At 65.8% G+C, this 57,671-nt stretch carries 46 protein-coding genes (1 of these 46 running past the window's edge); 18 read left to right on the top strand and 28 right to left on the bottom strand.

What is annotated here, in order from left to right:
• The 4 genes from EV672_RS15385 to msrQ all read left to right on the top strand — a co-directional run.
• Positions 1-249 carry the end of a DNA topoisomerase III gene (locus tag EV672_RS15385; RefSeq protein WP_133610789.1) on the top strand. The gene continues 2,535 nt to the left of window position 1, outside the view, so 249 of the gene's 2,784 nt are visible here — the last part of the coding sequence; the start codon falls outside the window, past its left edge; its stop codon occupies positions 247-249.
• Between the two features lie 106 nt (positions 250-355).
• Entirely contained in the window at positions 356-1,522 is a 1,167-nt protein-coding gene (pstS, locus tag EV672_RS15380) for a phosphate ABC transporter substrate-binding protein PstS (RefSeq protein WP_133610787.1), read from the top strand.
• A gap of 105 nt (positions 1,523-1,627) precedes the next feature.
• Complete coding sequence (gene msrP / locus EV672_RS15375; RefSeq protein WP_133610785.1) at positions 1,628-2,656, top strand: protein-methionine-sulfoxide reductase catalytic subunit MsrP; 1,029 nt, start codon at positions 1,628-1,630, stop codon at positions 2,654-2,656.
• A 20-nt stretch (positions 2,657-2,676) separates the two neighbouring features.
• Entirely contained in the window at positions 2,677-3,324 is a 648-nt protein-coding gene (msrQ, locus tag EV672_RS15370) for a protein-methionine-sulfoxide reductase heme-binding subunit MsrQ (protein WP_133610783.1), read from the top strand.
• A gap of 54 nt (positions 3,325-3,378) precedes the next feature.
• On the opposite strand, the gene EV672_RS15365 is transcribed toward msrQ, so the two are convergent.
• The 8 genes from EV672_RS15365 to EV672_RS15330 form a co-directional block, all read right to left on the bottom strand.
• Positions 3,379-4,512 carry a porin gene (locus tag EV672_RS15365; RefSeq protein WP_133610781.1) on the bottom strand — a complete coding sequence of 378 codons (1,134 nt, stop codon included), beginning with the start codon at positions 4,510-4,512 and terminating at the stop codon, positions 3,379-3,381.
• Between the two features lie 80 nt (positions 4,513-4,592).
• Entirely contained in the window at positions 4,593-5,924 is a 1,332-nt protein-coding gene (locus EV672_RS15360; RefSeq protein WP_133610779.1) for an MFS transporter, read from the bottom strand.
• A 110-nt stretch (positions 5,925-6,034) separates the two neighbouring features.
• Positions 6,035-6,808 (bottom strand): enoyl-CoA hydratase-related protein, encoded by a 774-nt coding sequence (locus EV672_RS15355; protein WP_133610777.1) that lies wholly within the window; start codon positions 6,806-6,808, stop codon positions 6,035-6,037.
• Between the two features lie 11 nt (positions 6,809-6,819).
• Entirely contained in the window at positions 6,820-7,626 is an 807-nt protein-coding gene (locus EV672_RS15350) for a crotonase/enoyl-CoA hydratase family protein (protein WP_133610775.1), read from the bottom strand.
• An 11-nt stretch (positions 7,627-7,637) separates the two neighbouring features.
• Entirely contained in the window at positions 7,638-8,852 is a 1,215-nt protein-coding gene (pcaF, locus tag EV672_RS15345; RefSeq protein ID WP_133610773.1) for a 3-oxoadipyl-CoA thiolase, read from the bottom strand.
• Positions 8,853-8,988: 136 nt separating this feature from the next.
• Positions 8,989-9,831: an amidohydrolase family protein gene (locus tag EV672_RS15340; protein WP_133610771.1), complete on the bottom strand. Its 843-nt coding sequence runs from the start codon at positions 9,829-9,831 to the stop codon at positions 8,989-8,991.
• A 27-nt stretch (positions 9,832-9,858) separates the two neighbouring features.
• Positions 9,859-11,535, bottom strand: a complete 1,677-nt coding sequence (locus EV672_RS15335; RefSeq protein ID WP_133610769.1) for a (2,3-dihydroxybenzoyl)adenylate synthase — start codon at positions 11,533-11,535, stop codon at positions 9,859-9,861.
• A 26-nt stretch (positions 11,536-11,561) separates the two neighbouring features.
• A complete protein-coding gene (locus EV672_RS15330; RefSeq protein ID WP_208110786.1) occupies positions 11,562-12,329 on the bottom strand; it encodes an SDR family NAD(P)-dependent oxidoreductase in 768 nt (255 codons plus the stop codon).
• A 324-nt stretch (positions 12,330-12,653) separates the two neighbouring features.
• On the opposite strand from EV672_RS15330, the gene EV672_RS15325 reads away from it, so the two are divergent.
• Entirely contained in the window at positions 12,654-13,547 is an 894-nt protein-coding gene (locus tag EV672_RS15325; protein ID WP_166643603.1) for a LysR substrate-binding domain-containing protein, read from the top strand.
• An 18-nt stretch (positions 13,548-13,565) separates the two neighbouring features.
• Entirely contained in the window at positions 13,566-14,630 is a 1,065-nt protein-coding gene (locus EV672_RS15320; protein ID WP_133610764.1) for an AEC family transporter, read from the top strand.
• A 22-nt stretch (positions 14,631-14,652) separates the two neighbouring features.
• Here EV672_RS15320 and uvrA read toward each other — a convergent pair whose 3' ends face one another.
• On the bottom strand, positions 14,653-20,547 hold the full coding sequence (gene uvrA, locus EV672_RS15315) for an excinuclease ABC subunit UvrA (RefSeq protein WP_208110785.1): 5,895 nt from the start codon (positions 20,545-20,547) through the stop codon (positions 14,653-14,655).
• A gap of 311 nt (positions 20,548-20,858) precedes the next feature.
• Here uvrA and EV672_RS15310 point away from each other — a divergent pair, with 311 nt between their 5' ends.
• Together EV672_RS15310 and EV672_RS15305 are read left to right on the top strand one after the other, a co-directional pair.
• Positions 20,859-22,790 carry a methyl-accepting chemotaxis protein gene (locus EV672_RS15310; protein WP_133610760.1) on the top strand — a complete coding sequence of 644 codons (1,932 nt, stop codon included), beginning with the start codon at positions 20,859-20,861 and terminating at the stop codon, positions 22,788-22,790.
• Between the two features lie 82 nt (positions 22,791-22,872).
• A complete protein-coding gene (locus EV672_RS15305; protein WP_133610758.1) occupies positions 22,873-23,328 on the top strand; it encodes a hypothetical protein in 456 nt (151 codons plus the stop codon).
• Positions 23,329-23,365: 37 nt separating this feature from the next.
• Here the strand turns inward: EV672_RS15305 and EV672_RS15300 are convergent, their stop codons facing one another.
• Positions 23,366-23,788 carry a universal stress protein gene (locus EV672_RS15300; protein ID WP_133610756.1) on the bottom strand — a complete coding sequence of 141 codons (423 nt, stop codon included), beginning with the start codon at positions 23,786-23,788 and terminating at the stop codon, positions 23,366-23,368.
• A gap of 158 nt (positions 23,789-23,946) precedes the next feature.
• On the opposite strand from EV672_RS15300, the gene EV672_RS15295 reads away from it, so the two are divergent.
• Entirely contained in the window at positions 23,947-24,867 is a 921-nt protein-coding gene (locus EV672_RS15295; RefSeq protein WP_133610754.1) for an alpha/beta hydrolase, read from the top strand.
• 3 nt (positions 24,868-24,870) lie between these two features.
• On the opposite strand, the gene EV672_RS15290 is transcribed toward EV672_RS15295, so the two are convergent.
• On the bottom strand, positions 24,871-25,761 hold the full coding sequence (locus tag EV672_RS15290; RefSeq protein WP_133610931.1) for a metallophosphoesterase: 891 nt from the start codon (positions 25,759-25,761) through the stop codon (positions 24,871-24,873).
• 66 nt (positions 25,762-25,827) lie between these two features.
• A complete protein-coding gene (locus EV672_RS15285) occupies positions 25,828-26,547 on the bottom strand; it encodes a UPF0149 family protein (protein ID WP_133610752.1) in 720 nt (239 codons plus the stop codon).
• Between the two features lie 107 nt (positions 26,548-26,654).
• On the opposite strand from EV672_RS15285, the gene EV672_RS15280 reads away from it, so the two are divergent.
• Positions 26,655-27,086 (top strand): cupin domain-containing protein, encoded by a 432-nt coding sequence (locus EV672_RS15280; protein ID WP_133610750.1) that lies wholly within the window; start codon positions 26,655-26,657, stop codon positions 27,084-27,086.
• Between the two features lie 39 nt (positions 27,087-27,125).
• On the opposite strand, the gene EV672_RS15275 is transcribed toward EV672_RS15280, so the two are convergent.
• Complete coding sequence (locus tag EV672_RS15275; protein WP_133610748.1) at positions 27,126-27,878, bottom strand: glutathione S-transferase family protein; 753 nt, start codon at positions 27,876-27,878, stop codon at positions 27,126-27,128.
• Positions 27,879-28,012: 134 nt separating this feature from the next.
• Here EV672_RS15275 and EV672_RS15270 point away from each other — a divergent pair, with 134 nt between their 5' ends.
• Positions 28,013-29,263: a polyhydroxyalkanoate depolymerase gene (locus EV672_RS15270; RefSeq protein WP_133610746.1), complete on the top strand. Its 1,251-nt coding sequence runs from the start codon at positions 28,013-28,015 to the stop codon at positions 29,261-29,263.
• A 13-nt stretch (positions 29,264-29,276) separates the two neighbouring features.
• Here EV672_RS15270 and EV672_RS15265 read toward each other — a convergent pair whose 3' ends face one another.
• The 4 genes from EV672_RS15265 to EV672_RS15250 form a co-directional block, all read right to left on the bottom strand.
• Positions 29,277-31,220: a propionate--CoA ligase gene (locus tag EV672_RS15265; RefSeq protein WP_424923164.1), complete on the bottom strand. Its 1,944-nt coding sequence runs from the start codon at positions 31,218-31,220 to the stop codon at positions 29,277-29,279.
• Positions 31,221-31,287: 67 nt separating this feature from the next.
• Positions 31,288-31,473: a hypothetical protein gene (locus tag EV672_RS15260; RefSeq protein WP_133610744.1), complete on the bottom strand. Its 186-nt coding sequence runs from the start codon at positions 31,471-31,473 to the stop codon at positions 31,288-31,290.
• A 23-nt stretch (positions 31,474-31,496) separates the two neighbouring features.
• Positions 31,497-32,432, bottom strand: a complete 936-nt coding sequence (lpxC, locus tag EV672_RS15255) for a UDP-3-O-acyl-N-acetylglucosamine deacetylase (RefSeq protein ID WP_133610742.1) — start codon at positions 32,430-32,432, stop codon at positions 31,497-31,499.
• An 81-nt stretch (positions 32,433-32,513) separates the two neighbouring features.
• Positions 32,514-33,722 (bottom strand): class I SAM-dependent methyltransferase, encoded by a 1,209-nt coding sequence (locus EV672_RS15250; protein WP_133610927.1) that lies wholly within the window; start codon positions 33,720-33,722, stop codon positions 32,514-32,516.
• Positions 33,723-33,801: 79 nt separating this feature from the next.
• Between EV672_RS15250 and EV672_RS15245 the strand changes: the two genes are divergently transcribed.
• The 6 genes from EV672_RS15245 to EV672_RS15220 all read left to right on the top strand — a co-directional run bounded on the left by EV672_RS15245 (position 33,802) and on the right by EV672_RS15220 (position 39,383).
• Positions 33,802-34,611, top strand: a complete 810-nt coding sequence (locus EV672_RS15245; RefSeq protein ID WP_133610740.1) for an SDR family oxidoreductase — start codon at positions 33,802-33,804, stop codon at positions 34,609-34,611.
• 31 nt (positions 34,612-34,642) lie between these two features.
• Entirely contained in the window at positions 34,643-35,014 is a 372-nt protein-coding gene (locus EV672_RS15240) for a dihydroneopterin aldolase (protein ID WP_133610738.1), read from the top strand.
• 33 nt (positions 35,015-35,047) lie between these two features.
• The gene (ttcA, locus tag EV672_RS15235) at positions 35,048-36,184 is read left to right on the top strand and encodes a tRNA 2-thiocytidine(32) synthetase TtcA (protein WP_133610736.1); all 1,137 of its coding nucleotides are present in this window, start codon (positions 35,048-35,050) and stop codon (positions 36,182-36,184) included.
• Positions 36,185-36,199: 15 nt separating this feature from the next.
• On the top strand, positions 36,200-36,925 hold the full coding sequence (locus tag EV672_RS15230) for a DUF4136 domain-containing protein (RefSeq protein ID WP_133610734.1): 726 nt from the start codon (positions 36,200-36,202) through the stop codon (positions 36,923-36,925).
• 105 nt (positions 36,926-37,030) lie between these two features.
• Positions 37,031-38,437, top strand: coding sequence for a bifunctional UDP-N-acetylglucosamine diphosphorylase/glucosamine-1-phosphate N-acetyltransferase GlmU (gene glmU, locus EV672_RS15225; protein WP_133610732.1), 1,407 nt, complete (start codon positions 37,031-37,033; stop codon positions 38,435-38,437).
• 142 nt (positions 38,438-38,579) lie between these two features.
• Positions 38,580-39,383: a J domain-containing protein gene (locus EV672_RS15220; protein ID WP_166643602.1), complete on the top strand. Its 804-nt coding sequence runs from the start codon at positions 38,580-38,582 to the stop codon at positions 39,381-39,383.
• On the opposite strand, the gene EV672_RS15215 is transcribed toward EV672_RS15220, so the two are convergent.
• Positions 39,374-39,889 (bottom strand): Lrp/AsnC family transcriptional regulator, encoded by a 516-nt coding sequence (locus tag EV672_RS15215; protein WP_133610728.1) that lies wholly within the window; start codon positions 39,887-39,889, stop codon positions 39,374-39,376. The two genes, EV672_RS15220 and EV672_RS15215, sit on opposite strands and share 10 nt — an antisense overlap.
• Positions 39,890-40,049: 160 nt before the next feature.
• On the opposite strand from EV672_RS15215, the gene glmS reads away from it, so the two are divergent.
• Positions 40,050-41,933 carry a glutamine--fructose-6-phosphate transaminase (isomerizing) gene (gene glmS / locus EV672_RS15210; RefSeq protein ID WP_133610726.1) on the top strand — a complete coding sequence of 628 codons (1,884 nt, stop codon included), beginning with the start codon at positions 40,050-40,052 and terminating at the stop codon, positions 41,931-41,933.
• Positions 41,934-42,097: 164 nt separating this feature from the next.
• On the opposite strand, the gene EV672_RS15205 is transcribed toward glmS, so the two are convergent.
• The 10 genes from EV672_RS15205 to EV672_RS15165 form a co-directional block, all read right to left on the bottom strand.
• Positions 42,098-44,005, bottom strand: coding sequence for a hypothetical protein (locus tag EV672_RS15205; protein ID WP_133610724.1), 1,908 nt, complete (start codon positions 44,003-44,005; stop codon positions 42,098-42,100).
• Positions 43,986-44,588: a hypothetical protein gene (locus tag EV672_RS15200; RefSeq protein ID WP_133610722.1), complete on the bottom strand. Its 603-nt coding sequence runs from the start codon at positions 44,586-44,588 to the stop codon at positions 43,986-43,988. The genes EV672_RS15205 and EV672_RS15200 overlap by 20 nt, the downstream gene beginning before the upstream one ends.
• Positions 44,578-45,726, bottom strand: coding sequence for a helix-turn-helix domain-containing protein (locus tag EV672_RS15195; RefSeq protein ID WP_133610720.1), 1,149 nt, complete (start codon positions 45,724-45,726; stop codon positions 44,578-44,580). Before EV672_RS15195 ends, EV672_RS15200 begins: the two co-directional genes overlap by 11 nt.
• Before the next feature lie 69 nt (positions 45,727-45,795).
• Positions 45,796-46,557 (bottom strand): DISARM system phospholipase D-like protein DrmC, encoded by a 762-nt coding sequence (gene drmC, locus EV672_RS15190; protein ID WP_133610718.1) that lies wholly within the window; start codon positions 46,555-46,557, stop codon positions 45,796-45,798.
• Position 46,558: 1 nt separating this feature from the next.
• Positions 46,559-48,418 carry an MrfA Zn-binding domain-containing protein gene (drmB, locus tag EV672_RS15185; protein WP_133610716.1) on the bottom strand — a complete coding sequence of 620 codons (1,860 nt, stop codon included), beginning with the start codon at positions 48,416-48,418 and terminating at the stop codon, positions 46,559-46,561.
• A 2-nt stretch (positions 48,419-48,420) separates the two neighbouring features.
• Positions 48,421-52,431 carry a DISARM system helicase DrmA gene (drmA, locus tag EV672_RS15180; protein ID WP_133610714.1) on the bottom strand — a complete coding sequence of 1,337 codons (4,011 nt, stop codon included), beginning with the start codon at positions 52,429-52,431 and terminating at the stop codon, positions 48,421-48,423.
• Positions 52,424-52,996: a hypothetical protein gene (locus EV672_RS15175; RefSeq protein ID WP_133610712.1), complete on the bottom strand. Its 573-nt coding sequence runs from the start codon at positions 52,994-52,996 to the stop codon at positions 52,424-52,426. The genes drmA and EV672_RS15175 overlap by 8 nt, the downstream gene beginning before the upstream one ends.
• Before the next feature lie 20 nt (positions 52,997-53,016).
• Positions 53,017-53,856 (bottom strand): type IIL restriction-modification enzyme MmeI, encoded by an 840-nt coding sequence (locus EV672_RS19115; protein WP_341770493.1) that lies wholly within the window; start codon positions 53,854-53,856, stop codon positions 53,017-53,019.
• Positions 53,750-57,313, bottom strand: a complete 3,564-nt coding sequence (locus EV672_RS15170) for an Eco57I restriction-modification methylase domain-containing protein (RefSeq protein WP_243738720.1) — start codon at positions 57,311-57,313, stop codon at positions 53,750-53,752. The genes EV672_RS19115 and EV672_RS15170 overlap by 107 nt, the downstream gene beginning before the upstream one ends.
• The gene (locus EV672_RS15165) at positions 57,310-57,642 is read right to left on the bottom strand and encodes a hypothetical protein (RefSeq protein ID WP_243738719.1); all 333 of its coding nucleotides are present in this window, start codon (positions 57,640-57,642) and stop codon (positions 57,310-57,312) included. The genes EV672_RS15170 and EV672_RS15165 overlap by 4 nt, the downstream gene beginning before the upstream one ends.
• Between the last annotated feature and the right edge of the window lie 29 nt (positions 57,643-57,671).

Genomic DNA, 57,671 nt, shown 5'->3' with positions numbered 1-57,671 from the left:
AAGTTCAAGGCCTTCCTGAGCTGGGACGCCAAGGCGGGCAAGGTGGGCTTCGAGTTCGAACCGCGGGCGCCGAAGGCGGCGGGCAAGACCGCTGGCAGGTTCGCGTCCAAGGGCGCTGCCCAGGGCGCGGAGGAGGCGGACGCTGCCCTGGCGGAGGGGACTGCGGCGACCGGGGCGGTGCGCAAGACGGCCGCCAGGAAAGCGGCCAAGAAAGCCACCCCCAAGGCGGCCGCCAAAAAAGCCGCCTGACGTGCATCCTCCCGCGGATCCAGGTTTTCCCTTGATCTGATCGGACCATTGCCACGTTCCTGCGCTATCGTTCGCGCCTTGAGAAGTCGAGCGTGCAGGTGGTGAGATGACGTGGCAGAGCGGTGGATGGGGCCAGGGTGCACGCAGGGCGTTGCATGCCCTGGGGCGGGGTGTGTGGGCGGCCTGCCTGGTGTCGGCCGGCGCGATGCTGCCCGGGATGGCGGCTGCGCAGGGCGGCGCGCGTGCGGGCGGCCCCTCAGGTGCGCCCCAGGTGGACGTCCGCGGCGCGGGCGCCACCTTCCCGTCGCTGGTCTATGCCCGCTGGGCCCAGAAGTTCGCGCAGGCCCACCCGGGCGTGAAGGTGAGCTACGCGCCCACGGGTTCGGGCGATGGCGTCAAGCAGGCCACGGCGCGTGCCGTGCACTTCGGCGGCACCGACGTGCCCCTGAGCGCGCACAAGCTGCAGGAAGCCCGCCTGGTGCAGATCCCGATGCTGGTGGGCGGCCTGGTGCCTGTGCTCAACCTGCCCGGCGTGGAGGGCAACCAGCTCGTCATGGACGGCCCGCTGCTGGCCGACATCTTCCAAGGTCAGATCACGCGTTGGGACGACGCCCGCATCGCGGCGCTCAACCCGGGCGTGCGCCTGCCGGCCCTGCCCATCGTGCGGCTGGTGCGCCAGGAAGCGTCGGGCTCCACCGAGACCCTGCTGCGCTACCTGGGCGAGGCCTCGGCGCGCTTCCAGGCCGCCGTGCCGGCCAGCGGTTTGCCGACCTGGCCTGCGGGCGTGCCGGGCGCACAGGCCCCGCGCGCGGCCAAGGGCAACGACGGCGTGGTGGGCCTGCTGCGTGGCACACCGGGCGGCATCGCCGTGGTGTCTTTCGACCGCGTGCTGCGCGACCGCCTGGCCGCGGTGCGCTTGAAAAACGCCGCCGGCAAGCCGGTCATGGCCAGCGAGGCGGCTTTCCGCGCGGCGATTTTGTCGTCCGAACTGCACCAAAAGGGCGATGACACGGCCAGCCTGCTCAACCGCCCGCGCCCCGACGCCTGGCCGCTGACGGCCACCAGCTTCGTGCTGCTGGACGCGGCGCCCAAGGACATGGCCTCGGCCGAGTGGACGGCGCGCTTCGTGCACTGGTGCTTCATGCGTGGCGACGAACTGACCCGCGACACCGGCTTTGCGCCCTTGCCCGACCGCGTGCAGGCGCGGCTGTCTGGGCGCTTGCTGCAGATCCACGGGCCGCAAGGCGAGACGCCGCAGTTCATGGTGCCCTGACCCTGGGCGCCCGCCCGCAGGTGAAAGTGTGTAAGGTTCGGAACTGCCGCGGCGACCGATGGGTCATCGCCAGTCCGGCCTTGCCTGCACCACGGAGTTCCCGCCATGTCTTTCATCCGCACGTCCCGCCACCTCCTGCACCCTGACAGCGGGATGCAGCACCCCGTGGCCAGCGAGGTCACGCCACGTGGCGTCTATGAAGACCGCCGCCTGTGGCTCAAGGCCGCTGGCCTGGCGGGTGTCACAGGCGGCGGCTTGCTGCTGGCCCAGCCGGGCGATGCCTGGGCCCAGGGCGGTGCCATCCAGCGACCGGGCAAGCTGGCCGCGCTGGCCTCGGTGCGCAGCAGCGTGACCGGTGCCCAGGCGATGGACAAGCTCACGCCCTACCAGGACGTCACCAGCTACAACAACTTCTACGAGTTCGGCACCGACAAGTCCGACCCGGCTGAGAACGCCGGCACGCTGAAAGCCCGCCCCTGGACGCTGAGCATCGAAGGCGAGGTGGGCAAGCCGCTCAAGCTGGGCCTGGACGACTTGCTGAAAGTGGCGCCCATGGAAGAGCGCATCTACCGCATGCGCTGCGTGGAGGGCTGGTCCATGGTGATCCCGTGGGTGGGGTACTCGCTCGCCGCGCTCATCGCGAAAGCCGAGCCGACCAGCCGCGCCAAGTACGTCGAGTTCATCAGCCTGGCCGACCCCAAGCAGATGCCCGGTGTGCGCTCGGCCGTGCTGGACTGGCCTTATGTGGAAGGCCTGCGCATCGACGAGGCCATGCACCCGCTGACGCTGATGGCCTTCGGCCTGTACGGCGAGGTGCTGCCCAACCAGAACGGCGCGCCGCTGCGCCTGGTCGTGCCCTGGAAGTACGGCTTCAAGAACGCCAAGTCCATCGTCAAGATCCGCCTCGTCGAGAAGGAGCCGGCCTCGTCCTGGGTCAAGGCCAACCGATCGGAGTACGGGTTTTATTCGAACGTGAACCCCAAGGTGGACCACCCACGCTGGAGCCAGGCCACCGAGCGCCGCATCGGTGAAGGCGGCTTCTTCGCGCCGCGCAAGGCCACGCTGATGTTCAACGGTTACGAGGCCCAGGTGGGCCAGCTGTACGCGGGCATGGACCTGAAAAAGAACTTCTGATCTGAGCCTGGACTGCCCCCATGACCACCGCTGCCATCCAACCCTCCTGGCTCAACCAGGTCCTGCTCAAGCCCTGGGCCAAGCCCCTGCTGTGGGCGCTGTGCGCGCTGCCCGCGGTGGCGCTGTTCATCGGTGCGGCGACCGACCAGCTCGGCGCCAACCCGGCGGAAAAGCTCATCCGCGAAAGCGGTGAATGGGCCTTGCGCTTCCTTTGGCTCACGCTGGCCGTCAGCCCGCTGCGCGACGTGGCCTCGCTGCCTGGCTTGCTGCGCCACCGCCGCGCCCTGGGCGTGACCGTGTTCGCCTATGCGCTGCTGCACTTCCTGGCCTATGCCTGGCTGGACAAGGGTCTGGTGGTGGACGACATCGTCAAGGACGTGTTCAAGCGCAACTTCATCCTCGTGGGCATGCTGGCCTTGCTGCTGCTGACACCGCTGGCGCTGACTTCGTTCAACGCGGCCATCCGCCGCTTGGGTGGCAGGAACTGGCAGCGCCTGCACAAGCTGGTCTATGCCATCGCGTTGCTGGGCCTGCTGCACTTCTACTGGAAGAAGGCGGCCAAGAACGACCTGGGCGAGGTGGCGGTGTACGCCGCCATCCTGGCCGTGCTGCTGGGCTGGCGCGTGATGCGCAAGGGCGGCGTGCTGGGGATGTTGCGGGTGCGCTGAAGGTGCGCTGAAGGTGCGCTGAGGGGGCGCAGCCGGCCCCCGTGACCGCCCAGATCAGAAGCTGTGCCGCACGCCGAACATCGTGCCCGTCTGCGCACGGCCGGCGGCCGGCGTGCCCCCTGCGGCACCGTTGCTGACCGACACCGCCAGGCTGCCGCTGTTGTCGAGGCGGGCGAGCGAGGCATAGACGGCGGTGCGCTTGCTCAGGCTGTGGCTCAGGCGCACCACGCCCTGCGTGGCCTTGTTGGCCGAGTCCTTGTAGCGCAGCTGCGCCAGCTGGGTCTCCAGCAGCAGTGCCGGGCTCAGGGGTGCGCTCAGGCCCACATAGAAGATGTCGCTGCGCGGGGTGGCCGTGCTGCCGCCGTTGTGTCGGTGCAGCACCCCTGCGCCCAGCTTGATGCCGCTCAGGCGCACCCAGCCGTTGAGGTGGGTGCGGGTGTCGCTGAGGGCGCTGCTGCCCAGGTTGGCGAAGGCGCCGGGGCCGCCGCGCAGGGTGTCTTGCGCAGCGGCGACGCCCCAGTCGGCCGCGTCGTACTTCAGCAGCACCGACCATGCGCGGCACGCGCGGTGGTTGCTGGCGCTTTCACCGGCGCAGTTGGTGGCGCCGGGGTTGCCGGCCGTGGCGGTGTCGCGGCCCAGGCTGTAGGTGGCGCCCACGCTGAAGCCGTCCCACTTGCCGCGGTAGCCCAGGGCGTTGTCGGCGCGGGCGTTGGGCAGGTAGCTGTCCAGCGAGGCCAGGCCGTGGGCGCTGGGGCCGATCACGTCGGCGTCGAGCAGGGAGAAGAAGGTCATGGTGTGCTGGCGGCCCAGGTTGAACTGGCCCCAGGCGCCGCTCAGGCTGACGAAGGCTTGCCGGCCGAACAGGCGGCTGCCCTGGTTGAGGCCTCCCGTGTCCATGGCCAGGCCGGACTCCAGCGTGAAGCCGGCCTTGAGGCCCTGGCCGAGGTCTTCGCTGCCACGCAGGCCCAGGCGGGAGGGCACGGAGGCCGTGTTGCCGGGCATGCGGGTCAGGTGGTCGCCGTTGGTGCCGACCTGGTTGAGCGTTTCCACGCCCACGTCGATCAGGCCGTAGATCTGCACGGTTGACGTGGCGGCGGATTGCGCATGGGCGGTGGGTGCGCACAGCGTGCTCAGCGTCAGGAGGGCGAAGGCCAGGGCAGGGCGGGGGGTTTGCTGGATGTGGGGCATGGTGGGTCCTTGGGATTCCCGCAGGAATCCTGGTGGGTGTCGGTGTCGGTGTGGGGCGGGCGGGGCCGCCGAGGCGGGGCTCAGGCGGCGCGCGTGGCGCGGGGCTCTTCGAGCGTGGCGGCCTTCACAGGTGCCGTGGGTGTGGCACTTGCGGTGGCGCCCTGGCCGCGGCTGCCGTAGGCATAGGCACCCAGGCGGGCCATCAGCACGCAGGCCAGCACGAGGCCAGCGGCCATCACCATCAGGGCAGGGTCGTAGCTGTGCAGCAGCTTGAAGCTCTGGCCCATCAGGAAGGGGCCCAGGCCCGAGCCCAGCATGAAGATGGCGAAGAGGTAGCCGTAGATCTCGCCGAAGGCCTTGAGGCCCAGGTAGCGCGATTGCAGGAAGGCGATGAGGTCCACCTCGGCGCCCAGACCCAGGCCGACCAGGATGGCGGCAGGGATGCCGAAGCGGGCGTCGGCGGTGCCCAGCAGCAGGGCGATGCCCAGCAACGGCAGGCTGAAGAACACCATGGCCACGTGCGGGGCGTGCAGGCGGTCGAGCAACCAGCCTGCGGCCAGGCGCCCGACGATGAGGGCCAGGCCCGCGGCGCTGATGGCGGCGGCTGCCGAGGCCGCGGGCACGCCGCGGTCGGTCATCAACGGCACGATGTGCGCGACCACGCCCGAGGCGGCCAGCGCCACGGTGAAGAAGGCCACAGCCAGGCACCAGAAGCGACCGCTGACGCGCGCTTGCGCCGCGCTCATGCCGGGTGCTGCCGCGTGGGGGGTGGCGCGTGTCGAACTGGCAGCGGCGCCATCGGCAGAGGCCGCCTCTTCGCGGCGCCGCGTGACCAGTCCGGCCATGGCCGGCAGGGCCACCAGCAGCGTCACCAGCCCCAGGCCCATGTAGGCGCCGCGCCAGCCGAAGCTGGCCATCAGCTTTTGCGCCAGCATGGGCATGAGCATGGTGCCCAGGCCCACACCGGCGGTGGCGATGCCGAGGGCCAGGCCGCGGCGCTCGTCGAACACGGCGGCGATGGCCTTGCTGTAGGGCAGCGGGGTCTGGCCCGCGGCGACGATGCCGCACAGCGCGTACATCAGGATGAGCGCGGCAGGCGAATTGGCGAACAGGCCGATGGCGGCCATGCCGAGCGCGAAGAGCGCGATGGCTGGCAGGGCCACGCGGCGGGTGCCGTGCTTGTCGATCAGCCGGCCGATCAAGGGCGTGGCGATGCCGGTGGCCACCAGGCCGGCCAGCAGCGCGCCGGAGATGGTGCCCCGGTCGGTCTGCATGGCCTCGCTCAGCGGCTTGACGAACACGCCGAAGGTGAACTGCATCACCGGGCCGTTGCCGACGGTCAGGCCGAGCAGGGAGCCGGCCACCACCCACCAGGGATTGGAGAATGGCTTGGAAGGGGAATTGCGCATCATCGTCTCCTCATTGTCTCGGACCGTCTGTGTGAGCGGTCCTGGGGATGGCCCGCTGTGCGCTGCACCGCGGGCCACATGATCGGTCGGGAACAGGGACTGTCGGAACAGGCTCAGTCGAAGCGCGGCGCTTGCTTGGCCAGGCGCGCGGCGATGCCGGTGTGCTTGTCGGTCGTGGCGAACAGCAGCTGGAAGGACTTGCGCTCGAACTGCAGGCCCAGCGCCAGCGGGCTGTTCATGCTTTCCAGCACGGCTTCCTTGATGAACTGCTGGGCCAGGCGCGGTCCTTGCGCCAGCTGGCTGGCCAGGGCCAGGGCCCGGTCTTCCAGCGCGGCATCGGGCACGACCTCGCTGACCAGGCCCATGGCCAGGGCCTGCTCGGCACCGAAGCGCTCGCCGGTGAGCAGCAGCTTCATCGCGCGGAACTTGCCGATGGCGCGGCTCAGTCGTTGCGTGGCACCGCCGCCGGGCATCAGGCCCAGCAGCACCTCGGGCTGGCCGAAGCCGGCGGTGTCGCTGGCCAGCAGGATGTCGGCGTGCATGGCCAGCTCGCAGCCACCGCCCAGGGCGTGGCCGCGCACCGCCGCGATCACCGGCTTGCGGCAGGCGGCGATGGCGCCCCAGAGGCGGTCCATCTGGCGCTCGATGATCTCGGTGGACGTGGCGTCCAGGTACTCGCCCAGGTCGGCGCCAGCGCAGAAGGCCCGGGCGCTGCCGGCCAGCACGATGACGCGCACGGCCTCGTCGGCATCGAGCCGGGTGAAGGCCTCGGCCAGGGCGCGGCGCAGCGCCAGGTTGAGGGCATTGAGCACCTCGGGCCGGTGCAGGCGCAGCACGGCCACGCCGGGGGCGGGGCGTTCTTCGAGGAGGAGGTCGGTGTTGCTCATGGTCGTCCCTCTCAGCGGCCGGTGAAGACCGGGCGGCGCTTCTCGAAGAAGGCGGCCACCGCTTCGGCGTGGTCGGCCGTCTGGTGGGCCAAGCCTTGAAAGTGGCCGGCGTGGTCGAGGGCCTCGTCCAGCGTGGCGTTGCGGGCCTGTTGCAGCAGCTGCTTGGTCCAGCGCAGCACCTGCGGCGGGTTGGCCGCGATGCGCGTGGCCAGGGCCAGGGCCGCGTCCATCAGCGCTTCGGGCGCCACCACCTGCGACACCAGCCCGATGCGCAAGGCCTCGTCGGCATCGACGGTGTCGCCCGTGAAGGCCAGCTCGGCCGCCTTGGCCGCACCGACCACGCGGGGCAGCAGCCAGGCGCCGCCATCGCCCGGCACGATGCCGACCTTGACGAAGCTCTCGGCGAAGCGCGCCTGGGTCGAGGCGATGCGGATGTCGCACATGCAGGCCAGGTCGTTGCCCGCGCCGATGGCCGGGCCATTGACGGCCGCGATGATGGGCACGTGCAGGGCCTGGAAGGCCCGCGGGATGCGCTGGATGCCGGCGCGGTACTGCGCCACGATCTGTTCGGGGCTGCCGCCGAACATGCCCTGGCGGTCGCGCATCTCGGCGACGTTGCCGCCCGAGCAGAAGGCGCTGCCCGTGCCGGTGAGCACGATGGCGCGCACCGAGAGGTCTTCGTTGAGCTGCGCGAACAGGGTCTCGAAGGCCTGGAAGAAGTCCTCGCCGCTCAGGGCGTTGCGGGTCTCGGGCCGGTTGAGCGTGAGGATGGCGATGGCGCCGCGGCGCTCCAGCAGGATGGGGTCGGTGGTGGACATGGTGTCTCCGGTCAAACGCGTTCGATGGCCACGGCGATGCCTTGCCCCACACCGATGCACATGGTGCACAGCGCGTAGCGGCCGCCACAGCGGTGCAGCTGGCGCGCGGCGGTCAGGGCCAGGCGCACGCCCGACATGCCCAGCGGGTGGCCGAAGGCGATGGCGCCGCCGTGGGGGTTGATGTGCTCGCCGTCGTCGGGCAGGCCGAGCGCGCGCAGCACGGCCAGGCCTTGCGCGGCGAAGGCTTCGTTGAGCTCGATGACGTCGAAGTCGCCGATGGACAGGCCGGTTTGCGCCAGCAGCTTGCGCACCGCAGGCACCGGCCCCAGGCCCATGACGCGCGGCGCGATGCCGGCCGTGGCCACACCGATGACGCGGGCCAGGGGCTGCAGGTGGTGGCGCGCAGCACCGGTTTCGCTGGCCAGCAGCAGGGCCGCGGCGCCGTCGTTCACGCCCGACGCGTTGCCCGCCGTCACGCTGCCTTGCGGGCGGAAGGCGGGCTTGAGGCGGGCCAGCGTTTCCAGCGTGGTGTCGGCACGCGGGTGCTCGTCGGCGCTGAACAGCGTGGTCTCGCCCTTGCGGCCATCGGGCTTGGCCACCAGCACGGGCAGCAGCTCGATGTCGAAGACGCCGCTGGCCTGGGCGCGAGCGGCACGCTGCTGGCTGCGCAGCGCGAAGGCGTCCTGGTCGGCGCGCGAGATGCCGCATTGCTCGGCCACGTTCTCGGCCGTCTCGCCCATGGCATCGACGCCGTGCAGGGCGGCCATGCGCGGGTTGACGAAGCGCCAGCCGATGGTCGAGTCGTGCACCTCGGCGTGCCGCGAAAACGCGCTGGTCGGCTTGGGCATGACGAGCGGCGCGCGGCTCATGCTCTCCACGCCCCCGGCGATCGCCAGGTCCAGCTGGCCGCAGGCGATGCCGCGTGCCGCGCTGGCGATGGCTTCCAGCCCCGAGCCGCACAGGCGGTTGACGGTGGCCGCCGCGGCCGTCACCGGCAGGCCGGCCAGCAGCGCGCTCATGCGGGCCACGTTGCGGTTGTCTTCACCGGCCTGGTTGACGCAGCCGAAGTACAGCTCTTCGAGCTGGTCCCAGTCCAGCCGCGGGTGGCGGGCCATCAGGGCCTGCAGTGGCAGGGCGCCGAGGTCGTCGGTGCGGATGCCCGAGAGGCTGCCGCCGTAGCGGCCGATGGGCGTGCGGATGCCGTCAACAATGAACGCTGCATTCATGGGGAAAGGTCTCCAAAGTGAACAGGAGGTGGCCGTGCGCCACCCCGATCCAGCGGCTGCCCAGGCTCCGGCTTTGCCGGGCCGATGGCAGCGCCCCCTTGAGGGGGAGCGGCCGTGGCCGCTCGGGGGTGGGTCATCAGATCCCCAACACGCGTTCGGCGTTGCCGTGCATGACCTTGTCCATCACCGCGTCGCTGTAGCCCAGCTCGGACCATTCGCGCAGGATGCGTTCGTACGGCAGGCTGGGGTAGTCGCTGCCGAACATGATCTTGTCCTGCAGGCGCCCGCGGATGTCCACCTTCAAATTGCCGGGGAAGTGCTTGGGCGCCCAGCCCGACATCTCCCAGTACACATTGCCCTTGTGCAAGGCCACGGCCGTGGTCTCGTCCACCCAGGGCCAGCCGGGGTGGGCCATGATGATCTTCAGGTTCGGGAAGTCGGCGGCCAGGTCGTCGATGGCACCGGGGTGCGCATGGCGGATGCGCGCACCGTGGCCACCGGCCATGCCCGCGCCCATGCCCGTCGTGCCCACGTCGATCATCACGGCCGCACCGAGCGCATTGATCTCCTCGAAGAGGTCGTAGTGGCGCCGGTCGTTGACGGCGAAGTGCTGCATGATCGGGTGGAAGTGGAAGCCGATGAAGCCCAGCTCGGTCACGGCCTTCTTCACCTGGCGGATGGCGATCTCGCCCTTGGCCGGCTCCACCGCGCCCCAGCACTGGATGATGCGATCGGGGTGGCGCTGCCACATGCCGTGCACGTACTCGTTGGTGCAAGGTGGGCTGGCCACGGTGGTCTCCAAGTCCAGGGCCACGAGGCAGGCTTCGACGCCAGCGGTGGTGAACTCTTGAACGACGTCTTCTTCCGACTTGCCCACCCATTCGCGCTTCCAGTAGCGGGCGAGGGCTTCGGGGTAGGGGCCCTGGGAGTCGATCCAGGTGGGGGTGCCGGGGTAGCAGTGCAGGTCGATGATGCGCATGGGGTGCTCCTGTGAGGGGTGGGTGTGTCAGGCCGCCAGGGCCTTGGCTTGGGCTTCTTCGCTCAGTTGCGCCGCGATGCGTTCGCCCAGCGCCTTCTTCGAGACCTTGCCGAAGGTGGACACGGGGAAGTCGGGCAGCAGCTCCAGGCGCTCGGGCAGCTTGAAGCGGGCGATCTCCTGCGTTTGCAGGAAGGCCACCAGCTCGGGCAACGTCAGCGTGGTGCCGGCGCGCGGCACGACGAAGGCGCACATCTTTTCGCCCAGGGCGGCGTCGGGCATGGGCACGCAGGCCACGTTCTGCACGGCCGGGTGCATGAGGATGAGGTTCTCGACCTCCTCGGCGCTGATCTTCTCGCCGCCGCGGTTGATGAGGTCCTTCTTGCGGCCCTCGACGACGTAGTTGCCCGAGGGGTGCTTGCGCATCAGGTCGCCGGAGCGGTAGAAGCCGTCGGCGGTGAACTGGCGCGCGTTGTACTCGGGCACGCCGAAGTAGCCGCGCAGGGTGTAGGGGCCGCGGCAGGCCAGCTCGCCGACCTCGCCATCGGGCACCTCGCGGCCGTCGTCGTCGATGAGCTTGAGCTCGTCGTCCGCACAGACCGGTCGGCCGCAGGTCTCCAGCAGCACCTCTTCCGGGTCGCCCTGGCGCACGAACATCAGCAGGCCTTCGCTCATGCCGAAGTTCTCCTGCACGAAGGCGTTGCGAAAGAGCTGGCGCGTGCGGATGCGCACCTCGGGCTGCATGCGCTGGCCACCGCTCTGGATCTGCTTGACCGAGTCGAGTTGCGCCTCGGCAATCGCCGGGTCGTTGATGAGGCGGATCAGCAGCGCAGGCACCACCTTGATGTGCGTCACGCCATGCTGGGCGATCAGCTGGAACATCTCGGCCGGCTTGGTGTTGGCGTGCAGCACCACCGTGGCGCCGTTGAACAGGAAGCCCTGGATGCCCGGGCAGGCCAGCGGCAGGTTGTGCGCGATGGGCAGCACCAGCAGCAGCACCGATTCCGCATCGACCCCGGCCACCTCGGCGGCGACCTTGCTGTTGTAGGCGTAGTCGTTGTTGGTGCGCGGGATGAGCTTGGGGATGCCCGTGGTGCCGCCCGAGAGCTGGAAGATGCACGGGTCGGTCGGTTCGATGCGGACCTTGCGCAGGTCCGCAACCGGGCGCTTGGCGGGCTGGGCGATCAGCGCGGTCAGCGAGTGCTCGCCAGGGCCGGCTTCGCCCAGCACCAGGCGCAGCTGCAGGCAGGCGTGCTCGGCCTGCACGCGCTCCACGATGGGTGCGAAGCGGAACTCGCCGCCCTGCTCGCGCACCGCGGTCGGATAGACCACGCAGCGCGCCTGCGACAGCTGCACGAACTGGTTGAGCTCGGCGTGGCGGTGCGTGACCAGCGCCGCGATCGGGATGCAACCGAGCTTTTGCAGCGCGAAGTACAACACCACGAACTCGGCCACATTGGGCAGCAGGGGCACGACGCGGTCCAGCGGCTGCAGGCCGAGGTCGAGCAGGTTGAGGGCGAGGTTGTCGCTGACAGCGTCGAGTTCGGCGTAGGTGTAGCGGCGCTCGCCGTCGATCAGCGCGGTGCGCTCGGCGAAGCGCTCGAACACGGCAGCGAACTCTTGCGCCAGGGACTGGTCGCGCCAGTAACCCTGGGCGCGGTAGCGCGCGGCGAAATCCTCGGGGAAGGGCACGAATCCTTGCAGCATGGGGGTCTCCTCGGGGTGTGTGCGGATCAGGTCGATGCGGTGAAGCCACCGTCGATGACCACGATCTCGCCCGTGACGAAGCGGTTGGCCGTCAGCAGGTTGAGCATCACTTCGGCCACGTCGTCGGCCGTCACGCAGCGGCGCAGCGGGGTCTGCTTGGCGCGCTTGCCCATGAGGTCCTCGTACTTCTCGCCCAGCATGCGTTCCATCCACTCGCCTTCCATCCAGCCCGGGGCGACGGCGTTGACGCGGATCTCGGGGCCGAGGTTCCAGGCCAGGGTCTTGGTGAGGTTGACCACGGCGGCCTTGCTGGCGGCGTAGGCCGGCGGTTGCGGGCCGGGGCGCAGGCCGACGATGCTGGCCGTGTTGACGATGGCCGGGTTCGTGCCCTTCTTGAGCAGGGGCACGGCGGCGCGGGCGACCTGGAAGTTGCCGCGCACGTTGACGGCGAAGCAGCGGTCCCACTCGGCCATGTCCAGGCTGTCGAGGTCCTTGACCTTCCAGCTGGCGGTGGTGCCGGCGTTGCTGACCAGGGCGTCGAGGTGGCCGAAGACCTCGCCGATGCTGGCCATCATCTGGCGCACGGCCTGGTCGTCGCTGACGTCGCACTGCAGCAGCAGCGTTTGCGCGCCCAGGGCCTGGGCTTCGGCGGCCACGGCCTGCGCGGCCTTGGCGCTCGATGCGTAGTTGATGGCGACGTCGAAGCCGGCGCGGGCCAGGGCCAGCACGGCGCTGCGGCCGATGCCGGTGGCGCCGCCGGTGACGAGGGCTTTCTTGCGGGGAGAGGTGGACATGGTGGTTTCCTTGGGGTGAGGCATGCGGGTGAGGCATGCAGCGGCGCGACCCGCAGGTGCGGGCCCGAACGCATCGGGTTGACGGGATGGAGAGGGTGGGCGGAAGGGGCTGGGCCTGGGCCGGTGTCAGTCCGGCAAGCCGGTCTGGTGGGCGCTGCGGGGCGCATGGGTGTTAACCCAGGGGGTGCTTCGCTTCATGGTCCAGGTGCTTCCTTGTTGACCGCTTCATCGGGCGGTTGAGTGCACTTTAGACAGGCGAAGGGATGCGGAGAAGATGCCAGAATCGGCAAAGCGATACGCATTGCTCATCCCGGCAAAACCCTAGTGAAACTCACGCAGTTACGCGACCTCGTCGCCATCGTGGAGCACGGCAGCCTGCGTGCCGCTGCCCGCCACCTCGACATCGCCCAGCCCCTGTTGACGCGCAGCGTGCGCTCGCTGGAGAAGGACCTGGGCGCCACCTTGTTCGACCGCCAGGCGCAGGGCATGACGCTCACCGCCGCCGGGCGCGTTTTCTACCAGCGCGCCAGCCTCATCGTCAACGAAGCACGGCGCGCCCGCGACGAGCTCAGCCAGGTGCTGGGCGATGGGCAGGGCACGCTGGTGGCGGGGCTGTCGATCATGCCGCACGCGGGCTTGCTGCCCGGGGCCTTGCCCATGTTCCGCAAGCGCTACCCGGGCGTGCGCCTGCAGCTCATCGAGGGCCTCTTCCCCGACCTGGAAAGCCGCTTGCGCGAAGGCAGCGTGGACTTCTACCTCGGTGCCGCGCCGCGCCTGCAACCCGCACCGGGCCTGGCGGTCGAGACCTTGTTCAGCAACACGCGCGCCGTGGTGGGGCGCAAGGGCCACCCCTTGAGCCAGGCCTCGTCCTTGAAGGCGCTGGCTTCGGCCGACTGGGCCACCACCTCCATCGACTACAACGCCAGCGAAGACCTGGCCCGGCTGTTCGCGCGCTACGCGCTGCCACCGCCCAACGTCATCCTGCAGGCGGGCAGCGCCTTGTCGCTGATGGTGGCGCTGGCACAGACCGACCTGCTGGCCATGCTGCCGCGCCAGTGGGAAGACTTCCCGCTCACGGCCGATGCCTTGCAGATCATCCCCGTCGAGGAGGTCCTGCCCGCCCCCGATGTGGTGCTGATCCGCCGGCCCGACCTGCCGCTCACGCCGGCCGGCGAGCACCTGGTGGACCTGATGCTGCGGTTCGCGCCCAAGGCCTGACGCGGCACAATCCCGCCCATGCTGGACGTACTCGCGCTGATGGCGCCATTCTTTGGCCTGGTCGCCCTGGGCTGGATTGCCGCGCGCCGGGGCTTGCTGCCGGTCGATGGCATTGGCGGCCTGATGACCTTCGTGCTGTACTTCGCCCTCTCGGCGCTGCTGCTGCGGCTGGCCGCGCAAGGGCGCTTGCAGGCGGGTGCCAGCGCCACGCTGCTGTGGGTCTATGCCGCGGCCAGCCTGGCGGTGATGGGCTTGGGCCTGTGGTGGGCGCGGCGTGCGGGCCTGTCGCGGCGCAACGGCGCGCTGGCGGCCTTGGTCACGGCCTTTCCGAACACCGGCTTCCTGGGCCTGCCGCTGCTGACCAGCCTGCTGGGGCCGGACGCGGCCGGGCCGGTGGCGGCGACCTTGCTGATCGACGTGCTGGTGAGCTGCTCGCTGGCGATGGCCTGGGCGCACTCCCACCCTCATCCGCACCCTGACACACCCGCGGGTGAGTCCGACGACCTGCCGGCGGACCTGGACGCCAACGACCCGGGCCCGCTGGTGGCGCTGAAGCGCTCCCTGCTGGGTGCCTTGCGCAACCCCTTGCTGCAGGCCATGGCGCTGGGCCTGGTGCTGTCCACCCTGGGCTGGACGCTGCCCAAGCCGGTGGACGACATCCTGCGCCTGCTGGGCCAGGCTGCCACGCCGGTCGCCTTGGTGACGCTGGGCGCCATCGTGGCGCGCTCGCAGATGCGGCCCGGTGTGAATGCCAGTGCCGTCAGCGTGCTCGCAGACGTGCCTGCGCAAGGCGTGACGCCTTCCCTGTGGTGGTTGGTGGCGCTCAAGCTGCTGGTGCACCCGGCGCTGGTGTGGCTGGCCGCGGCCGTGGCCGCCGAGCTGGGCCACGCCTTGCCGCACTTGAGCGTGCTGGCCCTGACCCTGGCCGCGGCCTTGCCCTCGGCGGCCAATGTGTCCATGCTGGCCGAGCGCGAAGGCGCGGACACGGCCATGGTGGCGCGCGTCATCCTGTGGACGACGGCCGCGGCCGTGGTCACGCTGCTGCTGTGGTCCAGCGTGCTGCGGGTGCACGCGGCGGTGTGATGCCGCGCGCTGCGGAGCGCCCTCAGCCCGCAGCCTGGCGCTTCAGCACGCCTTTCAGCGCCAGGCCCGTGTGCGTGCCCTTGGCCACCAGCACCGCCGGCGGCCCCTCGGCCACCACCTTGCCACCGCCCGAGCCGCCTTCCGGCCCCATGTCGATGACCCAGTCGGCCTCGGCGATGACGTCGAGGTCGTGCTCGATGACGACCACGCTGTGGCCGCCGTCCACCAGGCGGTGCAGCACGCGGATGAGCTTCTCCACATCGGCCAGGTGCAGGCCCACGGTGGGCTCGTCGAGCACGTAGAGCGTGTGCGGCGCCTTGTTGCCGCGTTTGCCGATGTCGTCGCGCACCTTGCTGAGCTCGGTCACGAGCTTGATGCGCTGCGCCTCGCCGCCCGACAGCGTGGGCGAGGGCTGGCCCAGCGTCAGGTAGCCCAGGCCGACGTCTTGCAGCAGCTTGAGCGGGTGCGCGATGGACGGCATCGATGCGAAGAACTCGACGGCTTCGTCCACCTCCATCTTCAGCACGTCGCCGATGTGTTTGCCGCGCCAGGTGGCGGCCAGCGTTTCGGGGTTGAAGCGCATGCCGTGGCAGCTGTCGCAATGCACCTTCACGTCGGGCAGGAAGGCCATCTCGATGGTGCGGATGCCCTGGCCTTCGCAGTCGGGGCAGCGGCCGGCGCCGGCGTTGAAGCTGAAGCGGCCCGCGGCCCAGCCCCGCGCGCGGGCTTCGAGCGTGTCAGCGAAGAGCTTGCGGATGGTGTCCCAGAAGCCAATGTAGGTGGCCGGACACGAGCGCGGCGTCTTGCCGATGGGGGTCTGGTCCACCTCCAGGACGCGGTCGATGGCGCCCCAGCCGTCCACGCCCTCGCAGCCTGTCCACAACGGTGCGGTGGTGGCGCGCTGCTTGGGCGGGATGGCCACGGCGGCTTGCACATTGGCCAGCAGCACGTCGCGCGCGAAGGTCGATTTGCCCGAGCCCGACACGCCGGTCACCGCCACCAGGCGGTGCAGCGGCACGGCGGCGCTGACCTGGTCGAGGTTGTGCAGCCGCGCCTTGTGCACGTGCAGTTGCGGCGTGTCGGTGGCCACCGGGCGGCGGCCCACGGCCTGGCCGTCCGCGTCCACGCGCAGCGGGTGCTGCATGGGCGAGCGCAGGCAGCGGCCGGTCACCGAGGCCTCGCTGGCCATGATGTCGGCCACCGAGCCCTGGGCCACGACCGTGCCACCGCGCACACCGGCACCGGGGCCGATGTCGATGATGTGCTCGGCGCGGCGGATGGTGTCTTCATCGTGCTCGACCACCACCAGCGTGTTGCCCGACTGGCCGAGCGTGTGCAGGGCGTCCAGCAGCATCTGGTTGTCGCGTGGGTGCAGGCCGATGGTGGGCTCGTCGAGCACATAGCACACGCCCTGCAGGTTGGAGCCCAACTGCGCGGCCAGGCGGATGCGCTGGGCCTCGCCGCCCGAGAGCGTGGGCGCGGCGCGGTCCAGGCTGAGGTAGCCCAGGCCGACCTGCTCCATGAAGCTCAGGCGGGACTTGATCTCGCTGACGATGTCGCGGGCAATCGTCGCTTCGCGGCCGTCGAGCTTGAGCTTCTCGGTCCACTTGCGCGCGTCCTTCACCGACAGCGCCGAGACCTCGGCCACCGACTGCCCACGGCCCGGGCCGACCAGGCGCACGGCCAAGGCCACCGGGTTCAGGCGCGCGCCGTGGCAGGTGCCGCAGGCCGCATCTTCCACGTCGTCCAGCTCGGGCTCGGCGAAGGTTTGCTCGCGGCCCTTGTTCTCCTCGGCGGCGGTGGAATCGTCCATCACCTTGCGCTGCTCTCGCGTCAGCGCCAGGCCCGTGCCCACGCAGTCGGGGCACCAGCCGTGCTTGCTGTTGTAGCTGAACAGGCGCGGGTCCAGCTCGGGGTAGCTGGTGCCGCAGCTCGGGCAGGCGCGCTCGGTGCTGAACACCTTGACGCGGCCCATGTGCAGGGTGGACTTGCCATTCGACAGCGCTTCCGACAGCCCCTCCAGCCCGCTGATGAGGTGGACCACGCCTTTGCCGTGTTCCAGCGCCGTGGCCAGCAGCTCGCGCAGGCGGCCTTCGTTCTCCGGCGTGACGACGACGTCGCCCACCGGCAGCTCGATGGTGTGCTCGCGGTAGCGGTCGATGCGCGGGCCCTTGGCCGTGCCCCAGCCGGCGCTCGGCAGGAACTCGCCGTCCACGCGCAGGTAGTCGAAGCCGCGGGTGGAGGCCCACTTGGCCAGCTCGGTGTAGATGCCCTTGCGGTTGACCACCAACGGCGCCATCAGGCCGATGTGCTGGCCGCGGAAGTCGCGCACCCATTGCGCGGCGATGGCCTCGGGCGTTTGCGGCAGCACGGGGATGGGCTGGCCTTCGGCATCGACGCAGCTGGTGCAGTGCTGGGTGCCCAGCTTGACGTAGAGCAGGCGCAGGAAGTGGTGCACCTCGGTGGTCGTGCCCACGGTGGACTTGCGCCCGCCGCGCGACAGCCGCTGCTCGATGGCCACGGTCGGCGGGATGCCATACACCGCATCGACTTCGGGCCGGCCTGCCGGTTGCACCAGCGAGCGCGCGTAGGCGTTGAGCGACTCCAGGTAGCGGCGCTGCCCCTCGTTGAAGAGGATGTCAAACGCCAGCGTGGACTTGCCCGAGCCCGACACGCCGGTGATCACGTTGAACTTGCCCCGCGGGATGTGCACGCTCAGGCCCTGGAGGTTGTTCTCGTGGGCGTTGACCACCTCGATGGCGTCATGCCCCGGGGCTTTGGCGGCGGCTTCGCGGCGCTGCTTGCGGCGCGCGGCGATCACGGCTTGCAGCGAGGTGCCATCGTCGGCAGACACCTTGGCTGCGGTCTGGGGCGAGAGGTCGTACGTGGCAGGCCGCTCAGCCGCCTTGATGTCAGTGAGGGCGGTGGCCACGGGCGCATCGTCCAGGCCCATGGCGCGTTCGTACTCGCGCAGGGCCACGGCCGTGTGGGTGTCGCCTTGCTTGAGGTCTTCCGGCGCGCCCACGGCCACCAGCTGCCCGCCGCCCGAGCCGCCCTCGGGGCCGAGCTCGATCAGCCAGTCGCAAGCGCGGATGACGTCGAGGTTGTGCTCGATCAGGACGATGCTGTTGCCCGCGTCCAGCAGCTTGGCGAAGGCCCGCATCAGCTTGGCGATGTCGTCGAAGTGCAGGCCCGTGGTGGGCTCGTCGAACATGAACAGCGTGCCCTTGCGCGCCGTGCGCTGGCCCGACTTGGACTTGTGCGCCGCCGCTTCCACCAGGTGGCCTGCCAGCTTGAGGCGCTGCGCCTCGCCGCCCGACAGCGTGGGCACGGGCTGGCCCAGCTTGACGTAGTCCAGGCCCACATCGGCCAGGGGCTGCAGGGCGCGCACCACGTCGACGTCCTGGCCGAAGAGCTTGACGGCCTCGGCCACGGTCAGCTCCAGCACATCCGAGATGCTGAGCTTCTTGTTGAGCCGCTCGATCTGCGCCTCGCGCACCTCGGCGCGGAAGCGCGTGCCGTCGCAATCCGGGCAGCGCAGGTACACATCGCTGAGGAACTGCATCTCGACGTGCTCGAAGCCCGAGCCGCCGCAGGTTGGGCAGCGGCCATTGCCCGCGTTGAAGCTGAAGGTGCCGGCGGTGTACTTGCGTTCGCGCGACATCGGCGTCAGCGCGAACAGGCTGCGCACCGCGTCGAAGGCGCCCACGTAGCTGGCCGGGTTGGACCGCGCCGTCTTGCCGATGGGCGATTGGTCCACGAAGTTGACCGCGCTCAGCCAGTCGGCGCCCAGCAGCTCGTCGTGCGCGCCGGGGCTCTCGGTGGCTTCGCCGAAATGGCGCAGCAGGGCCGGGTGCAGGATGTCCTGGATGAGCGTGGATTTGCCCGAGCCGCTCACGCCGGTCACGCCCACCAGGCGCTGCAGCGGGAAGTCGATGTCGAGGTTTTGCAGGTTGTGCTCGCGCGCCCCTTGCAGGATGAGGCGGGGCGTGGCCTCGGTCACTGTGCGGCGTTGGCCGATGCCGATGCGGCGGCGCGCGCCCAGGTAGGCGCCGGTCAGGGTCTCGGCGTTTTTCAGGTCGTCCGGCGTGCCATCGAAGACGATGCGCCCGCCCTGGTGGCCGGGGCCGGGGCCCATGTCGATGACGCGATCGGCGGCCAGCATCACGGCCGGGTCGTGCTCGACCACCACCAGCGTGTTGCCCGCGTCCACCAGGCGCTGCATGGCCAGGTTGATGCGGTCCATGTCGCGCGGGTGCAGGCCGATGCTGGGCTCGTCCAGCACGAACAGGGTGTTGACCAGCGAGGTGCCCAGGGCCGTGGTCAGGTTGATGCGCTGCACCTCGCCACCGCTCAGCGTGCGGCTTTGGCGGTCCAGCGTGAGGTAGCCCAGGCCGACATCGACCAGGTACTTCAGCCGCGTGCGGATCTCATCGAGCAGCAGCGACAGCGCCTCGGTGTCACCGCGCTTGGCCAGGGTCACGAAGGCGAAGAAGCGCTGCAGCTGCGAAATCGGCAGCAGCATCAGGTCGTGCACGTTCAGGCCGGGCAGGGCCTCGAAGGCCTCGCGCGCCATGCCCGGGTCTGCGGTCACGCCCTTGGGGGCAAAGCGCAGCGCAGGCGCCAGCACCGCATCGGCATCCTCGCGCGAACCCAGGCGCCACAGCAGCGACTCGGTCTGCAGGCGCGCGCCCTCGCAGTCGGGGCAGGGCGTGTAGCTGCGGTACTTCGACAGCAGCACACGGATGTGCATCTTGTAGGCCTTGCTCTCCAGGTACTCGAAGAAGCGCTTGATGCCGTACCACTGCTTGTTCCAGTTGCCCTTCCAGGCCGGGTCGCCGTCGATCACCCAGGCCTTTTGCTCGGGCGTGAGCTGGGACCAGGCCGTGTCCCGCGGGATGGCGGCGTCGCCGGCGTACTTGACGAGGTCGTTCTGGCAGTCGGCCCAGGCGGGCGTTTGCAGCGGCTTGATGGCGCCGCCGCGCAGCGTCTTCTTGCCGTCGGGGATGACCAGGCCGAAGTCCACGCCGATGACGCGGCCGAAGCCGCGGCAGGTCGGGCAGGCGCCTGCGGCCGAGTTGAACGAGAACATGCCCGGCGTGGGCGCGCTGTAGCGGCGGTGGCTTTCCGGGCAGTGCAGGCCGCTGGAGAAGCGCCACAGTTCGGCCTCGCCTTCATCCTGCAGGGCATAGACCGTCACATGGCCGCCGCCGCGCTGGAATGCCAGCTCCAGCGCTTCCATGACGCGGGGCCGGTCCAGGTCGGCGCCACTGGCATCGGCGCCCATGCGGAAGCGGTCCACCACCACGTCCAGGGCCAGGCGCTCGGTGGGCTTGCCCTCGGCATCAGCGCCTTCGACCTTGCGCTGGGCCTGGATGCGCGAGAAGCCGCTGGCTGATAGCCACTCTGCCATCTGCTCGGGCGAGGTGTTGGCGGGCAGCTCGGCCGCGAAGGTCACGACCACGCGCTGGCCACCCTCGTGCTGCGCGCAGCGGCGCAACAGCTCGGCGAACACCGACTGCGGCGTGTCTTCCTGCACCGGCTGGCCGGTTTTTTGATCGAACAGGCGGGCGGCGCGGGCGAACAGCAACTTGAGGTGGTCGTTGAGCTCCGTCATGGTGCCCACCGTGGAGCGCGAGGTGCGCACCGGGTTGCTCTGGTCGATGGCGATCGCCGGGGGCACGCCCTCCACCTTGTCCACCGCGGGGCGGTCCATGCGGTCGAGGAACTGGCGCGCGTAGGCGCTGAAGGTCTCGACGTAGCGGCGCTGGCCTTCGGCGTACAAGGTGTCGAACACCAGCGAGGATTTCCCCGAGCCGCTGGGGCCGGTCACGACCGTCAGCTCACCCGTGCGGATGTCGAGGTCGAGGTTTTTGAGGTTGTGCTGGCGGGCACCGCGGATGCGGATGTCGGACATGAGGGGCCTTGTGACAATGGATCGACGGTGGATCGCTGCAGAGCGGGCAGGGCCAAACATTCTAGGGACTCCCTCCTGCCCCTGCTTGTGACAGACCTCTGACCGAACGCGCCAAGCCGACTCAAGTCGAGCGCAAACCCGCCGATATCGCAGCAGAGGCGGGGCGCTGAGAGGTGCCCTGACGTGGCACACGCTGGCCGTTGGGGCGCCGTGCCGTGTCCACGCATGCGTCCAGTGAGCCCTGACGAGACGCGCAACCCTTGCCCCCCTGTGCGCGGGGCATTGGATTGACAACCTTGTCGAGGTGTTCGATGTCCCAATGGATCGTGAACCTGCCCCTGCGGTTCAAGTTTGTGCTGCTGAGCGTGGTGGCGCTGGTGATGGCGGGGGCGCCGTCGTTCCTGGTGCTCACCGAATCGGTGCAGACCTACCAGGGCCTCAAGCAGGAGCAGTCGGGCCTGAAGCCGGCCATGGGCATGCTCAAACTGGTCCGCCTGACGCAGGAGCACCGCGGCATGTCGGCGGCCATCCTCAACGGCGACAGCAGCAAGCAGGCAGCCCGTGCCGAGCGCCAACAGGCCATCGACGCCCTGTTCATGTCCTTGGGCAATGAGGTGCATGCCTTGGGCCAGTCCGCCATGCAAGACAAGCTCAAGGCGCTGCAGGCCGAGTGGCAGGGCCTGTCGCGGCAGGTCAGCGGCGGCGGGGTGTCCGCCCCGGAGAGCCTGAAGCGCCACACCCACCTGGTGCAGCAATTGCTGGACGCGGTGGAAGACGAGGCGGCCGTCAGCGGCCTGGCCCTGGACGCCGACGCAGCGTCTTACTACCTGATCCGGGCGGCGCTCAGCGACCTGCCCCGCCTGACCGAATCTCTGGGCCTGGCCCGCGCCCGCGGCGTCAGCATGCTGGCGCAGCGCAGCAGCGACCCGCAGCACAGCGCCAACCTGATGAGCCTGCTGGTGTCTGCCCAAGTCAGTGCCCATGACCTTGAACGCGACCTGGCCCGCGCCCGCGAAGGCAACCCGGACGCCGTCGAGGTGTTGCAGGCTCCCGCGCTGAAGGCCCGGGAGGCCCTTGCCCAGGCCAGACAGCTGGCGCAAACCGTCGCCGCAACCGCAGCGGGCGAGTCGATCGCCATGGCACCTTCCCAGTACTTCGACCAGATGACCCAGGCCATCCAGGCGCAATTCGCGCTGAGCGAGCGCATGTCGGCGCAACTCGAAGGCCTCATCGCGGCGCGTGCCCAGGCGAAAGGCCGGGGCGTGGCGTTCACGGCCGGGCTGGTCCTGGCCATGCTGGCGCTGGGCGCGGTGCTGGCCACCTTCATCACCCGCACCACCACGCGTGCCGTGGCCTGCGCGGTGGACGCGGCCGAAGCCCTGGCCCACGGCGACCTCAGCCGCACCCTGGCACAGGACCGCCACGACGAAGTCGGCCAGCTGCTGCAGGCCATGTCCCGCGCCACGGCCGAGCTGCGCCAGACGGTGCTGGGCATCAAGGCCGCCAGCGAATCCGTGGCCACGGCCTCCAGCCAGATCGCCCAGGGCAACATGGACCTGAGCGCGCGCACCGAAAACCAGGCCTCGTCGCTGCAGGAAACCGCCTCGTCGATGGAGCAGATGTCGGCCACCGTGCGCCAGAACGCCGACACGGCCTCGTCGGCCCAGCAACTGGCGCAGCAGGTGTCCGAAGGCGCGGCTCACAGCGGGCGCATCTTCGCGCAGGTCACCGAGCGCATGGAGGCCATCAAGCGCTCCAGCGCCAAGATCGCCGAGATCAACGCCGTCATCGACGGCATCGCCTTCCAGACCAACATCCTGGCGCTGAACGCTGCCGTCGAAGCCGCGCGTGCCGGCGAGCAGGGCCGTGGCTTTGCGGTGGTGGCGTCCGAGGTGCGTTCGCTGGCGCAGCGCTCGTCCGAGGCCGCCCGCGAGATCAAGGTCCTGATCGCCGCAAGCGTGGACTGCGTGGACCAGGGTTACGCCCTGGCCACCGAGACCGGCGAGTCCATCGATACCCTCATCCAGCGCATCCAGCAGGCCAGCGCCTTGATGACGCAAGTGGCCACGGGCAACGCCGAGCAGAGCCAAGGCATTGCCCAGGTCAACCAGGCCGTCACCCTGCTGGACCAGACCACGCAGCAAAACGCCGCGCTGGTGGAGGAGTCCACCGCGGCGGCGGCCAGCCTGAGCGACCAGGCCCAGCGCCTGCAAGTCGCCGTGGGGCGCTTCCGCCTGGCTTGAGCCTGGCCTGGGCAGCGGCGTTGTCAAACTTTCATGCCAAGATCGGCGCATTGCGCGTGCAACGCGTTCACCGGTCTGCCCCATGTTCAAGCGCCTGATCCTGCCCCTGCTCATCCTTGTCGCCCTGGTGGCGGCGTATTTCGCGGCCGTGCTGAACTGGAGTTACTCCAGCGGCGAGCGTGCCGGCTGGGTCCAGAAGTTCTCGCACAAGGGCTGGCTCTGCAAGACCTGGGAGGGCGAGCTGGCGCTGGTGTCCATGCCCGGCGCCCCGATGGAGAAGTTCTTTTTCACCGTGACGGACGACGCCGTGGCCGAGCAGATCAACCGCCGCATGGGCCAGCGCGTGGCCCTGCACTACGAGCAGCGCGTCGGCCTGCCCACCAGCTGTTTCGGCGAGACCCGCTACTACGTCAGCCGGGTGACGCCGGTGGACGACATCTCCCTGTCGCCCGGGGTGGTGGTGCAGCCGCACGGGGCAGGCCGAAACGCAGACCAAAGCGCACCGGCCATCCCGGCCAGCGCAGCGTCCGCGCCCTGACCTGTGCGCCATCCCCCTTGAACAGGGGGGGGTGTGGTCAGCGGACCAGCAGCACCGGCACCTTCGAGGTCGCCAGCACGCGGGTGGCCACCGAGCCGGTGACCAGGTTCATCAGGTTGCTGTGGCCATGCGAGCCCATGATCACCAGGTCGAACTTGCCTTTGTCGGCCATCTTGGCGATGACTTCGGGTGCGTGGCCGATCTTGGACACGTAGGCCGTGGCCAGGTCGTGCTTGGCGGTGAACTTGCGGATGGGCTTGAAGATGGCCTCGGCCGTGTCTTCGTAATAGGACTTGAGCTGGTCGGCCGGGAACATCGACGCGGCGTGCGGCGGGATCATGGGCACCACGGTCAGCACGGTGTACTCGTGGCTGGCGGCCAGCCACTCTTCGTGCGTGACCAGCCAGGCCAGCATGCGCTTGGTGAAGGGGCTGCCATCGACGGGGAGCAGGATTTTCATGGAAGGTCAGGGCCCTGGCGGGCCGATGGTTGAGTGACCGTTCCAGTGTAGGACGGAACCACGGCAAAGGCTTTGCGGTGTGGCAGGTGCTGCCCGGGGTGCATCCAACGTGCGCCCCGCTGCGTAGTGATCGGCATGACCTCTGCCGTGCCCTCGCCATGAACACCTGCGCCCTGGCCACCCCCTTCGTGCTCGGCCTGCTGGCCGTGGCCGTGCCGCTGGACACCACCAGCCTGCTCAACAGCGCCACCGACTGGACGCTGCGACGCCAGGGCCTGTTGGGCGATCGCCGGGTCTCCCAGGCCTACGGCAGCCACGACCGCCAGCGCGCCGATGTGTACCTGCCGCCCGAAGGCCTGCAGGCGCCGGCTGGCGGCTGGCCCATGGTGGTGTTTTTCTATGGCGGCTCCTGGCGCAGCGGCGAGCGGGGCGACTACGCTTTTGTGGGCCGCTCGCTGGCCGCACGCGGCATGGTCGTGGTGGTGGCCGACTACCGCTTGCACCCGGAGGTGCGCTACCCCGAGTTCATCGAAGACAGCGCCCAGGCCGTGGCCTGGGCCTGGCAGCAGGCGGGCGAGTGGCAGGTCAACCGCCGCCGCGTGTTCGTGATGGGGCACAGCGCTGGGGCCTACAACGCCGCCATGGTGGCGCTGGACGCCCGCTGGCTGGCGCAGCACAACTTGCAGCCGTCGGTGCTGGCGGGCTTCATCGGCCTGGCCGGCCCCTACAACTTCCTGCCCTTGCGGGTGGACTCGCTCAAGCCGGTGTTCGGCTTCCCGCAGACGCCGGCAGACTCCCAGCCGGTGCTGCACGCGCATGCGTCGGCCCCGCCAAGCTGGTTGTTCACCGCCGCGGCCGACAGCTTCGTGAGCGCCACGCTCAACACCGACTCGCTGGCCTACCGCTTGCGCAGCGTGGGCGCGCAGGTCGAGACCCGCAGCATGCCGCGCACCTCGCACATCACCCTGGTGGCGGCGCTGGCCTCGCCCATGCGCTGGTTGTCGCCCGTGCTGGACGAGGTCAGTGGCATCGTGGTGGGTGAGCCTCTGGCCGAGCCCGGCTTGCTGACCCAGCCGTGAAGATCACGCCGCCGTGATGGCGGCCATGGGTTTGGCCGCGTGCGCGTCGGGCACCGACAGCACGCAACGCGCCACGAACCCGGCCTGTTCGCCCTTGCCGAAGTAGCCGCGCGGGTTGGCCACGATGCGGCAGGCCCAGGCGCTGCCGTCCTCGCGCTGGCCGCGCACCGTGTGGTCGTTGGGGCAGTGCAGGTGGCCGTGCAGCCAGAGGTCGGCGAAGGGCAGCAGATCGTTGAGTCCGTTGCAGAAGCCCGCGGTGCCTGGCGTGAGGCCGTAGCGCGGGTCGGCACTGTGCAGCGTGGGCGCGAAGTGCGTGACCGCCACGGTGGGGCCGTCGAAGGGCTGCTGCAGGGCCTCGCGCAGCCAGGCCTGGCTCTGCAGGGCCAACGCGCGCAGGTCCTCGGACAGCATGGGCTGGCCATCGCGCAGGGTGCTGTTCTTGCGCAGGTAGAAGTTGGCGGCGCGCAAGGCCTTGTCGAGTGCAGCCATCTGCGCCGTGACGCCATGTTCGCGCACGGCCAGGGCGGCGAAGTCGCTCCACAGCGTGCTGCCCAGGAAGCGCACGCCGTCGATCACAACCGCCTCGCCGTCCAGCCAGGTGATGCCCAGGCGCTCGCAGGTGGCGCGCAGGCGCGGCTGAGCGTCGGCGAACTCGATGCCATCGAACTCGTGGTTGCCGGGCACGAACAGCACCCGTTGCCAGGGCGAGCCCGGCCGCAGCGGCGAGAACTGGCCCAGGCCGAAGTCGGCATCGGCGCGCTCTGCCAGGCGAGAGCCCGCCTGGTAGGAGCCGATGTCGCCAGCCAGCACCAGCACATCGGCGTGTGGGTCGGCCTCCAGCACGAAGTCGGGGTAGCGCTCCAGGTGGAGGTCAGAGGCCAGCTGCAGGCGCAAGCCGGCCACGGTCGGTGCGGACATCGACATCGGCGGAGGTCTCAGGGAACGGGCCTGGGACGGGCCTCAGTTGGCGCCGTGGCACTGCTTGTACTTGCGGCCGCTGCCGCAGGGGCAGGGGTCGTTGCGGCCGACCTTGGGGCCGTCGCGCACCACGGTCTCGACCTTGTGGCGCTGCTCGATGCCGATCTGGGCGAGGTCCACCACGTCGAACACCATGGCCTCGATGCCATCGTCGATGTTCTTCAGCGGGTGCTCTTCGTCCAGGGCCTTGGTCAGGGCCTGCTGTGCTTCGTCCTGCTCGGGCAGGTGGCGCCAGATGGAGTCCAGCAGGTCGGGCACGCCGGGCAGGGCGGCTTCTTCCAGCTGCGGGAAGTTGGCCAGGGCCCATTCGAAGCCGGCGGCCCAGTAGCCCAGGCCTTCCAGGGCGTCCTTGCCCACCGCGGGCTTGCCGTCCTCGTCTTCGATCATCGGGACGATGGGGTCGAACCAGCCTTCTTCCAGGATGCCGCGCAGGATTTCGTCCTTGCGCCGCGTGATCAGCTCGATCAGGCGGTTGTGCTGCGCCTCGCTCCAGTTCGGCACGCCGCCTTCGGGCATGCCGTCGGTGCCGAAGATGGGGGGCAGCCACTGTTCGGGCTCCAGGTGCACGGGCTGGACCAGCACGCCGGCCAGGTAGCCATCGAGGATGACGGCATCGACGGTTTCAAAAGGTGCCGGCACGGCGGCCAGCAGCTCGTCCAGCTCGTTGATGTCGGCGTCGGTCAGGACTGGCGTGTTTTTCATGGATGTCGGCTCGCGTGCACTCGAAAGCTGCATTGTGCCGGGAATGAATCGTGCGTGGCGAGCCTGCGTCAAGGGCTGTGCGCTTTGGGCGCAGAAAGGACGTCACCATGCTGGACACTTCGACCCAGTTTTCCCACCTCAAGGCGGAAGACGCTGTCTGGCGCAGCGATGGGCTGCGCGATTTTTTCCTCTACAAGGACCTGGGCGTGGCCAAAGCCACCCATGGCAAGGTGATCGCGCACCTCGTCAAGGCGAACCATGCCCCCGAAAAGGGCACCGGCTGGCACCGACATGAGGCCGATTTCCAGATCGTCATCATGACCAAGGGCTGGGCGCGCTTCATGTACGAGGACCAGGAAACCCTGGTGAAGGCCGGTGACTGCGTGCACCAGCGCCCCGGCGTGCGGCATTACCTGTTCGACTACTCGCCGGACATGGAGTACCTGGAGATCGTCGGTCCGGCCGATTTCGGCACGGTCGATGTGCCGGCGGTGTGCGACATCCCGCCACCGACGCCGTGGGATGGCCCCGAGGCCTGAATGCTGAGCGGCCTCAGGGCTTCAGGGCCTCAAGGTCGGTCAGAACTCCACGTCCAGCTCGTCGATGTCGGCGGGCTCGGCCTGGGCGCCGCGCAGCCACTCCTGCATCTCGGGCTGGCCGAGCATGAGGTCGCGGTAGGCGGCGCAAACCGGGTCGAGCGGGACGTCGTAGGTGGCAAAGCGCGTGCACACCGGCGCGTACATGGCGTCGGCGATGGTGCGGTGCTGGCCGAACAGGAAGGGGCCGCCGTACTGCGCCAGGCAATCGCGCCAGATGGTGCAGATGCGGTCGATGTCGGCCTGCGCACGCGACCAGACCTTGAACTTCGGGAAGTGGGCGCGCAGGTTCATGGGCAGCGAGGCCCGCAGCGAGGCGAAACCGGAGTGCATTTCGCCGCTGATGGCGCGGCAGTGCGCGCGCGCGGCGCGGTCCGTGGGCAGCAGCTTGGCCTCGGGGCAGACCTCGTGGAGGTACTCGGCCAGGGCCAGGGTGTCCCACACGTGCACGCCTTCGTGCACCAGGCTGGGCACGAGGATGGACGAGGACAGCAGCAGGATCTCGGCCCGGGTGGAGGGGTCGTCCGGTGGCAGCACGTGCTCTTGGAAGGGCAGGCCGGCAAAGCGCACCAGCAGCCAGCCGCGCAGCGACCACGACGAGTAGTTCTTGCTGGTGAGCGTGAGCGTGGTGCCGCTCGACACCGACGCAGCGGGCTTCGCGGCGCCGACCTTCGAGCTCGGGGCCTTCTTCGCGGCAGCGCGCGTCTTCACGGCGGGTGGGGCAACGGTGGCCATGGTGTCTCCGGCGGGTGGGGTTCTTTGTCATGCACGTGCAAGGTGCGTGCCACGGTGGTGCCTTGCATCAAGGTGGCTCGCAACTTGCTCACACAGACGCATCCCGTCGCTGGACGACATCCCAAGAGACGCTCATGCTGTATGCCGCCTACGAGACCCACCAAACCGCCATGGCGCCTTGGCGGGCTGCCGCCCGTGGCCTGGCCGACACCCTGCACCGCCTGCTGCCAGAAGGACCGGTGCAGTCCAGCATCGAGGAGCTGATGGCCGGTGGCGTGGTCGCGCGCAGCGTGCTGGCCTCCTGCGAGGTTTTTGCGCGCCTGGCGCTGACCCACCACCGCCCGGCGTTCGGCATCGCCAGCGTGTCCAGCCAGGGCCGCGAGTTCGAGATCGTCGAAGAGCAGGTCATGCGCACGCCATTTGGCACGCTGCTGCGCTTTCGCAAGGAGGGCGCGCCCGAGCAACCGCGCGTGCTGCTGGTGGCGCCCATGTCAGGGCACTTCGCCACGCTGTTGCGCGACACCATCCGCACCCTGCTGCAAGACCATGACGTTTACATCACCGATTGGCACAACGCCCGCGACGTGCCGCTCAAGCACGGCGTGTTCGGTCTGGACGATTACACCGATCACCTCATCCAGTTCCTGACCCGCATGGGGCCGGGCGCGCACCTCATGGCCATCTGCCAGCCCTGTGTGGCGGCGCTGTCGGCCACGGCCCTCATGGCGCAGGACGGCCACCCCGCGCAGCCGCGCAGCCTGACGCTGATGGCCGGCCCCATCGACTGCCGCGTCAACCCGACCGCCGTCAACGAACTCGCCACCAGCAAGCCGCTGAGCTGGTTCGAACAGAACCTGGTCCACACCGTGCCGTGGACCTTGCGTGGCGTCGGCCGGCGCGTCTATCCCGGCTTCGTGCAGCTGTCGGCCTTCGTGAGCATGAACGAGGCCCGCCACCGCCAGGCCTTCCAGGACATGCGTCAGCGTCTGGCGGCCGGCCTGTACGACGAAGCCAAGCCCACGCAGACCTTCTACGAGGAGTATTTCGCCGTGGCCGATTTGCCCGCCGAGTTCTACCTGGAGACCGTGGGCAAGGTCTTCCAGACCTACGACCTGCCGCGTGGCAGCCTGTCGTGGCGCGACACGGTGGTGGACCCCAGCGCCATCCGCCGCACGGCGCTGATGACGGTGGAGGGCGAGCGCGACGACATCTGTGCGGTCGGGCAAACCGTGGCCGCGCAAGACCTGTGCACCGCGGTGCGGCCTTGCTGGCGCCAGCACCACGTGCAGACCGGCGTGGGCCACTACGGCGTCTTCAGTGGCAAGCGCTGGCAGCGCGAGATCTACCCGCGCGTGCGCGACCTCATCCACCAGACGGCGGTCTGAGGTCAGCGCCGGTTCAGCGCAGCACCGCGTCCTGAAGCTGCTGGATGGCGGTCGGGTCCTCGATGGTGGTGAGGTCGCCGGTGGCGCGGCCCTCGCACACCGCCTGGATGGCGCGGCGCAGCAGCTTGCCCGAGCGCGTCTTGGGCAGGGCGTTGACGAAGTACACGCGCGAGGGCCGGCCCACCGCGCCGATCTGCTGGTCCACCGTCTGCATGATCTCGGCCTCCAGGGCCTTGCGTCCGGCATCGTCGGCCACGCGGCTGGCGTCTCTGACGACCACGAAGGCGCGCGCCACCTGGCCCTTGAGCTCGTCGGCCACGCCCACCACGGCCACCTCGGCCACGGCGGCGTGTGCGCTCACGGCCTCCTCGATTTCGCGGGTCCCCAGGCGGTGGCCGGCCACGTTGATGACGTCGTCCGTGCGGCCCAGGATGAAGTGGTGGCCGTCGGCGTCACGCAGGCCCCAGTCGAAGGTGTTATAGACCGGGCGGTTGGCGAAACTGCTCCAGTAGGTTTTGACGAAGCGGGTGTCGTCGCGCCACACGGTTTGCAGGCAGCCCGGCGGCAGCGGGTACTGCAGCGTCAGCACGCCCTTCTGGTGGGGCTCAGTCAGCTCCTCGCCCGTCTGGTCATCGAGCAGGCGCACGTCGTAGCCGGGCATGGGGAAGCCCGGTGAGCCCAGGCGCGTGGTCAGCGAGGGGTCGATGCCGCGTGGCACGCTGAGGATGGGCCAGCCCGTTTCGGTCTGCCAGTAGTTGTCGATGATGGGTTTGCCGATGGCGTCCCCGATCCACTTCGCGGTGGGCTCGTCCAGCGGTTCGCCGGCCAGGAAGAGGTGCTTGAGGCTGGAGAGGTCGTGGCGCTTGAGGCAATCGGGGTCTTGCTTCTTCAGCACCCGCACGGCCGTGGGCGCCGAGAACATCACGCTGACCTTGTGCTTCTCCACCAGCTGCCACCAGATGGCGGCATCGGGGCGGATGGGCAGGCCTTCGTAGATGATGGTGCTCATGCCGGCCAGCAGCGGGCCATAGACGATGTAGCTGTGGCCCACCACCCAGCCGATGTCGCTGGTGCAAAAGAAGGTTTCGCCGGGTTGGCCGCAAAAGAGCTGGTCCATGCTGGCGGCCAGGGCCACCGCGTAGCCACCGGTGTCGCGCTGCACGCCTTTGGGCTTGCCCGTGGTGCCGCTGGTGTAGAGCGTGTAGCTGGGGTGGGTGGCTTCGACCCACACGCAGGGCACGACCTGGTCCATGACCTCGCTGCGCGCCTGTTTGTAGTCGATGTCACGGCCTTCGACCAGGCCGGCGGGCGACAGGCCGCGGTGCACCAGCACGACCTTGTCCACCTTGTGCTTGCTGATGTGCAGGGCCTCGTCGAGCAGGGGCTTGTAGGGGATGACCTTGCCGCCGCGCGAGCCGGCATCGGCCGAGACGATGACCTTCGGCGTGGCGTCTTCGATGCGGGTGGCCAGCGAATGGGCCGCGAAGCCGCCGAACACCACCGAGTGGATGGCGCCCAGGCGCACCGTGGCCAGCATGGCGATCACGGCCTCGGGGATCATGGGCATGTAGATCAGCACGCGGTCGCCGCGGCCCACGCCCTGGGCACGCAGCACCGCGGCCATGCGCTGCACCTCGACGAAGAGCTGGCCGTAGCTCAGCGTCTGCTCGGTGCAGGTTTCGGTGGAGACGAAGATGAGCGCCGGCTGGTCCGGGCGGTGGGGCACGTGGCGGTCCACCGCGTTGTGGCACAGGTTGAGCTGGCCGCCGACAAACCACTCCGCGAAGGGCGGGTTGCGGGTGTCGCACACGGTGTGGAAGGGGCGGTGCCAGTCGATGCGTTGCGCCTGTTCGCGCCAATAGGCGTCGCGCTGCCGGATCGAGCGCGCGTGGAAGGCCGGGTAGTTCATGGAACCGTTTCCCACCATCACAGTGGGCTTGTTTTTGTTACGGTCCATGCTAGGGCTCACCCTGCCCCATGAACAGGGGGCTATCCCCCGGTCTGCGGCGCGCGCTGGTGGGCGCTCAGATGAAGACGGCCGCCCGCTTGAGGACGAGCAAGCCGAAAAAGCACAGGCCCAGCACCACGCCCCATTTCAGGCACAGCATGGCGCGGGTTCGCCACTGCGCCTGGCCGGTGAGGGTGAACACGGCCATGTTGAGCAGGAAGGCCAGGGCCAGACCGACGGCCAGGAAGCGAAAGAGCACCATGGTTGTGCGGGGCCTGACCGGGCTTACCAGGCCGGGGCCAGCTCGGCCATGCCGCGCGGCGCCTTGCGCTCGTCCTCGAAGCTCACGACCTCGAAGGCGTCGGGCTGGGACAGCAACTCGCGCAGCAGCTTGTTGTTGAGCGCGTGCCCCGAGCGGAAGGCCGTGTACGAGGCCAGCAGCGGGTGGCCGGCCACGTACAGGTCGCCGATGGCGTCGAGGATCTTGTGTTTGACGAACTCGTCGTCGTAGCGCAGGCCGTCGCTGTTGAGCACGCGGTAGCGGTCCACCACGATGGCGTTGTCCATGCTGGCGCCCAGGCCCAGGCCGCGCGAGCGCATCATCTCGACGTCCTTGGTGAAGCCGAAGGTGCGGGCGCGGGCGATGTCCTGCTTGTACTTGCCGCTGCTGAAATCGAACTCGACGCGTTGGCCGGTCTGGTCCACCGCGGGGTGGTCGAAGTCGATCTCGAAGGCGAGCTTGTAGCCGTGGTGCGGCTCCAGCCGGGCCCACTTGAGGTTGCGGCCTTCGCCCTCGCGCACTTCCACCGGCTTGAGCACGCGCAGGAACTTCTTGGGTGCCTTCTGCAGTTCGATGCCGGCGCTTTGCAGCAGGTACACGAACGCAGCGGAGGAGCCGTCCAGGATGGGCACTTCCTCGGCGGTGATGTCCACGTAGAGGTTGTCCAGCCCGAGGCCGGCGCAGGCCGACATCAGGTGCTCGATGGTGTTGACCTTGGCCGCGCCTGGGTCGCCACCCGGCGAGATGGTGGTGGCCATGCGCGTGTCGCAGACCGATTCGGCGCGCACGGGGATGTCCACCGGCTGGCTCAAATCCACCCGACGGAAGACGATGCCGGTGTCCGGTGCGGCGGGGCGCAGGGTCAGCTCGACACGCTGGCCGCTGTGCAGGCCCACGCCCACGGCGCGCGTCAGGGATTTGAGGGTGCGTTGTTGCAGCATGACGCGAATTATCGCTGCGGCGCAGCAAGCGCGCGAGAGCTTTTGCCGATGGCCCTCATGCACGGCGCCAATGGCGGGCGTTCACAGCGTGTGGGTGCGGTCGCCGTGGGCAAAGCCGATGGCCTCGAACCAGGGCCCTTTGACGAAGCCGATGACCTTGAAGAGCTCGCCCATTTCGTGCTCGGCCACCAGCATCTGCAGGGCGACGCGGGATTGGATGTCGGCGGCGTTGCTGGCCTGGCCGGTGCGCGCCAGGGCCTCGCCCAGGCCGCAGTTGGTGAGGAAGCGGCCCTGGCTGCAGTAGCCCAGCACCTCCCAGCCAGCCTCCTGCCCGGCCAGGGCGATGCCGGTGAAGTTCACGTGCGCGGTGATGTCCTTGTCGCCGACCATGGCCAGCGGGTCGGCGTCGGCCGTGTGGGCGTGGTGGCACATCAGGGTGCCGCCGTGGCGCTGCGGCAGGTGGTACTCGGCCTCGGGGAAGCCGTAATCCAGGAAAAAGGCCGCGCCGCGCACCATGCGTTGCGCCAGGGTGGCGACGAAGGCCTCGGCCTGGCCGTGCGTTTCGGTGACGGTGCCGGGCGGGTAGGCGCTGTCGGGGTGCTCGGTGGGCGGGCGCACGCCCTCGGGGGCCGGGCGGTCGGCCCAGGCGAAGGTGGGGTGCGGGGTGTCGCCTTGGGGCGCCAAGGCCACGCCGCGCTCCTGCCAGCGCGCGCCATCCCAGCTCAGCAGGTGCACGGGCATCGCGTCGAGCACCTCGTTGCCGACGATGACGCCCGACATCGCCTCGGGCAGGCTGTCGGCCCAGATCACTTTGTGGACGAGGCTGGGGTGCGCTTTCAGCAGGCGCTGGTGCTGGCGGTCGCGCAGCGAACCGGACAGGTCCACGATGACGTAGCGCTGGATGCGGTCGCCCAGCTCGCCCAGCAGCTGCTCGGCCAGGGCGCCGGTGCCCGCGCCGAACTCCCAGACCTCGTCGGTGCCGGTGGCGTCCAGGGCCTGCAGCACTTGGCGCGCCAGCACCTCGCCGAACAGGGGCGTGAGTTCGGGTGCGGTGACGAAGTCGCTGCCGTCTTGCGGGCGCTGGCCCAGCACGCGCCGCCCGCCGCTGTAGTAGCCCAGGCCGGGGGCGTACAGCGCCAGCTCCATGAAGCGCTCGAAGCCCATCCAGCCACCGCGCTCGCGGATTTCATGGGCGATCAGCTCGGCCAGAGGGTGCGCGGTGACGGGCGCGGCCACTACACTGTGGCCCTTGTCGCTGGACGGGTGGGTGGATGGCGTGGTGCGGTTCATGGCCGCATTGTGTCGGAAGGCGCAGCCCACCGGTGACCTTGCCGCGAGCGCTTCCGAGAACCAAGCCTTGAATGCATCCATGAACGACCTCTTGCCCTCCGGCGCACCGGCGTCATCCGAGCCCGGTGTCCGCGTCGCACTGGTGACGGGTGCTGGCAAGCGCCTGGGCCGCGAGATCGCCTTGTGCCTGGCGGGTCAGGGCTGGGACGTGGCTGTGCACTGCCGCGCCTCGCGCACCGAGGCCGATGCCACGGCTGCCGACATCCGCGCCCTGGGCCGCCGCGCCACCGTGCTGTGCGCCGACCTGGCCGACGAGGCCGCCACCCGCACCCTGGTGCCCGAGGCCGTGGTGGCGCTGGGTCGCCTGGACGCGGTGGTCAACAGCGCCTCGACCTTCGAGTACGACAACGCCGCATCCTTCAGCTACGCGATGCTGGAGCGCCACCTGCGTGCCAACACCGCGCCGGCCATCGTGCTGGCGCAGATGCTGGCCGAGCATGTCAGGGCGCGGCAAGGCGAAGGCCCAGGCGACGGCGCGGTGGTCAACCTGCTCGACCAGAAGCTGTGGAACCCCAACCCGGACTTCATCAGCTACACCCTGTCGAAGGCCGCGCTGGAATCGGCCACGACCTTGCTGGCCCTGGCCCTGGCGCCCGCCGTGCGCGTGGTCGGTGTGGCGCCCGGGCTCACGCTGAGCAGCGAATGGCTGCAGGGCGAGCAGTTCCAGCAGGCGCACACCCTGTCGCCTCTGGGGCGCTCCTCCACCCCGCAGAACGTGGCCGCGACCGTGGCTTTCGCGCTGAGCAACCGCTCGATGACCGGCACCACCCTGCTGGTCGATGGCGGCCAGCACCTGCAGCGCTTCGAGCGTGATTTTTCGATGATGTGAACCCGGTGAGAACCGGCAAAGAGGACCGACCATGTCCCTGACCAAAGGCACCCAGACCCTCAGCCTCACCGGCCTGCGCTTCGACGCCAGCCTGGGCGTGCTCGACCATGAAATCAACGCGCCCCAGCCCATCATGGTCGATGCCGACCTGAACATGGGCAGCCAGCCCCTGCTGCCGCGCGACGATGAAATCCTCAACGTGCTGGACTACCGCAAGGTGCGCACCATCATCATCGAGGAGTGCACCGCGGTGCACATCAACCTGCTGGAGACGATGATCGGCAAGGTCTGCGACCGGCTGATGGCCTTGCCCGGCGTGCAGGGCGTGCGCGTGAAGATTGCCAAGCTCGAAATCTTCGACGACTGCGAAGTGGCCATCCGCATGGAAACCGGTCAGTGGTGACAGCGGGGCCCACATCGGCGAAAATGGAGGGTTATGAGCCAAGCCAACGCCCCCCTGCCGTCCTTCTTCAACGACACGCCGTCTGCCGACCCTGCCCGCCGCGCGGCCGACGCGCAGCTGTTCGCGCAGGCCGCCCTGGCCGTTGAAGCCGCGGCGGGCGTGCCGGTGGCCGAAGCCGCCTTGCACGCCGCCGAGCGCGCCGAAGCGTCGCAGGCCCAGGCCCATGCCCAGGCCGAAGACGCCGCCCGCGCCAAGCGTCACGCCTTCGAGGTGAACAAGCTCAGCAAGCGCCTGCACCGCGAAGTGGGCCAGGCCATCACCGACTTCCACATGATCGAAGACGGCGACAAGGTGATGGTGTGCATGTCCGGTGGCAAGGACAGCTACGGCATGCTCGACATCCTGATGAACCTGCAAAAGCGCGCCCCGATCAGTTTCGAGATCGTGGCCGTCAACCTCGATCAGAAGCAGCCGGGCTTCCCCGAGCACGTGCTGCCCGAGTACCTGACGAAGGTGGGCGTGCCTTTCCGCATCGAAGAGCAGGACACCTACAGCGTGGTCAAGCGCGTGGTGCCCGAAGGCAAAACCACCTGCTCGCTGTGCTCGCGCCTGCGCCGCGGCATCCTCTACCGCGTGGCCACCGAGCTGGGCTGCACGAAAATCGCGCTCGGCCACCACCGCGACGACATCTTGCAGACGATGTTCATGAACATGTTCTTCGGCTCCAAGATGAAGGGCATGCCCCCGAAGCTGGTGACCGACAACGGCGAGCACGTCGTCATCCGCCCGATGGCCTATTGCCGCGAGAAAGACCTGGCCACCTACGCCGAACACCGTGAATTCCCCATCATCCCGTGCAACCTCTGCGGCAGCCAGGAAGGCTTGCAGCGCCAGCAGATGCGCGAGATGATCAACGACTGGGACACCCGCTTCCCCGGCCGCGTGGACAACATGTTCACCGCGCTGGCCAACATCGTTCCCTCGCACATGATGGACCGCAGCCTCTACCCTTTCACCACGATCAAGGCCACCGGCGCACCCGTGCCGGGCGGCGACATCGCCTTCGACGAAGACGAGGCTTGTGGCGACACGCCGGGTGCCGCATCGGCTGGCCTGCCCGGTGAAGCCAGCGTCTCGCTGGCCTCGCTGCGCATGCGCAAGGCAGACTGAGCGATGGGCCTGCGCATGGCACACCCAGGCATCCTGCGCAGCTTTCTGCGCGGGTGCATGCGCGGGTTCGTGCGCTGGCTCATGCTGCTGTGCGTCGTCTGCGGTGCGGCCTGGCTGAGCGGCTGTGCCGCCACCTCCGTCACCAGCCAGGTGCAGAGCTTCGGCCAGTGGCCCCCTGGGCGCAAGGCGGGCACCTTCGTGTTCGACGTGCTGCCCTCGCAGCAGGCGCCCCAAGCGCCGGGCGCGGTCTCGCAAGACAAGCTCCAGGCTGCGGCCCTGCCAACGCTGCAATCCCTGGGCTTCAGCCTCCTGTCACCCGACCAGGCCGAGCGCGCCGACGTGTTGGTGCAGCTGGGGCTGGCCGTGCGGGTGGAGCCGCGGCTGCGTTACGAGCCTTATGGATCTCATGGACCGTTCGGGCCCTGGGGCCTGTTCCCTCCGGGTGCCTATGCCTACCCCCACGGGCGCTCGCCGCATCACTGGCGCGGTGGCTCGGTCTGGTGGGGCCCGGGGTGGGTGGCCTCGATGGAGCCGCCCTGGGTCACTTTGCGGGTGAGCGTCATCCTGCGCGACCGCCGCACCAGCCAGGTCTTGCACGAAGCCCATGCGTCGCACGACCGCCTGGGCGCGGTGGACGAGTCGGTCCTGCCCTACCTGTTCCGGGCGGCGCTCCAGGGCTTCCCCGACGCGCCCCCCGGCCCCCGGGTGATCGACGTCCCCTTGCCGCAGGATGCGCCTTGAGCCTGGCCAGGCCTGGTGCGGCGCATGGCATGCTCCGGGGTTTGTCACAGACCTTGTGCATCGTTCCCCAACCCTTTGACATTCTCAGGATCAGGCAGGAGTTCCATGTCGCTTTCGATCGTCATCATGGCCGCGGGCAAAGGCACCCGCATGAAGTCCGCGCGCCCCAAGGTGCTGCACAAGATTGCCGGCCGGCCCATGCTGGCCCACGTCATCGGCACGACCTCGACGCTGCACGCGCAGCAGCAGGTGCTGATCACAGGCCACGGCGCCGACATGGTCGAGGCCGACATGGCCAAAGCCTTTCCCGAGGCGCCGCTGCGCTTCGTGCGCCAGGAGCCGCAGCTGGGCACAGGCCACGCCGTGCAGCAGGCCGTGCCTGTGCTGCCCGATGAAGGCATCACGCTCATCCTCAATGGCGACACGCCGCTGATCCAGGCCAGCACGGCGCAGGCCCTGGTCGATGCCTGCGGCGGCGACAAGCTGGCCCTGCTGACCATCACCCTGGCCGACCCCACCGGCTATGGCCGCATCGTGCGTGACGCCTCGGGCGAGCGCGTGCTGGCCATCGTCGAGCACAAGGACGCTTCGCCCGAGCAGCGCGCCATCCGCGAGGTCTATACCGGCATGATGGCCGCGCCCACGGCCCGCCTGAAGGGCTGGTTGTCGCGCCTGACGAACGACAACGCCCAGGGCGAGTACTACCTGACCGACGTGGTCGCGATGGCGCAGGCCGAAGGTCTGGCCGTGGTGGCTGCGCAGCCCCAGGACGAGGTCGAGGTGCTGGGTGTCAACAGCCCGGCGCAGCTGGCCGAGCTGGAGCGCCGCCACCAGCTGGCGCAAGCCACCACGCTGATGGAGCAGGGCGTGCGCCTGGCCGATCCGGCCCGCTTCGATGTGCGCGGCACCCTGCAATGCGGCCGCGACGTGGACATCGACGTCAATTGCGTCTTCGAAGGCACCGTGACCTTGGGTGACGAGGTCCGCATCGGCGCGAACTGCGTCATCCGCAACGCCCGCATCGACGCCGGCGCCGTCATCCACCCCTTCACCCACATCGATGGCGACAAGGACGGTGTGACGGTCGGCGAGGGCTCGCTGGTCGGGCCGTTCGCGCGCCTGCGCCCGGGGGCTCAGCTGGGCCGCGAGGTCCACATCGGCAACTTCGTCGAGGTCAAGAACAGCACGCTGGCCGATGGCGCCAAGGCCAACCACCTGGCCTACCTCGGTGACGCCACCGTGGGCGAGCGCGTCAACTACGGCGCGGGCAGCATCACGGCCAACTACGACGGCGCCAACAAGCACCGCACCGTGATCGGCCAGGACGTGCACGTGGGCTCGAATTGCGTGCTGATCGCGCCCATCACCCTGGGCGATGGCGCCACCATCGGCGGTGGCAGCACGCTGAGCAAGGATGCGCCGGCCGGCCAACTCACCGTGTCGCGCGCCAGGCAGGTGTCTCTGCCCGGCTGGCAACGGCCGCAAAAGCACCCCAAAAAGCAGGGCGGCTGAGGCCGCAGCGGGGTTGACGCGGTCGCATTGGCCCTACAGTGCGCCCGCAGACAGCCGTTAACATGCTGTCACTCACATTGCCAAACGCCCTGTCGCCGGCCTCCCGGGCCGGCCTTCTGATGGGCTTGGACCAACGCACGCCGTGAACCACTACGAACGCCTGAAAGTCACGCAAGACGCTCCGCCAGAGGTCGTCCGCGCTGCCTACCGCGCCTTGGCCAACCGCCTGCACCCTGACCGCAACGGCGGTGTCGGTGGCCCTGACGACGCAGCCCATGAGCAGATGGCCTCGCTCAACGCGGCTTACGAAATCCTGATCGACCCTTTGCTGCGGCGCGACTACGACGCCACGCTGGAGCCGATGCGTGTCACCGCGGCACGACCGCTGAGCGAGGCGCATGCCGCTGCCAGCTTCGATGGCGCTGCGGCCTCCAGCATGGGCGACAGCCAGCTGGAGCGCCCTTGGCAAGGCCAGCAGCCTTTGACATCTCGCACCGTTTGGGCGCCGAGCCCGAAGCACATCGTGCTTGGGGGCGGCATCGGGGCGGTTGTGGTGGCTTTGGTGGTGGCGGCTCTGTGGCGCATGGACGAGGGCGAGCACCCCTTGGACCGTTCCATCGCGGCCCACGCCATTCGCCAGCCCGGTGTGGCGCAAGACCACATGACGCCGTCCGGTCAACCCACGGCCGTGGTGGCCGACGTGGTTGGCGGGGTGCGGCGTCCCACGGTGGAAGAGCTGTCCCGCATGAGCGACGAGGAGCTGGTCAAGGCCCTGCCTGCGCTGGATGACCAGCCGGTGCCACGCAGCGCTGCGGTCGGCAGTGTGGCTGCCGCGGTGCCTGCGCGCGGCCCGCACATGCTGGACGGCAGCCCCATCCGCTTGCGGGTCGAAACGAGCCTGGTGGATCCTTTGGCGCCTGCCCCGGCCGACCCGCGTCAACCCTGAGCGCGTGCGCCGCCCGAAGGCAAGGGCAGGGCGGTGCCGAACTTGGCCCGCTTCACCGCGAAGAACGTCCGCACATTGCGCACGAGGCTGTCTTCGGTGAACAAGCGGCGTGCCAGGTCCTGGTAGGCCGGCATGTCGCCCACCTGCACCACCAGCACGAAGTCCGGACCGGGCGACACCCGCCAGCATTGCTGCACCGCGCCCTCGGCCACGGCGCGGGCTTCGAAGGCGTCCAGGGCCTCGGCGGTCTGCACGTCCAGGCTGATCTCGACCAGGGCGCTCAGGCCCCAGCCGGTGATGTCGGCCAGGCGCTGCGGGTTCAGGATGGCCACGCGCCTGTCGATCAAGCCCAGCGTTTGCAGCCGTTGCACGCGGCGGTGGCAGGTCGCTGCCGACAGGTGGGCGGCCTCGGCCAGGGCCTGGTTGGACAGGCTGGCGTCGTCCTGCAGCAAGGCCAGCAGGCGCAGGTCGGCGGCGTCCAGCGTGGAGGGGGAGGTGGCATCCATGGGAAATTATTTCTCGAAATTCATATTCATGGATTTTTTGTGCGTGAAAAAATCACAAGAGGTGAATTCATCCGAATTTCAATGAATTTTGGATGAACATTTCCCATGCCATGGCCTAGCATCGACGCACATTGCACTGCAACACTTTGGGAGGTCATGCATGTGTGGCATCGTCGGCGCCATCGGGGCGCGCAACATCACGCCGGTTCTTGTCGAAGGCCTCAAGCGCCTCGAGTACCGCGGTTATGACTCCTGCGGCGTGGCCGTGCTGCAAGACGGCCAGCTGCGCCGCTCGCGCAGCACCCAGCGCGTGGCCGAGCTCGAAGCGCAAGCCGCGTCTGACGGCATCTCCAGCACTTTGGGCATCGCCCACACCCGCTGGGCCACGCACGGCGCGCCCGCGGTGCACAACGCCCACCCGCACTTCTCCCACGGCCCCGGTGCCGACGCCGCCACCGCCAAGCCCGGTCGCCTGGCCATGGTGCACAACGGCATCATCGAGAACCACGAAGAGCTGCGCCGCGAGCTGCAGGCCAAGGGCTACGTCTTCCTGAGCCAGACCGACACCGAGGTCATCGCCCACCTGATCGACCACCTCTATGACGGCGACCTGTTTGCCGCTGTCAAGGCCGCCACGCAGCGCCTGACCGGCGCCTACGCCATCGCCGCCTTCCACCGCGACGAGCCGCAGCGCGTCATCGGTGCGCGCCACGGCTCGCCCCTGGTGATGGGCGTGGGCGGCGCCGACAGCAGCGAGCGCTTCCTGGCGTCCGACGCCATGGCCCTGGCCGGCGTGACCGACCAGATCGTCTATCTGGAAGAAGGCGACGTGGTGGACTTGCAGCCGGGCCGCCACTGGATCGAGCACATCGCGCCCGGTGCCAGCGAGCACGTGCGCATGGACGCCGCCGACCGACCGGTGCGCACCGTCACCGCGCACAGCGGCGCCGTCGAGCTCGGCCCGTATCGCCACTACATGCAGAAGGAAATCTTCGAGCAGCCGCGCGCCATCGCCGACACGCTCGAAGGTGTCGAGTCGATCACGCCCACGCTGTTTGGTGCCGATGCCGAAGCCGTGTTCGGCCAGATCGACCGCGTGCTGATTTTGGCCTGCGGCACCAGCTACTACTCGGGCTCGACGGCCAAGTACTGGCTGGAATCCATTGCCAAGATCCCGACGCAGGTCGAGATCGCCAGCGAGTACCGCTACCGCGACAGCGTGCCCGATGCGCGCACCCTGGTCGTCACCATCAGCCAGTCCGGCGAGACGGCCGACACCATCGCCGCGCTCAAGCACGCGCGCGGCCTGGGCATGGAACAGACGCTGACCATCTGCAACGTCAGCACCAGCGCCATGGTGCGCGAGTGCAAGCTGAACTACGTGACGCGCGCCGGTGTGGAAATCGGCGTGGCGTCAACGAAGGCCTTCACCACGCAACTGGCCGCGCTCTTCCTGCTGACGCTGACGCTGGCCAAGCTGCGCGGCCACCTCAGCCCCGAAGCCGAAGCCCAGCACCTCAAGGACCTGCGCCACCTGCCGGCGGCCTTGCAAGCGGTGCTGGCGCTGGAGCCGCAGGTCGTGGCCTGGGCCGAAGCCTTTGCCCGCAAGGACAACGCCCTGTTCCTGGGCCGTGGCCTGCACTACCCCATCGGCCTGGAAGGTGCGCTCAAGCTGAAAGAAATCAGCTACATCCACGCCGAGGCCTACCCGGCGGGTGAGCTCAAGCACGGCCCGTTGGCCCTCGTCACGGCAGAGATGCCGGTGGTGGTGGTGGCGCCCAACGACGTGCTGCTGGAAAAGCTCAAGAGCAACATGCAGGAAGTCAAGGCGCGTGGCGGCGAGCTGTACGTGTGCGCCGACGGCGACACGCAGATCCACGCCGAAGCGGGCATCCACGTGATCCGCATGCCCGAGCACTACGGTGCTTTGTCGCCGATCCTGCACGTGGTGCCGCTGCAATTGCTGGCCTACCACACGGCCTGCGCCAAGGGCACCGACGTCGACAAGCCGCGCAACCTCGCCAAGTCGGTCACGGTCGAGTGAGGCTCTGATTCGCTGAACACCTGGTTGCTCAGAATAAAGTTGAGAACCGGTTAATAAAGTTGCGAACTATCGGTGCTTCCCAACCAATAAAGTTGTGAACTAAGGCTCTGTAAACTGATGTCTACAGAGCCCTGGCCCTTTCGGCTTTCAATGGTGGCCGCGATTCAGAAAGAGTGCATACCTGCGCTGGGTGTTGGTGCTTCGTCTGCGCTCTTGTCCCAGCGATTCCATAAGTTGTGAATGTGCACAGTCTTTCCCGCAAGTTGAATAGAAACTGGAATTGGCTCAGCTATTAATGTCGATTCGCGTTCCTCTATGAGCCGCTTGTGCAGATCTTGTAGGACGTTTGGTGATGGGCCAACATCAGTGCGAGTTCGCATGAACTGGGCCCATACCGAGATGGCCAGTTGGGGTGGATTGATCGGGATCCCGTACCCTTGAGTGCGAGCTGCGGATCTAGAAATTGCGAACAGGTAGACGCTTCGGATGATTTCGCCGCGCTTGGGCTTGAGTCTCAATGACTGCTCTAATGACCGAAATCCATTTGTACTGATCCATTCTTGGGTCGCTTGAGTCCAACTTTGCAACTCTGCAGCGAGGTTTGACGCCTTGCTGCGAAGCTGACGGACGTCGCTTGTCGAGTAGTCCTGCCACTTCAGTTGGAAAATCCCAAGCTCGCCAGTACAGGTGTCATAAACAGCCGCGTCAACGTCGGTCACAACAGTGGGTCCGCATCGCAATTTAATGTTTCCAAGAATGCACTTGTAGCGATTGCCTTTGAACAGTCCATAGAGGTCAGACCTCATCCAACTCTCACGATCTGCTGCAATAGCATTGGTTGAGCGAGGATCTTCCCAGCGGTGCAAAGTTGTTGCGGCAGTGAATGGATTGCGCGTCAGGGATGCCACAGGACGAAGAACAAAGCCATTTCCTAGGTCGAAGAGCAGTGGCATCAAGGGAGTGGAGTGATTGGCCATTTGCTTGGCCCGATCAGCAGTCAATGCAATAACGTCGAAAACTGCGTGAACAGTCGCTTTAGAAAGGCCGCTCATGAGAGATATCGACTCTTCGAGTTCTTGACGCGGCCCCCAAATGGCTAAGCTTTGCGCAATAGAGATTTCTTTGAAGTGCTTTGCTGCAATGACCACAGAATAGACGTGCTTTAAATGCAGGCTTATCAACGCCACCATGACACTTGCCACATCAGCACCCGTGATTGAACCGAGCTTGGCATCAGGGTGAAGTCCTGCCGACGCTCTCCATCCAGTTGCCAATTCCAAGGCTTCTGCCATGAAGTGCTTGTCAACTTCTATGTAGGCGCCGTACGCAACCATTGTTCCCCACTTGGTTTCCCAAGGACGGACAAGTGTGAGGATCAGTTTTTCAATTTCTATGTCAGGCTTTAACCAACGTTTCACAGGAGAGTTTGCTTTTGCCCAAAACGCCATTGCGTTCGTGGGATTTTTCTCCGCTTCTCTCATACTTACGACTTGCCATTGCGTGTCGCCTGATCTGATCCTCGTTTCTGCCAGTCTAAGCTGATCCATCTCCTTCACATCTGCAAACTGGGCAGTTGCATAGGACGACACCTTGATCTCCAAAAAATCATCCTGCCTTTCTACTCCAACTATTCCGTAATGGGCCATATCTGAAAGCCTACGGAGCAGGGATACCTTCCCGAGATCTTGGAGGAAGCCGATCGCAATTCTTCTAGTTTCTTGGGTACTCCGCATCATTGGGAATGCCCCGACTACCTCAACGGGCTCGAATAGCGTGGCAACAGCCATGTTCCATCCCCACTGCATCATGTCGAATTGCCACTCTGGCGTTTCAATTGATGCCTGAGCGAAAACGCCCCAATAGTCATTAGCACGCACGACTTCAACGAAGAACAAAAAGCGCTCCATTCGGTCTGTCGGCAATTTTGAGACCACGGCGGAGAAGTGCTCGTCGGCCAGCCTTCTCAGTTCATCAGGAATTGACTCAGACTTGGCTGCGACCCCAGCATTGTTGGACGAGGTGTGACCCTCTCCAACCATCGGTCTCTTAGCGTCAGAGCTTTCCGTCGTCATTGTTGCTCGTGCTGACGGAGTTGCGTTTGCATTGCAAGGCCATCACATATGCGTTCTCAAGGTGTGGGCCGAGAGGCCTGTCCATGGCCGTATGCTGCGAGATCACAGTCGTTTTATCCGAGTCGCCAAGGTAGCCGGAAAAATGTAGCCAGGCGAACAGATGCGGTGTGGTCTGTGTAAGCTGATGGCCAGAATCCGTTGATAGCTTTCGAGCTTTCATGTCGTCTGTAATGACGGCTTGACCGATCTTCATCGCGAACGCGATCGACGACAGCTCACCCTTGCCTAGGCGCTTTCTGCTTTCAAGCAGCTTGATCGTCTGAAGGTCAGCTATGTCGCACGAATGAGGAGCAAAGCCACCACGCTGTTGCTCAAGCTTCAGCCTGTTCATCAACTCAACCTCGTTGGTTGTTGGCGCCTTGCGTGGCTTGATCAGGCATTCGTAGTGAACGAAGCTGGTCAGGCAAAAATTGCATCGTGCCTCCTTGGCTGCATTGTGTAGTCGTGGCGAAGAAAGTATGTTCCAGACCGAGCATGTATCAGCCACGTTGATCGGATGGAACTTGGAAGGATCAATGGCCATGGCCCTGCAACTTTCGGCCATACAGGCTTGCTAGTTCGGAAAGTTCGCCTTGGCTGCAAAGCAGTGCTTCAGCGAGTCGCCCAATGCTGATGACCCCTTGGCTAAATGCATCAAAGCAGAGTCCCACATAGAAGTTGGACAGGCCAAGCTCAAGAAGATGTGACTTTTGTGCCAGCTGCCGTTCGTTCAAACTGCTTGGCAGTTCAGGATCAATTTTTGACTCTTTGGGCACCCGCAGCTTGCGAATACGGTCATAAGTTTGTTGACTGATCAACTGAGCTTCTTTGAGTGCAATGGCCAGAGCGATGCAGCTAACACGCAGTTCGTTGGCCCAGTGCTGGGCTTGTTCGTCAGACCATGAATCGGGCGACGGAAGATTGGCTAGGAACGCGGGTGGCATCAAGAAGCAAGAGGCAAATCGGTTTGCGCGTGTCTCCAGCATGTCTCCTTGACCGGGTCGTTCGTATGAGACGCTCGCACCGTGGGCATGGTCGAATATTGCGTGCGCCATTTCGTGGGCGGCACTGAATCGCTGGCGGTAGATGTCCTCGCTCAAATTGACCAACGCGCACGGGCCCGCGACTGGATGCATGATGAACAACCCAGAGATGTTCGAGTTCCCTAGTTGCCGCCGAAAGACATGAACTCCGACGCGTCGAAATTCTTCGTAGATGTCGCGTGGGACGGCACGATCGGCGTGCCCAAGTGCGGCTCGCAATCGGGCGGCAGCCTCCTCCCCCTGTCCCTTGAAGTAGCCCCCTTTGGGCTGGAACTCAAAGGCTAGGGTCTGGATGCCTAGCTCTTGCATCAGAAAGGCTTCGGTCTCGCAGAGGTAAAGGAAGTCCTGAACCGCTCTCCGGTCCTGTTTGGTGAAGTCGTTTCCGTGCGCTCGATAGAGCGTTTCAGTTTGCTCGAATGGGGCAACTTGGTCATTTGAGATGAAGAACTTGAAGTCGCAGCGATAGTGATCTGCGAGTATCAAGATCTCGTCTCCTGTCGGCTCGGCCTTGCCTGCCTCAATCAACGTCAGTCGCGAGGCATCAATGCCTGTGGCTCCGGCAACTTCGGCAACCGACTCCGTCAGTTGTCCTCGGTACTTAGCCAGTTTCGAGCCCAATAGAGTTAGATCAATAGCCATGGGTTTGCGTGATTGGATGCCGCGCGCTGATGTTATCCCCGCGTTGGGTGAGGTCGAGGGGTAGTTGATTTATGCGGTCACGACGACCTTCATTGCGATCAATGCTTGTAAGTGCTTATCAAGTGCAATGGGTACTTGTCCGCCGACGATTAGCACGCCAGCTTCCATGTTGCGCTCCATCGCAAATCCGGTCAGATTGGCGCTTGTGATGAAGCATGTCTTTCCATCTGCGACGGCGACTTTGGCGTGGACGCGCCCGTCGGAAAACGGATCAGCCTTGTCGCGCCAAGCATAGAGTTTGGCGGCCGGAACCAGCGTCCTCATTTTGCCTATCGCATCGAAGGTGATGCTGCCGCCATGATCTTGGGACAATTCGAGCAGCATTGAGATGGCGACACCGCGATCATTTGCTGCGTTCAGTGCCTTGACGATGGTTGACACGTCGTAGGCCACAAAGCTGGTGATGAACAGAGACTGTTCAGCCGCATTGATGACCTGCAAAAGCGCCTGCTCAGTTCGACGAGCCGATACGAATGGTGTCGTCGGGCCAGTCCAGACGAGTTCCGTTGATTGCTCAGAAGCTGCTTTGGTGTAAACGTAGCTGGCAGCGATGAGCATCGATGCCAGTTCGTCTGAACTGACCTTGGTGTTTTGCCACGCTGCCGCAAGTTGCTCGACCACAGTGCTGGCCAACGGGGTTCCGACCACGCTCGGCAATGTCGTCGTGGCCTTGCTGGCATCGACCCCACGAACACGAGCTGCAATTCCCCTTACCTTCTCTGGCGAAACCAGAGAGACCAAGGCTGCGATGGCGTTCAACAGTTCATCCATGTCAGAAGCCCTTGAAGAAACCTGCATCGTCGCGTTCGAGTGTCGGTATGAGCAGCGCTCGATCCAGATAGCGATTGCCCCGCTCACACGAGGTCTCGGCCACTAGAGAGCACGCATGGCAAGCAGCTCCATGCAATGAGCGATCTTTCTCGGGGTCATGTTCTGAGCACAGTGGATCAGACGAGCAGATCTTCGAACGGTTCAGCGCTTGTTCCAGCAAGCGGCCGAGGTTTTCTGGCTTGCCAAGATCAACGAGACCGCCTAGCGTACCGTCGGAATCTGCTGCTGCGGTGTAGATGAGGATGCCTGCCTGCGGGCTGTCGCCCGACGTATCGGCATAGATGCGCTCGCGAATGCTCGCGGCGTTGTACCCGCACTCCAAAGCCAGCTCGCGAATCAGTAAGTGAGACAGCGTGTGCAGCATTGCATAGCGAATGCCGGGGTAGCCCTCGTTTGGGTCGAGATGCCGCGAATTACGCCATCCCTTATGGCCACCACGGAGCATCTGGTCGACCTTCTTCACGCCATGTAGAGCTTCCCACTTGACGAGCGCTGTCTCATCGAACTGGATGAAGATCCCTTCACCATGAACTTGGTTGGCTGGCACCCATTCGGGTTTGCCGCGCGTCAGACTAGCCATCTGTGGGCGTTCATTCGGGTCGCCGGATTCTTCGGGTGCTTCGACCCGAGTGAAGCCCAGCAGAGCATTCACCTCGCGCAAGCGCTCAAGGAGCAAGACTCTACTGATATGGCCACCAAATCCCTGTGGGGTGCCGACCTTTTTGCTCATGAAGTGCGGGTAGTCCGTGGGCGGGTTGGCCTCTGTCAGCACAGTCCATTCGGGCCCTTTGATGTCGGCCTCACCCACGACATCCTGTCCGCCACCTTTGCGGTGAGCCTCAATCGCCGACCAGATTGACGCCGCCGGATATTTGTCGATTCCAGGCAGCGCTCCGGTCTTCTTCAAGGTCTTCACCGTTACCGACACCTCGCCTTCGGAATCGAGGTCTTCGAAAAACTCCCAGCCGTCCTGGATGAGTTGACTGAGCGGGTCTTTGGTCTGAGGAATGGCGAGCGCGGAGAGCGTGATCGGAAACCAGCTGTTTGTGGCACCCAGCAGAACCGCGCGCGCTTCCTCTCCGCATTCGTGGTCGAAGTGGTCAAGATGCGGATGTCGCCCTCGACAACCCGGCAGGTTCTCTTTTCCTGCCTTGCCAAAGGCGTGCGCCAAGCTTCTCGAAGCTCCACAGGTGTCACACTTCACCCACAGGTTTTCCGTCTGCAATGACGCACCGCTCTCGAAGAAGCGCAGCGTGCCTTTGCACGAACTGTTGCCGCCATGGACGAAGTAGTGCCAAGGAAAGTCATCAAGGTGACCGTCACGGCAGGCCAGCAGGAAACGAGCGGGGACAGCATCCGCGTCCTTTGCAGGCTGGTCTCCTTTGGAGCCACGGCAGCCTTTGTGAACAAAGCGAGTTCTCTCTGGCCTGAAGCGGTTCTCCTTGATTTCAAACAGGCCCGCATCAAAGGGCGACAGCAGGCCACACTTCACGCAGCGCATCCAGCGCGGAAAAGGTAGCACGGGCACACCGATGTTGGCCTCGGCTGACCAGACGTCAACGAGCTCGCTTTTCTGGAACGGCGGCATGCGCAGGTTTTCGACCTGTACCCCTAGAACCTTCCGAACGGCAGCAAGCAGCCGTGCCTCTTGTATCGGCTGGCAGCGGTCCTTCTCCCATCGGTCGATACCGAGTGTGACCACAGACAGGCTTGGCAGGTCGATCAATGCGCCTGGCCCATACGTCCAAAGCAATTGGCTCGGGCGTACTTCTCCGACTGGTGTTTTGTTGTTGATGATCATGTTCAATCCTCATCCTTAGCTACGGGACGAGGCTTCCAATCGTGGTCGTCCGAGATATGGCTCGTGTTCATGATCAGGCGCACGCCGGGCTCCACTTCCCGCATCGACATCGGCACGGTCCAGTTGTCCCAAGCTTGAAGCCCGGGCGATTTGATCAATGCAACGGTTCTGTCTTTTTCGGGGCCACGTTTCTCATACGCCAAGATGCGGCCACCCTTGCTAACTTCTTTCGCCCATTCGTCTGCGCGCTCTTTCAACTCAGTCTCAGCCAACTGCTTGCGCGAGTTGTCTTCAGCGACGTTGCCTGCGCGAGTCGCCAAGATCTTGATAGCATCCGTCATCTCGGCTTGGTTGGACATGCTCAGTTGGCCCGCGCCTTCGTTCGGACTGAAGACATCGTTCTCAAGACGCATCAAGCTCAGCATCGCGCCTGTCAAACCTCGGTCCATCGCACGCGGTGAGAATGGCGTGACAGACTGCGCCTCAACGTGCTTGTAGAACGTCGCGTGGTAGTGCTCGAAGGTCTCGTAGTGAGAGAGATCGCGCGGCCTAGCCCACGTCAGCACCGTGCAGACTAAGCCGGGGAAGGAACGCCCGACACGGCTGGTGGCCTGAATGTATTCTGCGGTTCCCTTAGGTTGTCCGTTCACGGCCATCAGCCCGAGCCGGTGCACGTCAACACCCACGGACAGCATGTTGGTCGCCAGAACCACATCAATGGCGTGAGTCTCACCTTTGCCCCAACGGGTCACATACTTGCCAGTATCAGGATCGAATTCGGACTTGAACTTGACCTCCAAGTTGTCGAGGTACTTGGGGATGTCTTGGCTCGAAACACGGGACGTGAGTTCTTTGATGCTGTCAGCGTGCATCCGCCGCTGGGCTAACCCTGGCCTGTCCACCATGCTCATCTTCACGCGATAGGCGCGAGTCTGCACGTCGTCCTCTGCCAGCCGCTTCATACCGCCCAACTCACGCAGAGAGTTGAAGTAGCCGACCATGGTCATGTACGGGTCAGCGGGTTCGCCAAAGTGATCGAACAGTTCCTGTGCTGCCGTCAAGAACGCGGTGTAGACACGGATCAACATCGCGGGGCGCGAACTGCCAGGGGAGCACACCCCGAGGTAACGCCGTCCCGGTTTGTCTTCGATCGGTCGTTGCACGGAGAAGAAGTTGTCCTCCACGTCAAGTCCATGCGGGGGGAACACCGAAACACGGCGCATGAAGACGTTGTTCACTTGCTCCTTGGCTTTGCGCACTGTCGCCGTGGAGGCAATGATCTTCGGCTTGACTGTCTTGTCATTGAGAATCCAGCCGCACAGTTCATCCACGGCGGTCTCATACAAACCCACCATGGTGCCCAGCGGCCCACTGATCAGGTGGAACTCATCCTGGATGATCAAGTCAGGCGGGCGAATCGGGTTGATGACCTTCACCTTGGATGAAGGGAAGCCCTTGCCCGCTTGGTGATTGCCGTTGCAATCGGCACCTTGCCAAAGCAAGCCGTGGCGCTCGCATTCCTGGCCTACCCGACCAAACAGTGTGCGCACCTGACCACGCCACGCCATCATGGCAAACTTGTCCACGGTGGCAATCATCATCGTGGGTGGGCGGTGGTAGATCTCCTCATCGACCACCAGCACCGGAATCCCCGGATGCGGCAGCTTGCTGGACTTGCCCTTGGAAAAATCGCAGCGGCCTTTCTTGTCGCCGCAGTAGACGAAGGTTCGGCCAGAGCCTTTGTCGACCTCCACGTCGCGCCCTGGGGCCACTTCCGAGCCGCACCAAGGGCAACTGGTGAGTTGCGCGGGGGATGCCGCTCCTGCGTTGTATTTGCCGGGGTTGCGCACATCCTCAATGGCGCGGTGACTGTCCTCGGTTGTACCTGGCGTGACCTTGTTGCCAACCCAGAGGCCGATGGTGAAGGGTTCCGTGCCGAGAGATTTGTCGCCCCTATCCAGCGCTTCACGGCGCAAAACTTCCATGGCGCAAATCAAAGCCGTTGCGCGCTGGAACTGTTGCAGCGTCAGCAAGCGCAGGGTGTAACGCATGATCACGGCCAAACCGCGTGAACTGTCGTACCCGCCAAGATTGCCCTGCATGCGCCGAATGGCCATGGTGAAGGCCGCCACGCCCAAATAGGCTTCGGTCTTGCCGCCGCCAGTGGGGAACCACAACAGATCGGCGTAGGCCTCGACAGGCTCAACGCGATCCGGATGGCTTGGGTCTGCCAGTGACGGAATCGAGAGCAGCAGAAACGCCAACTGGAATGGACGCCAGCTGCGGTTCTTCAGCACGTCGAACTTGTCGATGTTGACATCCTCGCCCCGACGCATGGCCAGCGCGTATTGGCTACGCACCCGTTGCGTCGCCATCGCACGGTTGGCAAACCGGAAGGCGGCCAGCGCTTTCTCATTGCCTTTCAGCGTGTCGATGCCCTGCTGCAGGCGAGTGTGGATCTCTTGGCATCGGTCCATCGCCTGTTGCGACTGGGTGTCATAGCCGGTCACCTCTGCCCCGACGCGAGCCCGCTGTTCATCAATCCATGCGGCGTAGTCCTTGGTCAGCATGCTCAGGGCATCGACCAGCGGATCAATATCCAAAGTCGCCAGCCGCTGCATATCGAGCAAACCGCTGCTGACCATCTCGCGCATCGCCGGGCGATCACTCGGATCAAGTCCGGGCGTCTCTGTGACCTGCACCTCGTACTGCGGCATCACCGTGGTGCGCACCTCGGTGGCCAGTGTCACGTCCTCTGCCGTTTCGGCATGGACGGCAACCCCATGGCCCACGGCGAACTCGACGCGGTTGCGGTAGATCATCTCCAACGCTTCACGCTCAGGGTCCATGCCGTCAGCGTCCAGCACTGGCCTGCGCCGGAAGATGGCGCGCTTGGCGGCATCCTTCTCCGAACGAACGATCAGCTCGGGTTGAAACACCCACGCCGTATCGCGGTTGGTGTCGGGCTCTTCCTGTGCATTCACCAGGAACAGCGTGACCAGCCGATCGCCATTGGCGTTCTTAGCCCGAATGGAACCCTGCACACGAACTTCAGGAAACTCGTTGTCAGGTGCCTGATGCGGAATCACGCCCTCGGTCAGCGGCAGCACAATCTTGCCGCCACAAGGAATGCGTTGCCAGACCTTAGCCTTGGTCTGCACGTCGGTACCGGTTTCCTTGTTCTTGCGGGTGCGGAATATTTCGTGCTCGTCACTGCGCTCGTACCGACCCCAGCGCGCCTCGATCTCGATCCGATCGGCGTCACCATCCACACAGAAGGTCATTCCCAGGCTGCTGGGTACCAGCGACTGGTTGCTGGCGGCATCAATTTCGTCAGACGAATCCGACTCCGGCTCCACACGCCCGGTGGCCGTTCCAAACTCCGCACCCGGCTCGTGCCGTCCGGGAGCCTTGGCCTCTGTGGGCTCTTCGGCGTCGTCATTGGCCAGTGGCCCGTCCAGCCCCTCGACGCCGCCCTGTGCGGCCTCCCGCGGGGCCAGTTTGCCAACCAGGTAGCGGTCACGCACACCCATGTCGACAATACGTTCACGGGGGCCGCCAGCGGGGCCGAGCAGGTCGTCCATCACAGCCAATTGCAGCAGTTCGCGGATATAGGCCTGATCCTCAATGGTCGGCACTTCTGCGATGGTCTTTTGCAATGCCTTGTGGAGCGACTCCAGGAAGTCTGTCCATTGAATCCGGCCAACGCTACCGGCCGAAGGCGGGGTGAGCGACGTAGGGCCAAGCGGAACAGCCGGATCGACCAACAGCATGCGATCGAAGTAGATCGTGGTGGTTTCCAGATCAGAGCGAACCCGCAGTACCCGTCCGACACGCGTGATGTGGCCAGTGGTGTTCAGGATCAACACCCAATCGTCATCAGCTATGGCTTGATACAGCGAACGCTCGCCCTTTAGCTGCAACGTGTAGGGTGCAAGCGTTAGATCGCTAGCAAGGCCATGGTCAATGGCGATCCACGCGTTCGGTGATTTCTGTTGGTTGGCTTCAGCCATTCTTATTCCCTTTGTCGTTTTCGCTCTTGATCAGGCGTTCGAGCAACGTAGCAATCGCCATCGCAGCACTGGCACAGTTCGCAATCAGCGTTTGTCCCTGATGTAGTGCAGGGCTTGAACCGTCAATGCCAGCCAGCTTTATCGCTTCCGCTAGCTCGCTCCCCGGCAAATGTGCGTCTGCAAGACGAAGCTGGTATGTCCCTACCAGTGGCGTAAGAGCACGGCGTGCCTCCTCTGGTGAGCAAACCGTCGCCAGAACCTTCTCAAGCGATTTGAGTGAGCCCCACTTCTCGCTCTTTGGTGGCGCAGCGATCTCTTGCAGCGCGGCAATGTCAATGCTGTCATCGTCGACACAGGCCCGGTGTTCGTGACTGATGCCAACATCTGACCAACCAAGCTTGGTTGCCTTGTCTTTGAGCGCAACAGGAACGGCAAGCGAGCCAGCGCCAAAGAACTCATCCTTGAACCCAAGATGGCAACGATTTCCCTGTTCGCAGATTGGCTGAACCGCTCTCAGCGGTATCCAGGCTGATGCTGCAAACTTTCGACGGCGGATTTCAGCCATCTCGAACCAGGCCTGGGGCATCATTGCGCAGCCCCCACCGCAGCTGTCGCTCGGTACCGTGCCCCGCGCCGCTCACCTTGGCGTTCAACTTTTCCGCCTGCAACCAGATCGGTTATCGCAGCGTTCCACTGGCCATCAGTGATGCTGGTGGCGGCGAGAACATCTGCCTTGGCGTGCCAGCCGATGCGTGATGCCAGGAAACTCAAGATAGCGGCAGCTGGGTCGGCCGTGTGCTTTGTAGCTGGCGCGTCCCCATCGAAATTGAATGTAGGCTGCGCAGCGTCGGCGCTGGCGGCACGGCGCTCCCTTGGCGCACGGGCCGTTGAGCGGCTCGCGGTGCTGCCGTGCAAGCCTGCAGCGACTTCTTCCTCGTAACGCTGTCGGTTCAACTCCGAAAGCCGACGAAGCGCTTCAATACGAGCAGGTTCCGAAATGGTGAAGCGGACGCGATCGTTCTCCGGCAGATATGAGACCTCATGAAAATCATGACCAAGGTCAAGATCGACCCATCCGTAAGCGTCAGCCAACGCTCGATCAATCTCTCGGTGCGCCAGTCGCAGACACTCGATAAGCGAAAACTTTTCCCTTGGATCATGGAAACGGTTGTAGGTCTTTGTGAGCCCCTCTCCGTTGAGACGCATTAGTTCGTCCCTGATGGATAGGTAAGAAACGCCAATGTCCATAAGAAATGAAATGTCATGCGGAAATGGAAACGTTTCAAAGGCATTGCCGTTTGAATACTTCAGTCTCGTCTCAAGACGAGAACTCCATCTCCTTGCCCAAGCATCGTGAATGGATGATTGAAGAACGGAAAAGTTTTCGTACCCTTGAAGGGCGATCACGTCCACATTGGATGATATTACCCACCCTGGCTTTACAAAGGAAAAGGATAGATGCTTTGTCACTTCGCACGTTGCGAGAAACATGCTCCATGTTGCTTGTTGCAGCATATAGCGATGCAGCAGGGCGATAGTGACACCACCACTTTTCACGAGCCCGCTTATCGTTTTGTGTATCCCGAAACGGCTTGACTAATGAGCGAATTCTCTCAATTAAGTCTGGCCATTTGGCTTCGCACTCATCAAGTGGGCGGTCTCGGAAGTCGACAACCCATCTTGAGGGTTGTTGTAGAGAATCGTTATTGAGATCGTCACCGATCATGAACCTATACAGGCATACCGAGTTGTTTTGGTTTTGAAGATATATTTCTGCCTCTGCATTCTCACAGATAAATCCCATGCCATGAACGTTGGCACCCTGAAAGCTCTTCCCCTTGTTCGCTGCTAACTTGTGTGGCGTCGTCGCCTCTAAATCATCAGTAAGAGAGGGGGAAATGCGATCAACAGAAACACCATCTAGAACGGGTCTAGCCAGCCAACTTGACGCCTGTGCAACGTGCAGAACGCTAACCGTGAGGCTTGCGTGCCCAGGCCATTTAAGCTCTCTAGTCGCTCGATAAATTACTGCACCGTTTTGAATAGCAAATCCAAGACCAGTTTCACGGGAATCACCTTCATAAATTGTGTTTGTTGCGACCATTCCGAATGTGCCAACACTGCGCCCCACGAGCCCTAAGAAGCGCAGCAGGAAGTAAGCACAAAAATCAGCGCGACCATTGCCGTGAGGATATTGAGAGTCAATCCACTTGCGATAACCGGTTCCGAAAGCCCCACTAATTTTTAATCCACCCATGAAAGGTGGATTACTAACGATTGAGTTGAATCCTTGAAAATCACGCTGAAAGACTTCAGGGAATTCCAACGGCCAGTGGAAGGGCTTACGCACAGGCTTTTCGGTTGGAAGTTCTGTCGAGAGCGCGGCGATAGAACGCGTGCGCAATGAAGCAAGGACACCTAAGTCACCGTCAATAACCTGCCCGGCCTGAATGGCCAGGGATGCCAAGGCCACGCCCAGCGCCGTGACGTTACCGGCTGATGCGACGACTTCGCCAACAAAAGCGTCAGCGATATGTTCCGGCACTTCGAGCTTCTGGCGTGCATCGGCATCCAGCCGCGCCATTGCTTCGACGTCACGGATATCGCGGATCGGCATCTGGCGCAACCGCTGCCGCAACTCGATCGCCTCGTGAACCGCCCGCTCAATGTTCTGCCCAAACAGGCGCTGTTGACCTTTTCCGGTCGGCGTCATTGAGAGCTCAGTTAGCTGATCCAGCCGGAGGATACCGAGCAGGCTGTCACCGCAGCGCAGGTTATGGTCAAGAAAGCCAAAGGGGCGACCCTTGGCCAGAGTCACCAGCCAGATCGAGAGTTTGGCCAGTTCGACTGCCAGCGGGTTCAAATCGACGCCATACAGGCAACGCTCGGCGATGAGGCGGCGGGCGATCACCGTGCGAGCTTCGCTGTCGCGGGGAAGTGGTTCCTTGGCTGATACGGCATCCAGAACTTCACCATCCACGCTCACGGCTTTGCCCGTTGCCTCGACCTGTGACCACGCCTCGACGAGGCGGTCAGACAACCAGCGGCAGGCCTGCACCAGGAAGGCACCCGAGCCCATGGCTGGGTCGCAGATCTTGAGGTCGAGCAGTTCGGCGGGAGATTTCAGCGCCCACTGCTCGCGCGGCGTTCCCTCTGCCGGGCCGACATAGGCCACCGGCGTGAGTGTTTCGGCGACGATCGCTTCGGTCAGGGACTTCGGGGTGTAGTGGGTGCCGGTTTCGCGGCGGTCGGAACCGGTGGTGACGATGAAGGCTCCAGCGGGATAGACCAGCGGATAGCCCCATGGATCAGTGCGCAACAGATGGGCATAGGGTTTAACGCGGTCGCGGAGCTTGGTGTCGCCTTGGCAAGTAGACAGCAGTCGATCTGCCAAGGTGTCATCGACAGGCTCAGCTAGATCATTGCGTACCCGGCTGGCGGAACTGCCGGAGCGCTCTTGCAGCAACTCGGCCAGTCGCGCGGCACCATCCAAGCGTGCCGAATCCAGTTCGGCCAATTTGACCCATGGCGTCTTGGCGCTCTTGGTGGCATCCAGTTCTAGCGTGACTTCATCGGTGCGTTTGACGGTGCGTTCGAGCAGACCCTCGTACACGTAGCCGATCTGTTCGACATCCAGCGCGCGATAGGACAGCGCGCGGCCTTGGAATTGCTGGATGGCCTCCAGCAACAGCAGCACGGTGCGGTTGTCAATGGGCAGTGGCTTGGCTGCATCGCTGCGCCAATTGGAGCCTTTGGCTCGACCTTCGAGGAAGGGGAAGCGGTCCGGATCAAACAGCGAACCGCCCAAGGCTGGCAGGCGCAGGTTTTCATGCTCAATTCCTCCGAACACGGAGCGGAAAATCGCCAGCAGGCGCGACCAGGCATCCCAGCGGCGCTCCAGAATTTCCTCGGATTCCTTGCGCAACTGCATTCGCAAGGTAGAGAGCGCGTAGTTGGCTTCGTAACGCTGGTCGCCCAACAGCAGCAGGCCACGCTCTTCGGCGGAGAGCAGGAACACCAAGCGCATCATCACCGTCAGCGCGGCCTCATACAGCTCGGGTTCTTTGACACCGTGCAGGAGCTCTCTGTTTCGGTCCTGGTCTGCTTTGTCGAGGGTCTGAATTAACACCTCGACGGCGCGGCGTACTTGCTCACCAAGGGCGTCGGTGACTTCGTCTTGGAACTTCAGGGAGCGATCGAACAGTGCGGGCAGTTGTTCGGATTCGTCGACGAAGAAACGGCGAATGCCGAGCAGGTGCACGAAAGCCTGTAGGGTGATGGGCTCCTGGCTCCAGATGCGGGCATACCAACTGGCAAAGGTGGTGACGGCACCAACCGGGGCATCTACCAGCATCCAGCGCTCGCCGTTGGTCAACAGCCCGAGCCGACAGCCTAGTGAACGACACATGGCAACCATGCGATCGGCGGGCGTGGCGGCCCAGCCGTCTTGCTTCAGGGTGGCATTGATGTCGATATCTTGCGCATAGTGTTGGATCAGCAGCAGTGGCTTGTTGGCGCGTTGTTCGTCGACTACCGCAAGATCGGGCGATAGCGTCACGCCATGTTCGGGCAAGATGGCCTGCAGATTGGCGGTGCACCAGTCGGCTCGCTTGAGAACGTCGCCTTTGCCGTCTTCATCAAGCTCAAGGCCACGCGACAGCACCTCGTCGATCCAAGCCACGTGCAACTCAGCGAATTGCGAGTCTTCCAGCTCCATCGCTTCGCGCCATTCCTCGTAGGCTTGGCGCAGCCGTTTGCGCTTGGTGGCATCCAGTTCCTCCAGCCCTTGTGGAAAGGATTCCTTCAGAACGGGAACGGCGAGGAAAGGGCCGGAGATCTCGATCAGCGACAGCCAACCGTCATGCACGCTGGGAGCACTCATGCGGCATCTCCTTGAACGGCAGATGCAGGCACCAGAAAGATGACCGCGACCGGAAAGGTGCGGTCGTTGATTTTGGCGTAGCGGGTTTCGATGGCTTCAGCCTCCTGCTGGCGCTCGGCTGGAATGCGGGCAAGACGCGCTTCCAGTGCGGCGGTGTCGCGCCTGAGTTGTGTTCGTTCGTCTTCAGAGAACAACGTAAGCTGCGACGGCTCCTGATCTTTTTTCAGCTCAAGCTGAATGGCTTTCTCAAGCTCATCAAGCACGGTGTCAGTGGTCGGCCAATAATCCCCACTTGTGGCATTTGAATTTTCCCCACCCATCTCATGCAAGGAGCATCAGATGGAGCAGGAACAGCAAT

The organism is Aquabacterium commune, from assembly GCF_004362855.1.
Taxonomy (GTDB): domain Bacteria; phylum Pseudomonadota; class Gammaproteobacteria; order Burkholderiales; family Burkholderiaceae_C; genus Aquabacterium; species Aquabacterium commune.
The sequence above is the reverse complement of the archived record's forward strand: the minus strand, read 5'-3'. Positions and strand labels throughout refer to the sequence as shown.

Coding starts and splice junctions, on each gene's coding strand:
- pstS (WP_133610787.1), top strand. CDS start 356: ATGACGTGGCAGAGCGGTGGATGGGGCCAGGGTGCACGCAGGGCGTTG.
- msrP (WP_133610785.1), top strand. CDS start 1,628: ATGTCTTTCATCCGCACGTCCCGCCACCTCCTGCACCCTGACAGCGGG.
- msrQ (WP_133610783.1), top strand. CDS start 2,677: ATGACCACCGCTGCCATCCAACCCTCCTGGCTCAACCAGGTCCTGCTC.
- EV672_RS15365 (WP_133610781.1), bottom strand. CDS start 4,512: ATGCCCCACATCCAGCAAACCCCCCGCCCTGCCCTGGCCTTCGCCCTC.
- EV672_RS15360 (WP_133610779.1), bottom strand. CDS start 5,924: ATGATGCGCAATTCCCCTTCCAAGCCATTCTCCAATCCCTGGTGGGTG.
- EV672_RS15355 (WP_133610777.1), bottom strand. CDS start 6,808: ATGAGCAACACCGACCTCCTCCTCGAAGAACGCCCCGCCCCCGGCGTG.
- EV672_RS15350 (WP_133610775.1), bottom strand. CDS start 7,626: ATGTCCACCACCGACCCCATCCTGCTGGAGCGCCGCGGCGCCATCGCC.
- pcaF (WP_133610773.1), bottom strand. CDS start 8,852: ATGAATGCAGCGTTCATTGTTGACGGCATCCGCACGCCCATCGGCCGC.
- EV672_RS15340 (WP_133610771.1), bottom strand. CDS start 9,831: ATGCGCATCATCGACCTGCACTGCTACCCCGGCACCCCCACCTGGATC.
- EV672_RS15335 (WP_133610769.1), bottom strand. CDS start 11,535: ATGCTGCAAGGATTCGTGCCCTTCCCCGAGGATTTCGCCGCGCGCTAC.
- EV672_RS15330 (WP_208110786.1), bottom strand. CDS start 12,329: ATGTCCACCTCTCCCCGCAAGAAAGCCCTCGTCACCGGCGGCGCCACC.
- EV672_RS15320 (WP_133610764.1), top strand. CDS start 13,566: ATGCTGGACGTACTCGCGCTGATGGCGCCATTCTTTGGCCTGGTCGCC.
- uvrA (WP_208110785.1), bottom strand. CDS start 20,547: ATGTCCGACATCCGCATCCGCGGTGCCCGCCAGCACAACCTCAAAAAC.
- EV672_RS15310 (WP_133610760.1), top strand. CDS start 20,859: ATGTCCCAATGGATCGTGAACCTGCCCCTGCGGTTCAAGTTTGTGCTG.
- EV672_RS15305 (WP_133610758.1), top strand. CDS start 22,873: ATGTTCAAGCGCCTGATCCTGCCCCTGCTCATCCTTGTCGCCCTGGTG.
- EV672_RS15300 (WP_133610756.1), bottom strand. CDS start 23,788: ATGAAAATCCTGCTCCCCGTCGATGGCAGCCCCTTCACCAAGCGCATG.
- EV672_RS15295 (WP_133610754.1), top strand. CDS start 23,947: ATGAACACCTGCGCCCTGGCCACCCCCTTCGTGCTCGGCCTGCTGGCC.
- EV672_RS15285 (WP_133610752.1), bottom strand. CDS start 26,547: ATGAAAAACACGCCAGTCCTGACCGACGCCGACATCAACGAGCTGGAC.
- EV672_RS15280 (WP_133610750.1), top strand. CDS start 26,655: ATGCTGGACACTTCGACCCAGTTTTCCCACCTCAAGGCGGAAGACGCT.
- EV672_RS15275 (WP_133610748.1), bottom strand. CDS start 27,878: ATGGCCACCGTTGCCCCACCCGCCGTGAAGACGCGCGCTGCCGCGAAG.
- EV672_RS15270 (WP_133610746.1), top strand. CDS start 28,013: ATGCTGTATGCCGCCTACGAGACCCACCAAACCGCCATGGCGCCTTGG.
- EV672_RS15265 (WP_424923164.1), bottom strand. CDS start 31,220: ATGGACCGTAACAAAAACAAGCCCACTGTGATGGTGGGAAACGGTTCC.
- EV672_RS15260 (WP_133610744.1), bottom strand. CDS start 31,473: ATGGTGCTCTTTCGCTTCCTGGCCGTCGGTCTGGCCCTGGCCTTCCTG.
- lpxC (WP_133610742.1), bottom strand. CDS start 32,432: ATGCTGCAACAACGCACCCTCAAATCCCTGACGCGCGCCGTGGGCGTG.
- EV672_RS15250 (WP_133610927.1), bottom strand. CDS start 33,722: ATGAACCGCACCACGCCATCCACCCACCCGTCCAGCGACAAGGGCCAC.
- EV672_RS15245 (WP_133610740.1), top strand. CDS start 33,802: ATGAACGACCTCTTGCCCTCCGGCGCACCGGCGTCATCCGAGCCCGGT.
- EV672_RS15240 (WP_133610738.1), top strand. CDS start 34,643: ATGTCCCTGACCAAAGGCACCCAGACCCTCAGCCTCACCGGCCTGCGC.
- ttcA (WP_133610736.1), top strand. CDS start 35,048: ATGAGCCAAGCCAACGCCCCCCTGCCGTCCTTCTTCAACGACACGCCG.
- EV672_RS15230 (WP_133610734.1), top strand. CDS start 36,200: ATGGCACACCCAGGCATCCTGCGCAGCTTTCTGCGCGGGTGCATGCGC.
- glmU (WP_133610732.1), top strand. CDS start 37,031: ATGTCGCTTTCGATCGTCATCATGGCCGCGGGCAAAGGCACCCGCATG.
- EV672_RS15215 (WP_133610728.1), bottom strand. CDS start 39,889: ATGGATGCCACCTCCCCCTCCACGCTGGACGCCGCCGACCTGCGCCTG.
- glmS (WP_133610726.1), top strand. CDS start 40,050: ATGTGTGGCATCGTCGGCGCCATCGGGGCGCGCAACATCACGCCGGTT.
- EV672_RS15205 (WP_133610724.1), bottom strand. CDS start 44,005: ATGACGACGGAAAGCTCTGACGCTAAGAGACCGATGGTTGGAGAGGGT.
- EV672_RS15200 (WP_133610722.1), bottom strand. CDS start 44,588: ATGGCCATTGATCCTTCCAAGTTCCATCCGATCAACGTGGCTGATACA.
- EV672_RS15195 (WP_133610720.1), bottom strand. CDS start 45,726: ATGGCTATTGATCTAACTCTATTGGGCTCGAAACTGGCTAAGTACCGA.
- drmC (WP_133610718.1), bottom strand. CDS start 46,557: ATGGATGAACTGTTGAACGCCATCGCAGCCTTGGTCTCTCTGGTTTCG.
- drmB (WP_133610716.1), bottom strand. CDS start 48,418: ATGATCATCAACAACAAAACACCAGTCGGAGAAGTACGCCCGAGCCAA.
- drmA (WP_133610714.1), bottom strand. CDS start 52,431: ATGGCTGAAGCCAACCAACAGAAATCACCGAACGCGTGGATCGCCATT.
- EV672_RS15175 (WP_133610712.1), bottom strand. CDS start 52,996: ATGGCTGAAATCCGCCGTCGAAAGTTTGCAGCATCAGCCTGGATACCG.
- EV672_RS15170 (WP_243738720.1), bottom strand. CDS start 57,313: ATGAGTGCTCCCAGCGTGCATGACGGTTGGCTGTCGCTGATCGAGATC.